Raw genomic sequence first — 57,671 nt, forward strand, 5'->3', positions numbered from 1 at the left:
ACAGCGCGCAGTGCGCGTTCCACTTCTGAATCTCGAAAGGGTGATCGTCGAAGTCGAGGCTCTCGACAGGGGTGTAGGGTGGGATCGCGTACAGACGCCGCTCGCGTCCCGCGCCGAACAGTTGCAACGCCGGGTTCATATGGAGTTTGGGGTTATCGAACTTCGGGATCGGCGAGGGCGACGCGAGATAGCGCCCATTGACGATGATCGGATAGTCGTAAGTGGTGGCAATCGCACCGTGGCGCACGATGTCTTCGTACAGCCGCACGCGCATGAGGCCATACTCGCCGAGCGCGTGAAGCTTGCGCGATTGCGCGATACGCGGCTCCAGCCGGAACAGCGGCTCGGGCATCGGCACCTGATAAACCATGATCTGGCCTTCCCGCAGCGGGGTTTCGGGAATGCGGTGACGCGTCTGGATGATCGTGGCGTCGGACGTTCGTGTCGTCGTGGCCACGCCGGCAGTGCGCGCAAAGAAGCGGCGAATGTTCACCGCGTTGGTTGTGTCGTCGGCACCCTGGTCGATCACCTTGAGCGTGTCGCCGGCGCCGATGATGGCGGCGCTCACCTGAATGCCGCCCGTGCCCCAGCCATACGGCAGCGGCATCTCGCGGCTGCCGAACGGCACCTGATAGCCGGGAATCGCCACGGCCTTGAGCAGGCTGCGGCGGATCGCGCGTTTGGTCTGTTCGTCGAGGAACGCGAAGTTGTAGCCATCGGCCGTGGGCAGGCCGGCTGATGCGCGTGGTGACATGTCGGATGCAGCGTCGCGGGTCATGCGGCCTCCTGTGTGGTCGGAGCGCCGGGGCCCGACGGTCCATGCGTCCTGGCGTGCTCGGCGCGCAGCCGTCGCACGAGTTCCAGCTCCGCCTGAAAGTCGACGTAGTGCGGCAGCTTCAGGTGCTGCACGAAGCCCGAGGCCTCGACGTTGTCGCTGTGGTAAAGCACGAATTCCTGTTGCTGCGCGGGCGAGGTGACCTCATCGCCGAGCTCCTGCGTGCGCAAGGCGCGGTCGACGAGCGACATGGCCAGCGCCTTGCGTTCGTTGTGGCCGAAGGCGAGGCCGTAGCCTTGCGTGAACTGTGGTGGCACTTCGCGATTGCCGACGAATTGCGTGACCATCTGGCATTCCGTCACGGCGATTTCGCCGATGTCGATGGCGAAGCCGAGCTCTTCGGGCACGATCTCGATGGCCACATGGCCAATGCGGATCTCGCCCACGAACGGGTGGTCGTTACCGTAGCCGCGCTGGGTGGAATATCCGAGGGCAAGCAGGAAGCCTTCGTCGCCGCGTGCGAGGCTTTGCAGGCGGGCCGTGCGCGACGCGGGCGTGAAGAGCGGTGAGTGCACCAGGTCGTGCGGCTCGGGGTCGTCGTTATCGGCGTGCGCGGATGTCTCGAGCAGGCCGTCGCGCTGCAGGATGTCGGTCACGCGAGGAATGGGGAGGAGGGGAGGCACGGTGGGGCCTGCTCCGTGCGCAACGCCGTCCGCCGGGCATCCCACCGCGGCATCGGGGCTGGTTCGCTGCGTATCGTGTGCGTCGAGGTCGTGCACCTCGTCTTCGTCGAGCAGCGAGAAATCGAGCAGGCGCTGCGTGTAATCGTATGTGGCACCGAGCGTCTGGCCGCCGGGCACGTCCTTGAACGTGGCGGAGACGCGGCGCGACAGGCGCATCGCGGCCGTGTCGACGGCGCGCGTGGTGCCCAGTCGGGGCAGGGTCGTGCGATACGCACGCAGCAGGAAGATCGCTTCGACCAGATCGCCGGCCGCCTGCTTGATGGCCAGCGCGGCAAGCGTCTCGTCGTACAGCGCGCCTTCGCTCATCACGCGCGCGACGGCCAGACGCATCTGCTCGCGGATCTGCGTGACGGTGAGCGCGGGAACGTCGGGGTTGCCGCGTCGCGCCCTGGCGAGCAGGTCCCAGGAGCTTTCGATGGCGCGTTCGCCACCTTTGACGGCCACATACATCAGCAAACCTCCACGTGGGTGGTGCGCGGCAAACCGAGCAGGCGGTCGCCGGCGGCGATCAGCAGATCGAGTCCGGCGGGAAAGCGCGGCGCAAGTGCGGCGCGCGACTGCCAGAAGGCCGCGTCGAGCCCGCCCACGCTCACGTCGGCGTGCGAGGCAATGCCCGGCCCGCGCAACCGCAGTGCCAGTGTGCTGTTGAAATGTTGGTCGCGAGGGGCGGTGTGCCCGGCCGCGAGCGTCGGCACGTCGACGATCAGCGTGGCGCTGTGCTCCGGCGACTCCGCCGTGCCGAAGGCGAATCGCTCGAGCGGCGGGCAGTGCGCGGGATCGGTGAGCAGCGCGAACTGCGCGCCGGCCAGTTCGGACTCGCTGCTCAGCAGTGTCGCCCCCGTATGAAAGCGCAAAGCGCTCGCGACTTCGGGCAGCGGCGATTGCAACCAGACCGGCGTGGTTGCGTCGGCCAGCGCGAGCAGCACGGCGCGCGCGGCGACGCTGGCTTGCTCGCTGGGCGCGAGCCGGCTGCCCACGCTGCATAACCGGCCCGGCCGGGCCAGTGCGTCGAGCACGGCACGGAATACGCCTTGCGCGTCATGCACGGGATCGACGAATCCGGGTTGCAGTTGCGACCAGTCGGGCATCGATGTCATTGACATTCAGGCCTCCCGGACCATGGTGAAAAATTCGACGCGGCTCCCGGCCGTATCGGCGTCGAGCTGCGCGGCTGTCGCGGCGAGTCGCCGCGAGATGGCCGCCAGCGCACCGGCGGTGATCGTGTGACGATGCCGCGGCATCTGCATGAGCGCGTCGACACGCGCCACGCGCGCGGCGCGCCCGGCGTCGCGGCCGAGCACGTAGCCGGTGCCGACGATGCCGTCGTGCTGGCGCAGGGTGCAGCGCGTGACGGTCGTCTCGCCCAGGTTGAAGCGCTCGCCGTTGCCGCCGACGCGGCCCTGGACCATCACAAGTCCGGTCTGCGGTGCGCGCAACCAGACGAAGTCGGGGACGTCGGGACAACTGGCGATGGCGTCGTCGAGCTCGTTGCGCGTGGCGCGGGCGAGGAGTGCGAGCCATTCCGCGCGGTCCGGCGCGGCAGGATGCCCTGCGTCAGGCATGGGGTCGGATGCGGTGCTTGGCATGATTGTCTAGTCGTATAGACGTGTGTATGATCGCGATGACATCGAATGGGGTAATGCACGCGAACTCATTACAACTTTGCCGGGTGTCAACTTGATGACAGCACAACTCGAACGGGGCGGCGGGGTCGCCGTCTGGCGCCAGATTGCGCAGATCCTTGCCACGGAAATCGGCCAGCGCCGATACGGCGAGGGCTCGCCTGACGACCGTCTGCCCAGCGAGACTGACCTCGCGCAGCGCTTCGGCGTGAATCGGCACACCGTGCGGCGCGCGATCCTCGGGCTCGCGGAACAGGGGCTCGTGAGTGTCGAGCACGGGCGTGGCACCTTCGTGCAGGCGGGGGCGATCGGTTACGTGATCGGCCGTCGCACGCGCTTTACCGAGAATCTTTCCCAGAACCATCTCAAGACGGCGCAGCAGATGCTGTCGGCGCAGAAGATGGCGGCCGACGGCAGCGTGGCGCAGGCGCTCGATTTGCCCGTCGGCGCGCCCGTCTATCGCGTGGAACTCACGCGCCGCAGCCTCGACGCGCAGGGCATCGAGCTGCCGCTTGCCTACAGCGAGAACTGGTTCCCGGCGTCGCGCTTTCCCGACTTTCCCGAGGTTCTGGCGCAGCAAACGTCGATCAGCGCCGCGCTCGCCGGCTTCGGCGTGACCGACTACACGCGTCGCGAGAGCCGCATCGGCGCGCGTCTGCCCGACGCCGACATGGCACGTCACCTCGGCATCAATCGTCAGCAGCCGGTGTTGAGCGTGGAGAGTACCGATGTGGACGAAGCCGGCAAGCCGATCAAGTACGGTATCGCCTATTTCCCGGCCGACCGCATGCAGCTCGTCGTGCAGGGAGACGCGCAATGAGCGGGCGAACGCCGTGGGACCTGTCGACTGCACGCTTCGCCATCTACTACGCACCGCCTGAAGCGGGGCGCTGGTGGGAAGAAGGCAGCCGCTGGCTCGGTCGCGATGCGATCACCGGGCGTTTTCTCGATGCGCCGAAGGTGCCGGGCCTCTCGTGCACGGTGCACGATGCGACTGTCGATGCGCGTCGCTACGGATGGCACGGCACGCTCAAGGCGCCGATGAGGTTGGCGCCCGGCGCCCGACTCGGCGATCTGCGCGAAGTCGCGCTCGCGGTGGCGGCACGCCATGGGCCATTCACGCTCGCCATGCGCCCCGGGGTGCTGCCTGCCGGGAGCGGTCAGCGATCCGATTTCGCGGGATTCGTTGCGTTATGCCCGGGCGCTGGCGCGACGCCGGTCAACGTGCTCGCCGAAGACTGCGTGCGCGCATTCGAAACATTGCGCGCGCCGCTGACCGACGCCGAAACGGCGAAGCGCCGGGCGCAGTCGTTGTCTTCGCGGCAAGGGGAATATCTCGCCGCATGGGGCTATCCGTTCGTGTTCGACGAATTTCGTTTCCACATGACGTTGTCCGACCGCGTGGGCACGTCCGATGCCGCGGCGATCGTCGATTGGTGGCAGCCGCGCGTGCAGACCCTCGGGCCGATGTGCGTCGACAGTCTGGCGATCTTCGTCGAGCCCGCGCCGGGCGCGCCGTTTGTGCTGCATGAACGTTTCGCGCTGGGGGGCCGGGCATGAATCGCGCACGCCTGTTCTACGTCATGGGGCCGTCGGGTGCGGGCAAGGACTCGTTGCTGCGCTACGCGCGCGAGCGGCTTGGCAACGCACCGATACTTTTCGCGCACCGCTACATCACGCGCGCACCGACCGACGGCGAGAACCACATCGCACTTTCCGGCGAGGAATTTGCGCAGCGGCGCTCGCTCGGATGCTTTGCGCTCGACTGGGAGAGCCACGATTGCCGGTATGGCATCGGCATCGAAATCGACGCGTGGATGGCGGCGGGGGCAAGCGTGGTCGTGAACGGTTCGCGCGCGTTTCTCCCGCAGGTCGTGCGTCGCTATGGCGAGCGCCTGCACCTGGTCGAGATACGCGTCGATCCCAAGGTGCGCGCACAGCGGCTCGCGAACCGCGGACGCGAAACCGGCGATGCCCTGCACAAGCGCGTGGCGCATCGCGTCGAGTGGTCGCCGCCCGACGGCGTGCCGCTTTCGGTCGTCGCCAACGACGGCACGCTCGCACAGGCCGGCGAGCGCTTGTTGGCCGTATTGCGACGTTCGGACGACGCCTGAGCACGAGGTAGTCCGGGCGGGCAGGTCCGGGGCGCCTGGCCACAGGTCGATTCCGGTGTTGATGTCACGGCAATGTCGATGCATGCGATGTTGCATTGCTTGTCGTTATTTTGCAAATTATTGCAAATGGCGCTCACTTTGCGTAATCTCGCGTCATCGCACACGACATCGCCCGTGACGCGATCGCCGGATCGACGCGGGCCAACCCGGGAGCCTCCCCATGACTTCAGCATTGCCCACGCACGCGCGCGTCGTCATCGTCGGCGGCGGCATCGTCGGCTGTTCCGTCGCCTATCACCTGGCAAAACTTGGCTGGGCGGACGTCGTCCTGCTCGAGCAGGGGCAGTTGTCCTGCGGCACGACGTGGCATGCGGCGGGGCTGGTCGGCCAGCTGCGTTCGCAGGAGAGCATGACGAAGCTCATTCGCTACTCCACGAAGCTCTACAGCGAGCTCGAAGCGCAGACGGGGTTGGGCACCGGCTGGAAGGCGTGCGGCTCGCTGTCGGTGGCGCGCACGCGGGAGCGCATGACGCAGCTCAAGCGAACGGCGGCCGTGGCGCGCGCCTATGGCGTGCAATGCGATGTGATCTCCGCGCGCGAGGCGGGCGAACTCTGGCCGGTGATGCGCACCGACGACCTGATCGGGGCGGTCTGGTTGCCGGGCGACGGCAAGGCGAATCCGACCGATCTCACGCAGGCGCTCGCGCGCGGAGCACGCCAACGAGGCGTGCGCATTGCGGAGAACACGCGAATCACCGACATCCACACGGCATCGCCCAACGGCGTGCGCACGGCGACGGGCGTGTCGTGGCGCAACAAGGCGGGCGAGACCGGCCGCATCGACGCGGACATTGTCGTGAACTGCGCGGGGCAATGGGCGAAGGCGGTCGGCCGCATGTGCGGCGTGACCGTGCCGCTGCATTCGGCCGAGCACTATTACATTGTCACGGAGCCCATCCCGGGCGTGCATACCGATCTGCCGGTCATGCGCGATCCCGACGGCTACATCTATTTCAAGGAAGAGGTCGGCGGGCTGGTGATGGGCGGCTTCGAGCCGAACGCCAAGCCGTGGGGCATGAACGGCATTCCGGAGAATTTCGAGTTCCAGTTGCTGCCCGACGACTGGGACCAGTTCGAGATCCTGATGGAGAACGCGCTGATGCGGGTGCCGGCGCTCGAGACCGCACAGATACGCCAGTTCTACAACGGGCCGGAATCGTTCACGCCGGACAACAACTTCATCCTCGGCGAAGCGCCGGAGCTGCGCAATTTCTACGTAGGCGCGGGCTTCAACTCAATGGGTATCGCGTCGGCGGGCGGCGCCGGCATGGCGCTCGCCGAGTGGATCGTGGCCGGGGAGCCGACGATGGATCTCTGGCCCGTGGACATTCGCCGCTTTGCGCGCTTCAACGGCAACGACACCTGGCTCCACGATCGCGTGAAGGAGACGCTCGGGCTGCACTACGCCATGCCGTGGCCGAACCGTGAACTCGATACCGCACGGCCGTTCCGGCGTTCCGCGCTCTACGCCACGCTGCTGGCCAAGGGCGCGTGCTTCGGCAGCAAGATGGGCTGGGAACGGCCCAACTTCTTCGCGCCGACGCCCGCGCAGGCACGCATCGACTACAGCTTCGGCCAGCAGAACTGGCATGCCTGGAGCGGCGCCGAACATCGTGCGTGCCGCGAAGCCGTGGCGCTGTTCGACATGAGTTCGTTCTCGAAGCTGCTCATCAAGGGGCGCGACGCGGAGGCCGTACTGCAAGCCTTGTGCGCCAACGATGTCGCCGTGCCGCCAGGCCGCACCGTCTATACCGCCATGCTCAACGAGCGCGGCGGCTACGAATCGGACTTCACCCTCACGCGCCTCGCGCAGGACCAGTACCTGATGGTGACCGGTTCGGCGCAGACCACGCGCGACATGGATTATCTCGAGCGACGCATCGCGAGCCTGCCGGGCGACGCGCGCTGCACCGTGGTCGACGTCACGGGACAGTATGCGGTCCTGGCGTTGATGGGGCCGAACTCGCGCGCGCTGTTGCAGCAAGTCTCCAGGGCCGATTTTTCCAATGAGGCATTTCCGTTCGGCACGAGCCGCGAGATCGACCTTGGCTATGCAACCGTGCGTGCGACGCGCCTGACCTACGTCGGTGAACTGGGATGGGAGCTGTATGTGCCGGTCGAGTTCGCCGTGGGGGTGTATGAGACGCTGCACGCGGCAGGCGGGGCGCTGGGGCTCAAGGACGCGGGCTACTTCGCGATCGAATCGCTGCGTATCGAGAAGGGATATCGCGCGTGGGGCCGCGAGCTCACGCCGGACACCAATCCCGTCGAGGCCGGGCTGACGTTCGCGTGCAAGCTGGCGAGCGGGCACCCGTTCATCGGACGTACCGCCGTCGAACAGGCCCGCGCGAACGGCGTGCACCGTCGACTCGTGAGCGTGGTGCTCGACGGCGCTCAAGACAAGATGCTGTGGGGCGGTGAAGCCGTGTTGCGCGACGGCCGGCCAGTCGGCTCGATCAGTTCGGCAGCCTACGGTCACACCGTGGACGCGCCCGTGGGGCTGGCATTCGTGACGAATTCCGACGAGGCGGTAAGCGCGGCGTATGTCGGGACGGGCCGCTATCAGGTCGATCTGGCCGGCGAACTGATCGACGCAAGGGTGCAACTGCGCCCGCTGTACGATCCCGCGGGCGAGCGCGTCAAGGCCTGAGCCCTTGCGTTCGCCGCGCAGTGGCCCCGGGGCGGGCCTGGCGGTAGCGACGATGGCGGCCGTGGCAGGATCGTCCCGCACGTCCGGCATCGGGACCATGGCGCCGCCTTCGCGTCCCGGGAAATCGCTGCCACGGGCGTACTCGCCGCCGCTTCTGTAAAATGCCGCTTTTGCCTCGATTTCGCGTGCCTCGGATGGGGGCCGCGTCCGGTCTCTGACGTATGTCTTTTGCTTGTATTGCGGCGGCGCGCCGCTTCGACGACAGGGCACATCTGCCGCTCGTGATCGGTTCGCAGCGTTATGGCTGGGTACGCCGTAGCGATGTCGAGTCGTTGTGCCGCTGGCCCGACGTCTTTGAGATCAGTTCGCTCGCGGTGCGTATCCATCCGCGCCACGACACGTGCGAAGCCCGCACGGCGGCCCTCGCTCCGGTGGTCGAGACGCTGGCTGCCGAGGGGCGCATTACCGGCTGGCGCAATGAGCGCTACGCGATTCGCCAGCGGCTGTACGACGCCCCGCTGGCGTGGATCGAGCGGGCGGCATCGCGCTTTTTCGGCACGCGCACGTTCGCCGTGCACGTGAACGGCTTCGTGCCGGCGCGCTTCGTCGGCGAAGCGCCGAAGATGTGGATTGCACGGCGCAGCGTCCTCAAGGCGACCGACCCCGGTTGTCTCGACAATGCGGCGGCGGGCGGTATCGGCAACGGCATCGGCGTGGGCGACACGCTCGTGAAGGAGTGCTGGGAAGAAGCGGGCATTCCGGCGCATCTCGCCAACGAGGCGCGGCCGGGCCGCACGCTGCACATCCTCGCGGAAATCCCCGAGGGCGTGCAGTCCGAGCAGATCTTCGTCTACGATCTCGCGCTGCCGCGCGGCTTCGTGCCCGTGAATCAGGACGGCGAGGCGAGCGCGCATTGGCTGTGTTCGGCCGGCGACGTGCGCGACGTGATCGCGCGGGGCAAGATGACCGTCGATGCGAGCCTCGCGAGCCTGGACTTCCTGCTTCGCGAGGGCGCCATTCGCGTAAAGGACTGCCCCGGGATCGAGGCGTTGTTCAAGCCGGCGGAAGAATAGCGCGCGATCGCGCGACTCCGGCTTCGCGCATTGGCGCGGCGCACGCCACGAGGGCGGTCCACCGGCCGCCGAACCTACAGAATTTCAACACTGCAACGACATTGCAAGCCTTTGCCCAGGAGCAATCATGGCACCGATCGAAAATAGCTACATTCTGAAGTTGTCCTGTCCGGACCGTCCCGGCATCGTCCACACGGTGGCCGGTTTCCTGGTCGAGCGCGGCGGCAACATCCTCGACTCGGCCCAGTTCAACGATCGCTTCACCGGCGGCTTCTTCATGCGCGTGCATTTCCAGCAGCTCCCGGGCCAGACCGATCTCGCCTCGCTGCAACGCGACTTCGCGCCGCTCGCCGAGCAGTTCGAAATGCAATGGGAGCTGGTCGATGCCGCCATCAAGCCGCGCGTGCTGCTCATGGTCTCGAAGATCGGCCACTGCCTGAACGATCTGCTGTTCCGTTACAAGACCGGTCAGCTCAACATCGAAATCCCGGCGATCGTCTCGAATCACAAGGATTTCTACCAACTCGCCGCGAGCTACAACATTCCGTTCCACCATCTGCCGCTGATGAACGCCACCCCGGAATCGAAGGCGGCGCAGGAGGCGAAGGTGTTCGAGCTCGTGGAGGAGAACAACGTGGACCTCGTGGTGCTCGCCCGGTACATGCAGGTGCTCTCGAGCGATCTGTGCAAGAAGCTCGCCGGCCGCGCGATCAACATCCATCACTCGTTCCTGCCGAGCTTCAAGGGCGCGAAGCCCTATTACCAGGCCTTCGATCGCGGCGTGAAGCTGATCGGGGCCACGGCGCATTACGTTACGTCCGACCTCGACGAAGGTCCGATCATCGAGCAGGAAGTGGAGCGTGTGGACCACACCATGGACCCCGAGCAACTGACCGCCATCGGCCGCGACGTGGAATGCGTGGCGCTGGCGCGCGCGGTCCGGTATCACGCCGAGCACCGCATTCTGCTCAACGGGCACAAGACGGTGATCTTCCGCTGAGCCTCGCGAAGCGCGCGCACGAGCCACGAAAACGAAACGCCCGGGACGTCATGTCCCGGGCGTTCTGGTTTTGGGCCGTGCGCGTTCAGCGGGCGTTGCGTTGCGCGAGTTCGTTGCCGGCGTCGCGTTCGAGCCGGGCGATCGACACCGTCGAGCTGATCGCGACGAACCCCACGACGAGGAATGCCCAGGGGAAGTCGACGTTCGTCACGTGATCGCGCCCGTGCAGCCAGGACGACGTTTGCAGTACGGCCGCGCCGATGGTAATGCCGAGGGTCAGCGAGACCTGCTGGGCGACGCTGGCCAGACTTGTCGCCTGACTCATCCGGTTCGCCGGAACGTCGGCGTAGGAGATGGCGTTCAGGCTGGTGAACTGCAACGAACGGAAGCAGCCGCCGAACAGCAGCGTGCCGAGAATCACCAGGTGCGACGTCTGCGCGGTGAACAGGCCGTAGGCGCTGATGGTGGCCGATGCGATCAGCGCATTGATCATGAGCACGCGCCGGAAGCCCCAGCGTCGAAGGATTCGCAGCGAGAGCGTCTTCATGAACATGGCGCCCGCGGCCGAGATGAACGTTAGCGCGCCGGACTCCATGGGCGTCATGCCGAAACCCAGTTGCAGCATCAGCGGCAGCAGGAACGGGGTGGCGCCCACCCCGATGCGGAACAACGTGCCGCCGGCCACGCCCGCGCGGAAGGTGGGAATGCGGAACAGGTCGAGCCGCAGCAGCGGATGCGTCAGGCCTCTTGCATGACGCAGATACCCCAGGATCAGACCGGCGCCCAGCGCGACGAGGCCCAGCGCAAGCGGTGTGGGAATCAGGTGCCGACCGATGGTGGAGAGGCCGAGCATCAGGATGGACAGGCCGAGACCCGACAGCACGAAACCCTTGACGTCCAGCGGCGGCAGGTCTTCCTCGTAGAGATCGGGAATGTACTTGGTGGCGAGAACGAAGCCGAGTACGCCGATGGGGATATTGATGAAGAAAATCCAGCGCCAGTGCCAGAACGTGGTGATGAAGCCGCCCAGCGGTGGCCCGAGCACGGGGCCGACCAGCGCGGGGATCGTGAGGTAATTGAGCGCGCGCACCATGTCGCGCTTTTCCACGGACTTGAGCAGGGCGAGGCGTCCTACCGGCACCATCATGGCGCCGCCCATGCCTTGCATGAAGCGCGCGATCACGAGCTCCGGCAAGTTCGTGGAAATGCCGCAGCAGATCGAGCTGAGAACGAACACGCCGATGGCGGTGCGAAAGACGTTGCGCGTGCCGAAGCGATCGGCGATCCAGCCGCTCACCGGAATGAAGACGGCCAGGCTGATGAGGTACGTCGTGAGCGCGAGCTTGAGCGTGATCGGGCTCTCGCCGAAATCCCTCGCGATCAACGGCAACGAGGTGGACAACACGGTGGAATCCATGTTCTCCATGAAGAGCGCGCAGGCAACGATAAGAGGAACGAGCATGAGACACGGCGCGGCCATCGCGACAGCGCGAAAAAACGCATGGACAGGGGCATGAGGCGCCGACGGCGCACACAGCCTTATAGCAAACTTCCCGACCGCCCGCCGGGCTTGTCCGTCGATCCAGGTGCCACGCGGGGTTGCAACGACGTCGCGCGACGCCGCCGCGTTTCAGTCGGCGGAATACCGTGTCGCGGCCCGATACGGCGTTTCGTAGCGCGAGACGCGATCGGTCACCTTGTCTCGAGGAAGTCGCGCAGGACGTCGAGGTGCGTGTGCGTATGGGTGTCGTGCTCGACGAGCCGGTGGGCCGCCGTCAGCAGCGTCACCGGCCCCGCTTTCACGCGCGTGCGCAGTTCGGCCAACGTGTCGTTGCGTTCGGCATCGAGAGCGGCGAGTTCGTGCAGATAACGTTCGCGGAACGCGTCGAACTGTTCCGGGTGTTCGTGGAACCACTTGCGAAGTTCCGTGGAGGGCGTGACATCCTTGGCCCAGAAGTCGATTTGCGCGTTGGCCTTGGCAAGCCCGCGCGGCCACAGACGATCGGCCAGGACGCGCTGTCCGTCGTCGGGCCCGGGGGCGTCGTACGCGCGCTTGAAGCGAATGTCGGCACGTTTGGCGCGGCCGCTGGCGCCAGGGGTTTTCGGCGATGGCATGCGGATCACCTCGGAAAGGGCGCGCACGCGCGCGCGACATCCCCAAGCTTACCGGAGGCCCCCGGCCGCGTCGATGGACGAAGCCGGGGGCGCGGCCTCACGCCGCGCGCGTGAGCGGTGCGACCTGACGGATCCCAAGCGATGCCAGCGATTGCGCGATCGCCGTCACGACGTTGCGCATCTCGTTTTCGTCGATGGCACCGATACAGCCGACGCGGAATGTTTCGAGCTGCGTGAGTTTGCCCGGATACAGGATATAGCCGCGTTCGCGTACCGCGGCGTAGAACGCCTTGAAGTCGTACTTGCTGTCGGCCGGCGCGTGGAACGTGACGATGACCGGTGCCTGCACTTCGGGCGCGAGGAAGGGGCGAAAGCCCAGCGTGGCCATGCCCTCGACGAGCGTTCGGCAGTTCTTGCGATAGCGCTCGCCGCGCACCGGCTGGCCGCCTTCGGCGAGGAACTGATCGACGGCGGCGCGTAGAGCGGCGACCACGTGCGTAGGCGGCGTGAAGCGCCACTGCGTGGTCTTCCGCATGTAGACGTACTGATCGTGCAGATCCATCGCGAGCGAGTGGCTGTTGCCGGCGCTCGCTTCGAGCACCGAGCGCTTCGCGATCACGAAGCCCATGCCCGGCACGCCTTCGAGGCATTTGCCGCTTGCCGCGACGAGGGCGTCGAACGGCATCGAGCGAGCGTCGATCTCCACGGCGCCGAACGAACTCATGGCGTCGACGATGAGCCCCCTGCCGTGCTTCTCGCACACGCGCGCGATATCGGCGAGCGGGTTGAGCACGCCCGCGCCGGTTTCGAGGTGCACCTGGGCCACGTGCGTGATCGACGGATCGCGCGTCAGCGCGTCATCGATGGCGGCGGCGCTTGCCGCCGCGTCCTCGGGAATGGGCAGGGCAATCGCGTCGCGCCCCAGATAGCGGCAGATCTTGAGAATGCGCTGACAGTACGCGCCATTGTCCGGCACGAGGATCCGTGCGCCGCGCGGCGTGAGCGTACCGATGGCCGCCTCGACGGAGAATGTCCCGGAGCCTTGCAGCGGCACGCAGACATAGTCGTCGCCACCGTGCACGACATCCACGAGGTCGCCGCACAGCGACGCCGTGATGCGGTTGAACTGGGCGTCCCACGAACCCCAGTCGCGCAGCATGGCCTGTCGGGTGGCCGGCGACGTGGTGAGCGGGCCGGGGGTGAGCAGAATCGGTTCCTGACCGAGAATCATGACCGCCTCCTATCAAGCGGGAAAACAAGCGAGAGAAGTAACAGCGTCGTCGACATGCGGTGCTGCGACGGCCCCGGAAGCTGCGGACACAGTGCCGGGTCCCGATACGTGAAACCTCGTGTTTGCGGCGAACCTCAATGACCTTTTCCGACCATGCCCGACGGCCGCCGCCATGCCTGCGTGTAGCGCTCCACCACGATCTGCACGCCGTGGTAGAGCAGGCAGGCCAGCATGGACGTGAGCACGACGAGCGTGGCCATGGCGGCGGCCGGGCCGATCGAGCCGGTCTCGTCCATGTTCACGATGGCCACCGAGGCGAGCGACGTGTCGGCGGAGTAAAGGAACACCACGGCGGACACCGTCGTCATCGCGTTGACGAAGAGATACCGGCTGATGTCGATGATGGACGGCAGGCAAATGGGGGCGGACACGCGCCAGAACGTCCGGTAGAACGGCACCTTGAGTGACGCCGACACGTATTCGAATTCTGGATCGATCTGCTTGAGGGCGGTCACGGCGGTGAGATGGCTCGACGAGTAGTAGTGCACCACGTTGACGATCACCAGGATGGCCAGCGTGCCGTAAAGGCCATGCAGCGGGTTGGATGCCGGAACGAAGAAGAAGATGTAGCCCAGGCCGAGCACGAGGCCGGGCACGCCCATCGGCAATACGGCCATCATGCGGATCAGGCCGCGCACCCATGGCATGCCGCGCGTCTTCTCGAGCAGGTAGGCGATGACGAAGATGGCCGCCGTGCCCCACACCGCGCACCAGAATGCCATCTGCACGCTGTTCATGTAGGCGTCGAACGCGCCGCTCTCGATCAGGCCGAACCGGTAATGTCCGAGCGACAGGCTGAAGTTGTACGGCCAGAACTTCACGAACGACGCGTACACCGCCATGCCCAGAATCGCGAGCATGATCGCCGCCATCGACCAGCACAGCACGGCCATGAGCGCATCGAAGCGGCGCGACGGCTTGGGCGTGTAAGGCACGGCCCGCGCCGAGAGCAGTGCCTGCTGCTTGCGTTGCACCACCGAGTCGACGAGGTACGTGATGCCGACCGGCACGAGCAGCACCAGGCCCACCACCGCGCCCTTCGAGAAATCCTGCTGGCCGATCACGAGCTTGTAGATGTCCGTGGCGAGCACGTTGAAGTCCCCGCCGATGACCTTGGGAATGCCGAAGTCGGAAATTGCATAAGTGAAGACGATCATCGCCGCGCTGATCACGCCATACTTCGCACCTGGCAGCGTGATCGTGAGAAAGCGCCGTACCATTGGCGTGCCGAGCGCGTCGGCCGCTTCGTACAGACGCGCGTCGGTGAGCGACAGCGCCGTGATCAGGATCATGAGCGCATGTGGAAAGGTGGCGTTCACGAGCGACATCACGATGCCCAGCGGACCGTAGATGTCCACGGCGCCCATGAACGGCCGCAGCACCCCCTGGTTGCCGAACCAGAAGATGAACGAGATCGCGGGCAGCAGCGTCGGGCCGAGAATCGGGATCAGGGCGATGTTGCGCAACAGCGACTTGCCGCGAATGCAACTGCGCGTGAGCGCGTACGCGAAGAGAAATGCGAGCGGCACGGTGATGCACGTCGTCACCAGGGAAACCCACACGCTGTTCCAGATCGAGCCGAGCAGGGCGGGGGAATGGAAGTATTCCCGGAAGTGCCGCAGTCCGACGAAATGCCCGTCGTTGTCCTGCACGCTCTTGACGAGAATCGCCGCCATCGGCGCGAGCAGGAACAGCACGCCCGCGGCCGCCGCGACGAGCAACAGCGCGTGGGCCAGGCGATCGGTCCAGTGCGACGCTAGCCGCACCGATCGTGCGCTAGCCGTCGGGTGGTGATCCAGGCGACCGGGGCGGTCGTCGGCCGGGTGCGCCGACGGTGCGCTGCGCAATGTGGAAGGTACGGAGCTCATCGTGGCTTCACCCCTGGCGGAAGACGCGCACGGCGGCGCTCGGCACGGCAAAGCGCAGCGCGCCTCCCGTGGCCGGTTGCAGGGCCTGCATGTCGGCAGGCGAGAGGTCGGCGTAGAGCGGGTGCTCGCACGCGTGCATGCGCAGCGTCACGCGCGAGAAGGCGCCGAGAAACTCGATCTTCTCGACTGCGCCGTCGAAGACGTTGGCGCCGTCGTCAAGGCCGTCGAGATCGCGCACGCGGACATCCTCCGGTCGGAAGAACACGCGAATGTCCTCGCCGCTGCGGCAGCCGTTGAGCGTGCCGCAGGTGAGTTCGTACTGCCCGACGTGCACGCGCCCCGCATCGCCGAGCCGGGCCGGCAGGATATTGGTCTTGCCGACGAAGTCGGCCACGAACGGCGTGGCCGGGTGCTGGTAGATCTCGCCGGGGGTGCCCACCTGCTCGATCACGCCTTGGTTCATGACCACGATGCGGTCGGCCATCGACAAGGCTTCTTCCTGGTCGTGGGTCACGAGAATCGTGGTGATGCCGAGCCGTTGCTGCAACGCGCGGATCTCGCCGCGCAGACGCACGCGCACCCGCGCGTCGAGCGCGGAGAGCGGTTCGTCGAGCAGTAACAGGCCGGGCGACGTGGCGAGTGCCCGCGCAATGGCGATGCGTTGCTGCTGGCCGCCGGAGAGCTGTCCGGGGAACTTGTCGCCGGCGTCCGGCAGGCCGACCATCGCTAGCAGCTCGGCCACGCGGGCGTCGCGCTCGGCGCGCGCGACGCGCCGGTTCGTAAGCCCGTAAGCCACGTTCTGCGCGACGCTCAGGTTGGGAAACAGCGCGTACGACTGGAAGACGATGCCGTAATCGCGCTGCATCGGCGGCAGCGTCGAGATGTCGCGGCCGTTTTGCGACAGCGTTCCCTGCGTCTGGGCCTCCAGGCCCGCGATGATGCGCAGCAGCGTTGTCTTGCCGCAGCCCGACGGGCCGAGGAAACACAACATTTCGCCACGCCGCACGCTGAGGTGGATGTCGTGCAGCACCACCGTGTGCTCGAAACGTTTGTGGATGCCGGCGAGGTGCAAATACGTGTCGTCGCTCATTCGGGGGACCTCCTGCAGGGTTCGCAATGTCCGATGGGCCAAGTGTCCGGCGCGTTCGCCGCGCTTATTTCTTCTCGGACTTCGCGCCGTAGCGCTTCTGCCATTCGGCGAGCACCGACTCGCGCTGCTTCGCGATCTCCGTGAAATCGTTCTTCACGAGCATGTCGGGGTAGTTCGCCGGAATGGTGTCGAACTTCTTTGCAACCCCCGGATAGGCGACGATGGCCCAGTCCTTCGCATACATCTCGTTGGCTTCCTTGCTGGCGAGCCAGTCCATGTACCGCTTGGCGGCGTCGAGCTTCCTGGTGGTCTTCACAATGCCGGCCGCCTCGATGTCGTAACCCAGCCCTTCCTTGGGGAACACGAGATCGATCGGTGCGCCCGCGGCCTTGGTGCGATGCGCGTTGAACTCGAACGAGATGCCGATCGGGTATTCGCCGGCGCCCGCGTCCCGGCACGGTTTCGAGCCCGAGTGCGTGTACTTGACGATGTTCTTGTCGAGCGCATCCATGTACTTCCAGCCGCCTTCCTTGCCGAACATCTGCAGCCACGCCGTCACGTCGAGGAAGCCGGTGCCCGACGTGGCCGGATTGGGCATCACGATCATGCCCTTGTAAATCGGCTTGGCCAGGTCTTCCCACGAGGTCGGTTTCGGGAGGTTGCGCTTGGCCGCCTCCACCGTGTTGAAGCACACGGTGGCGCCCCACACGTCCAGCCCGATCCACGAAGGCGGTGTTGCCTTGTCGCTATAGGCGCGCGTGAGCCGATCGAAACCCTTCGGCGTGTACGGCGTGAGCAAGCCTTCCTGCTTGATCAGCTCGAGACTCGAGGCCGCGAGTCCGGCGATCACGTCGGCCTGCGGGTTGGCTTTCTCGGCGAGTACCTTGGCGGTGACCACGCCGGTGGAGTCGCGCACGTATTTGATATCGATATCGGGATTCGCTTTCTGGAACGCCTCGGCATACGGGCGCATGACTTCGACTTCCCAGGCCGTATAGACGGTCAGCGTGGTCTTGGCGAGCGCCTGACCGGCCTGCGCGGCGCAGACGAGTCCGGCGGCAAGCGAGGCGGCTACGCGCATGGCATGGCGCAACGTTTGGTTCATGGATGGCTCCTGTGGGTCGCGAATCCAGATCGCGTGAGTGAGTCGGTCAACGCCCTCTTTTGGGGGGTTGTGTTGCATATTATTGGCAAATTATGTCTTTTTATTGAAACCCGATGCGTTTGTCATCTGTTCGTCAAATACCTCCAATAGTATGGAAATCATTGATTCAGATAGGGTTTCGTCGTTGCCTGAACCGACTCACCCCGACGTTGTTGCGAAATTTGCCTGCAATGTCGGATGTGTTTTGTTGACAATCTACAAATTGCTGTGCTTGAATGTCAACAACAAAAATAATCACGTGATGCCACAAATTGCAACAGTGTCGGCAACACGGGATCGCATGAGTGCCCAGCGCGGAATTCAGAGAAAAGGAAGACCGGTATGACCCCGAAGCCCACCTCGCCCACGGCGATCGAGCTACTGCAAAGCCAGTCGCTCACCACGCTCGTTCAGCACGAGATCGAGCGTCAGATCATGGCGGGCACGCTCACGCCCGGCACCAAGCTCAACGAAATCGAGGTGGCCGGGCGGCTGGGCGTGTCACGGGGACCGGTGCGTGAAGCGTTTCGCGCTCTGGAAGAAGCCGGATTGCTGCGCACCGAGAAGAATCGCGGCGTGTTCGTGCGCGTGATCTCCCTGGAAGAGGCCGAGGAGATCTACGCGCTGCGCGGTGTGCTGGACGAACACGTGGCGCGCACGCTGGCCGAGACGATCACGTCGGAGCAGCTCACGCAGTTGCGCGAATCCGTCGAGGCGATGCATCGCGCGGTGGAGGCGGGCGACAGCGAAGGGTACTACCGGTTGAACCTGGCGTTTCACGACGCGCTGGTGGCGATGGTCGGCAATCGCAAGTTGCTCGAGACCTACCGCCGCCTGGTCAAGGAGCTGAGCCTGTTCCGTCACGAGGCGCTGACGGCGGACACGTCCGCGCCGCCGAAGTCGGAGCGCGAACACCGCGACATCGTGAGCGCCATTGCCTCACGCGACCCCGAGCGCGCGGCGCAGGTCACTCGCGAGCACCTCTCGCGCGGCCGCGCCCGCATTCGCGAAGCCCTGGCGCGCGCGCCGGGAAGCGGTACGCAGGCGAAAGCCGGCTGATCGCGCCCGCGACATCGACGTACCGATTGTGTTGAATAACCGGTCGCCGGCCGGTCGTCGCCCCCAACGACGACGCCTGCGGCAGTCACCCAGTTGCCCTTGAGGAGATCCGACGTGACCCAGCCCGAACAGATTCAAGTGAACGGCCGCCAGTACCGGCTGCCGCAACAGCCGACCGTCATCGTGTGTGTCGACGGCTGCCAGTTCGAATATCTCGAAGCGGCCGCGGCCGCGGGTGTTGCGCCGTATCTCGCGCATCTGCTCAAGGAAGGCGCCGTTTTTCAGGGCGACTGCGTGGTGCCGTCGTTCACGAACCCGAACAACCTGTCGATCGTGACGGGTGCGCCGCCTGCCGTGCACGGTATCTGCGGCAACTACTTCTTCGATCCGGCCGCCGACGGTGGGCGCGGTGCCGAGGTCATGATGAATGACCCGGCCTACCTGCGCGCGGGCACCGTGCTGGCCGCCGCCGCTGACGCCGGCGCCAGCGTGGCCGTGGTGACGGCCAAGGACAAGCTGCGCAAGCTGCTCGGGTATCGCATGAAGGGCGTCTGCTTCTCCTCGGAGAAAGCCGACCAGGTCACGCTCGCCGAGAATGGCATCGACGACGTGCTCGGCCTGGTGGGCATGCCGGTGCCGGACGTCTACAGCGCCGAGCTCTCGGAGTTCGTGTTCGCGGCGGGCGTGCGCCTGCTGGAGACGCGCCGGATCGACCTGATGTATCTCTCGACGACCGACTACGTACAACACAAGTGGGCGCCGGGCACGCAGGGCGCGAACGCGTTCTACGCCATGATGGACAAGTACCTGCGTCGCATGGACGAACTGGGCGCGGTGATCGGTCTGACGGCCGATCACGGGATGAACGCCAAGCACGATCCGACGACCGGGCAACCCAATGTCGTCTACCTGCAGGATCTGCTCGACGACTGGCTGGGCAAGGGCGTGGAGGCGGGGGGCGCGCGCGTGATCCTGCCGATCACGGATCCCTATGTGGTGCATCACGGCGCGCTTGGCTCGTACGCCACGATCTACCTGCCGGCTGACGTCGATCGCGATGCCATTCGCGCGCGCATCGCCTCGCTGCCCGGCATGGACGTCGTGCTGACCAATGCCGAGGCGTGCGCGCGCTTCGAACTGCCGCCCGATCGCGTGGGCGACCTCGTGGTCGTGAGCGATCAGTCGGTCGTGCTCGGCACGAGCGCGAGCCGTCACGACCTGACCGGACTGACCGTGCCGCTGCGCTCGCACGGCGGCATCTCGGAACAGACGGTGCCCCTGCTCTTCAATCGCAAGACCGAAGGCATCCCGGGCAAGGCGCGCCTGCGCAACTTCGACATTCTCGACGTGGCGCTGAATCACGTCTGAAGCGCGACCGATGCCACATTCGAACGATTCCTGATGAGAACCAACGGCGCGCAAACCCCGTTATGGTTGCGCGGCCGGGCCCCTGTCCAGTTGGATACGCTGTGGAGAACCCCATGAACGCGCCGCACAAGCTGCACCCCGAATTCCGCGCCGAAGCGCTTCGCATCGGCGGCGAGAAAGTGACCCGCGAACGGATCATCGAAGTCTTCAATCCTTACTCGGGCGACCTCGTCGGCACCGTGCCGAAAGCGTCGCTCGACGACGTGCGTCGCGCATTCTCGATCGCCAGGCAGTTCCGCTCCACCCTCACGCGCTTCGAGCGCGCGAACATCCTCGAAAAGGCTGCCGCGCTGCTGCGCGAGCGCACCACGCAGGCGGCCGCCATCATCACGATGGAGTCGGGGTTGTGCCAAAAGGACGCCATCTACGAAATCGGCCGTGTGGCCGACGTGCTCGGCTTCGCCGCCGGCGAGGCGCTCAAGGACGATGGGCAGGCGTTTTCGTGCGATCTCACGCCGCACGGCAAAAAGCGTCGCGTGGTCACGCAGCGTGAGCCGCTGCTGGGCGCGATCTCGGCGATCACGCCATTCAATCACCCCATGAATCAGGTGGCCCACAAGGTGGCGCCGTCGATCGCGACCAATAACCGCATGGTGCTCAAGCCTTCCGAGAAGGTGCCGCTCTCGGCGTACTACCTGGCCGACACGCTCTACGAGGCGGGACTGCCGCCGGAGATGCTGCAGGTGATCACGGGCGATCCGATGGAGATCGCCGATGAGCTGATCACCAACGAGAACATCGACCTGATCACGTTCACGGGCGGCGTGTCGATCGGCAAGTACATCGCGTCGAAGGCGGGGTATCGACGCATCGTGCTGGAGCTCGGCGGCAACGACCCGCTGATCGTCATGGAAGACGCCGATCTCGATCGTGCCTCCGATCTCGCGGTGCAAGGCTCGTACAAGAACTCCGGCCAACGCTGCACGGCGGTCAAGCGCATGCTCGTGCATCAGGACATCGCCGCCCGGTTCACCGAGCTGGTGGTGGAGAAGACCCGCGCATGGAAGTACGGCGATCCGGCCGACGGTAACAACGACATGGGTACGGTCATCGACGAAGCCGCGGCCCGCCTGTTCGAGGCGCGCGTAAACGAGGCCGTCGCCCAGGGCGCGCGGTTGCTGGTGGGGAATCGCCGCGACGGCGCGTTGTACTCGCCGACCGTCATCGATCGTGTCGATCCGAAAATGACCGTGGTGCGCGAAGAGACGTTCGGCCCGGTCTCGCCGATCATCACGTTCGGCAGCATCGACGAGGCCATCGCCATCTCCAACGGCACGGCCTTCGGCTTGTCCTCGGGCGTGTGCACGAACCGGCTCGACTACGTGACGCGCTTTACCAACGACCTGCAGGTCGGCACCGTGAATGTCTGGGAAGTGCCCGGCTACCGTATCGAACTGACGCCGTTCGGCGGCATCAAGGATTCGGGGCTGGGCTACAAGGAGGGCGTGCAGGAGGCGATGAAGAGCTTCACCAACACCAAGACCTTCACGTTGCCCTGGGGGATTTGAACCCGCCACGGAAGGCGATGGGCGCAGGGAAAACGGGGGTGTCCGGAAGACCGGTCACCCGTCTGTCCCCCTTACGCAACAAGGGTTGGCAGAATCGAGCCGAAAATTGTGACAATTTGATGACACGATTGTTGCAGTGATCGATTTGGTGTACGGTGTACCGATTGGGGATACGCATGACGCGTGAACTTCATACGCATCCCGACGCCAGTGATGGACTGACGCGGGATGCCGGTTTGGCAAACCAGTGGGCGCGTCATGTCGGCGGCGCAGGACGTCGCCAGTCCCGTCGACAAGAAGATCACGGAACACTGGCATGCTGACACTACTCAACCTCCTTTCCGGCGTGGCGATGCTGATTTGGGGTACGCATATCGTGCGTACCGGCGTGCTGCGCGTCTACGGCGCCGATCTGCGGCGCATTCTTTCGCACAGCATTTCCAACCGTTTCCTTGCCTTCGCGGCCGGCGTGCTCGTCACGGGTCTCGTGCAGAGCAGCAACGCCACGGCGTTGATCGTGTCGTCGTTCGGCGCGCAGGGGCTCATTGCACTGGCGCCGGCGTTGTCGATCATGCTGGGGGCCGACGTCGGGACGGCGCTCATGGCGCGGGTGCTGACGTTCGACCTGCACTGGCTTTCGCCGTTATTGATCTTCTTCGGCGTCATCTTTTTTCTGTCGCGCAAGCAGACGCGCGCTGGCCAGCTCGGGCGCGTGTCGATCGGGCTCGGTCTGATCATTCTCGCGTTGCAACTGATCGTGGCGGCGACCACGCCGATGACCGAAGCCGCGGGTGTGAAGGTGTTGTTCGGCTCGCTCACGGGCGACGTGATGCTCGATACGCTGATCGGCGCGCTCTTTGCGATGGTGTCGTATTCGAGTCTGGCGGCGGTGCTGCTCACGGCAACGCTGGCGTCATCGGGGGTGATTTCGCTCAAGGTCGCGCTGTGTCTGGTGATCGGCGCGAATCTGGGCAGCGGCATGCTGGCCATGCTCACCTCGGCGGGGCAGAACGCCGCGGGCCGTCGCGTGGTGTTCGGCAGCCTCATCTTCAAGTTGATCGGTTGCGTGCTGGTGCTGCCGTTCATCGACTATGCGCCGCATCTCGTGGACTGGATCTCCGACGCGCCCGCGCAAGCCGTCGTCAATTTCCACGTGTTGTACAACCTGATTCGCTGCGTGGTGTTTCTCGCGTTCACCGAACCGATGGCACGGCTTTGCGAGCGCCTGCTCGCCGAAAAGCCCGAGGCCGACGGTGTCACGCGCGCGCGCCATCTGGACGAGAGTGCGCTGGAGATGCCGTCGCTCGCGCTCGCCAATGCCACACGCGAAACGTTGCGCATGGGCGACATCGTCGAGCAGATGCTCAACGGCCTGCTCGACGTGATTCGCAGCAACGACGTGGTGCGCGCCAGAGAGACGCGACGTCTGGACGACGACGTCGACCATCTTTATACCGCGGTGAAGATGTATCTGACGCGCGTGTCGCGCGAGAACCTGAGCGAGCAGGACAGCCGCCGCTGGACCGACATCATTTCGCTCACGATCAACCTGGAACATGCCGGCGACATCATCGAGCGCATGGTGACCGAGGTCGAGGAGAAGAAGATCTCGCACAAGCTGTCGTTCTCCGAGGCGGGCCTGCAGGAGATCTGCGACATGCATGCGCGACTGGTGACCAACCTCCAACTGGGCCTGTCGGTGTTTCTGAATACCGACCTCAAGAGCGCGCAGCGCCTGATGGCGGAAAAGGAGAGCTTCCGCGATCTCGAGCGTGCCTATTCGTACACGCACCTGAATCGTCTGGCGGGGCAGTCGGTGCAGAGCATCGAGACGAGTTCGCTGCATCTGGACATCATCAGCGACATGAAGCGTCTCAATTCGCTGTTCTGCTCCACGGCCTATCCGGTGCTCGACGACGCGGGCGCGCTTCGCAAGAGCCGCATGCGCGACAAGCCGAAGGATACGACCAAGCCGCCCAAGGAAACGAAGGCCTCCAAGCTGGCGGCGCTCGCCGATGTCGCGACGGCAGCCGCTCCCGGATCTCGCGACGACAACGAGAGTTCACACGATGGCCCTGAGCCTGCCGGACATCCGCACCCTGTTCGATAACTTCGGTTCGCTCGCCTACAGCGGCGAGCCCGTCACCCAACTGGAACATGCGCTGCAATGCGGCGCGCTTGCCGAAAGCGAGGGCGCCGACGAGGCGCTCGTCGCGGCCAGCTTTCTCCATGACCTCGGCCATCTGCTCAACCTCCAGGGCGAAACGCCCACCGAGCGCGGCATCGACGATCTGCACCAGTATTACGCCCTGCCTTTCCTGCGGCCGCTGTTCGGCGATGCCGTGCTCGATCCGATTCGTCTGCACGTGGACGCCAAGCGATGCCTGTGTGCCATCGATGCGGCGTATCTCGGCCAATTGTCGGAGGACTCCGTGCGCAGCCTGGCATTGCAGGGCGGGGTGTTCAGTGACGAGCAGGCGCGCGCGTTCCTGGCGCGCGAGCATGCCGATGCGGCGTTACGCCTGCGCCGATGGGACGATCGTGCCAAGGTGGCCGGTCTTGTCACGCCGTCGCTCGATCACTTCATGGCGGTGCTCACGCGTGTGACGTTGCAGTAGCGGCGCAGTCGCGCGGCGAGACGGCGCAGGCCGGTCAGCGCGGCAGACGCGCCCGCCACGCTGTGGGCAGCAGGCGCAGCACCGCGCCGCGCGACGGTTTCCAGAACACGGAAAGCAACAGCAGCCCGCCGCCGACCACGACGGCGACCAGCGGCAGCGACATTGGCGCGAGGTCGTAAGACCGTCCCGGAAGATCGCCGCCGACCGGCGAAGGCGTGACCATCAGGCGCAGCATCGCGCTCATGACATACAACAGCGACGAGAGCATCAGCGCGCGACGATCGATCGCGAGCGACACGGAGGTGAGCACAAGGAACACGGCGATCACGGCGCCCGGGTGATGTGGGGCGAGCATCCAGAAGATCGGGTGGGTGACCATGCAGGCGGCGAGCAGATGGAGCCAGAAGGCGACATCCGAGCGGATCGTGATGCGCTGCGGATCCTGCGCGTCCCAGCGCAGCGCCCAGATGAAGATCGCGAGGCCGGCCACGATGTTGGCGACAAGCAACCCGCCGACGGCCTGCGCATCGAGCACGAGCGCATGTGCCCACGCAACGATCACCACGCCGGCCAGGCCCATGGCGATGACGGCCGGAACGCGGAACCGCCACCAGTACAGGGCGGCAGCGAGGAGTGTGCACACGGCGGTGGCGGCAAGCGTCCACACGCTCATCGAGGCCCGGACCGTCTCGCTGCCCTGGTGCAGCAGCGACGCGTTGCCGAAACCGAGCAATGCGGCGGTGCTCACGAAACTGAAGGCGAAGCACAACGCGGGCAAGGCCATGCGACGACGGCGCACGAAGATCTCGGAGAGGCCCCACGTGATGGCCGTTGCGATCAGCATCTGCAGCCAGGAGGGGAGCCCCCCGGTCAGGAACACGGTGCCGAACGAGAGCAGCCACGCTGCGATCACGACGAAGATGTCGTTGAAGCTGGTGACAAGCCGCAACGGTTCGTCGTCGACACGTTGCGGCGTCGGTGGGTACGACGCGGGGGACGGCTGGGCGGCGGAGGTGTCGGGTGGGGTCATGATGAGCGGCTTTTGGGCTGATCGGAGTGCCGGCGAGGCGGTCACTGGGGTATCCGTGAGACGGATCTTCGCAGATAAATATCCCGCCCGTTGCATGCCGTTGCCGTGATTTGTGAGATGGCTTGCGCGCGGGCGGCGCCGTCTCCCAAACGGCGGGCGTTTTGCGACGACCTTGCCCGCGGTCGGCGCGCTTCACGCCCATCTTTCAGCCGACCTTCAGTCGAGCCTCAGTCGAGCCTCAGCCGGCCAATGCCGTCGCCTCGATCTCGATGGCCACGCCGTGACTGAGCGCGGGCACGGGAACGACGGCCCGGGCGGGCTTTGCGCTGCCGGCCCACGCGGCGTAGACCTCGTTGAAAGCGCCCCAGTCGTCCACGTTGGTGATGTACACGCGCACCTGCACGAGACGGCTCACGCTCGTGCCGCACGCGTTGAGGATCGTCGCCACGTTCTCCAGTGCCTGCTGCGCCTGCGCGGCAAAGGGGGCCCCGACCAGGCGTTCGCCGTCGGGGGTGATCGGCAACTGTCCCGACACGAACACGAAGCCACCCGCGCAAACGCCGTGCGAATAGTGTCCGCGGGGCGGTTGCAGCGTGGGAACGTTGATCGGCTCGATGCCGCGTTCGCGCGTGCTCATGCGGCCTCCCCGAGCGTGAGTTTCGCGAAGCGCGCCATGTCGACATTGCCACCCGACAGGAGGATGCCCACACGCTTGCCCCGCACGTCGATCTTCTCTTGCAGCACCGCGGCCGCCGCGAGGCAGCCGGTGGGTTCGACGACGATCTTCATGCGACTGGCGAAGAACTGCATCGTCTGCACGAGTTCGTCGTCGGTCACGGTCAGGATGTCGTCGACCAGCGAGCGGATCACGGGAAAAGTGAGTGCGCCGAGATGCTGCGTTTGCGCGCCGTCGGCGATCGTTCGCGGCGTGTCGATGTGCACGATGGCGCCGCTTCGGAAACTTTGCTGACCGTCGTTGCCCGCTTCGGGCTCCACCCCGTAGATTTCGATGTTCGGATTGAGCGCCCGCGCGGCGATCGCGCTGCCCGAGAGCAGCCCGCCGCCGCCGAGGCAGACCACCAGCGTGTCGAGCTCGCCGGCATCTTCGATCAGCTCCTTGGTCGCCGTGCCCTGGCCGGCCATCACATGCGGATGGTCGTAGGGGGGGATCAGCGTCATGCCGCGCTCGCTCGCCAGGCGCTTCGACAAGGCTTCGCGATCTTCCTGATAGCGGTCGTACAGGATCACTTCCGCCCCGTAGCCGCGCGTGGCGTCGATCTTCATCTGCGGCGCATCCTGCGGCATCAGGATGACGGCCGGCACGCCGAGCTCCCGCGCGGACAGGGCGATGGCCTGTGCATGATTGCCCGACGAGAACGCCAGCACGCCGGCCCGCTTCTGCTCGGCGGTGAATTGCGAAATCGCGTTGTAGGCGCCGCGGAACTTGAAGGCGCCCATGCGCTGGAAGTTCTCCGCCTTGAAGAACAGGCTGGCGCCGGTCATGGCATCGGCCGTGCGCGAGGTGAGGACGGGCGTACGATGGGCGGCTTCGCGAATCCGATCGTGAGCGGCAACGACGTCGCCGTAGGTGATCGCCAGCGGGGTGGGGGTCATGATGCGCCTTTCGGGTCGGTGAGGTAGGTGTACACGGTCGATCGCGCCACGCCGAGCGTACGCGCGACTTCCGCATGCGCATGACGCAGATCGAGCAGCCCACGCGCTTCGAGGAGACGGATCGCCTCGCGGCGTTGCGACAGCGTGAGGCCCGGGGGTGTCGTGTTGCGCTGGGCCGCGAAATCGGTAATCAGTGGGGCGATGTCGTCGAGCCGGCGAGTGGCGAGCGTCTCGCGCACCGGCGCGGGCGTTTGCGCCGATACGCTGACCAGTTGCTGAACGCTGGCCGCCGCGGCGGCGAGCATGGAAATGTCCATGTTCAGGCAAATCGCGCCGACGTACTCGCCACGACTGTTCTTCAGCCCAATGGACGTGCTCTTGGCCGGACGTCCGTCCGGAAACCGGTTCGCGTAGTTGGCGATGACTTCGGGGAACGCCGGATCGGCAATCCGCGCGAGGCCCATTTCGGTGACGGCGTCACCGGGTTGGCGACCCGACAGATTGTTGGCGATGGCCACGACCGCGTTGTCCGGATCGGTCAGGTCGTGCAGCACTACCTCGACGAGCGGCGCGAACGTCTGCCCGAGCGCCTCGACGATCTTGCGTCCCTCGCGCAGCAGCAGCGCGTTTTCGTCGAGCTTGCCCGTGCCGACGGCGGATTTGGTGGATTTCATGATTTGACATTATGTCACTGGGTGACGAAATGTCAAATTCCGGTCGGAAAAACGCCCGTGGACCGTCCTGACCCGCTGTCGGCGCAATCGCGAGATTGCGCAAGGCGCCAAGGGGGCGGGCGACGCACGGGCGTTCGTCTCAGACGAGTTGTTTGTCGGCGAGCTCGCTCTTGAGGTAGCCGTAATAGATGGGCGCGGCAATGAGTCCCGGCAGACCGAACGCTGCCTCCATCACGATCATTGCGAGCAGCAACTCCCATGCGCGCGACTGAATCTGGGTGCCGACGATGCGCGCGTTCAGGAAGTACTCGAGCTTGTGGATGACGATCAGGAACACGAGCGCTCCGATCGCCACGTAAAGCGACATCGACAGCCCCAGCACCACGATGAATGTATTCGAGATGAGGTTGCCGATGACCGGCAACAGACCGACCACGAAGGTCACGATGATCATCGTCTTGCGCAGCGGCAGGTGAACGCCGAACATCGGCAGTACCGCGAGCAGGAAGATGGCGGTAAAGAGCGTATTGATGGCCGAGATCTTCACCTGTGCGAACACGATGCGGCGAAAGGCGTCGCCGAACAGCGTGACGCGGCGCGTGAGCGCGGCGGCCAGGGGGCGCATGTGCTGGACGGGGCGCACCGACGAGAGTGCCACGAGGGCGCCGAGCACCAGCCCGACGATGATGTGCACCATCGCGTTGAGCGCTTCCTTGCCAACCAGCGACATCTCCTGGGTGTGATCCTTGAGATACCCCGTGATGGCCTGGTGGATGTCGTCGGTATCGGCGGGAAGCCGTGCCGTCACCCACGCGGGCAGTTGGCTGCGCGCCTGTTCGAGCGCGTCCATCATGCGGCCGTTGATGTGCTCCAGATGCCCGGCGTCGTTGCGGAAAAAGGCAATGATGCCGAAGATGAGTGCGGTCATCAGCGCCACGATGATGGCCGAGAGCAGCGCCACGGCGGCGAGTCGCGCCCAATCGCTCGAGATGCGCAGTTGCAGGCGCGGGCTGAGCACGTGCACGAGCTGATAGACCACCATGCCCGCGAGCACTACCGAGAGCAGATGGATGCCGAGAATGAGCCACAGGCCCACGGCGGCGAACACGTAGCTCGCCAGTTCGATCCAGAAATTCCGGTCCGGATTCCAGCCAGAGCGTGGTTCCATGCAGTGACGTCCTCGATAATTGCCTCGCCGTGACGGCGCGGCTTACTTCGCGCGCGCAAGCAGCGGGGCAAGGTACTTTCCGGTGAAACTGGCCTTGTTGGCCGCCACTTGTTCGGGCGTGCCCTGCGCGATGATCTGCCCGCCGCCCGCACCGCCTTCCGGTCCGAGATCGATCACCCAGTCCGCCGTTTTGATCACATCGAGATTGTGCTCGATGATGACGACCGTATTGCCCTGGTCGCGCAGCCGATGAATCACGGTGAGGAGCAGTTCGATATCGTGAAAATGCAGCCCGGTGGTCGGTTCGTCAAGGATATACAGCGTGCGGCCCGTATCGCGCTTGGAGAGTTCGAGCGAGAGCTTCACGCGCTGCGCTTCGCCGCCCGAGAGCGTGGTGGCCGACTGGCCCAGGCGGATGTAGCCCAGGCCCACGTCGAGCAGCGTCCTGAGCTTGCGCGCCACGACCGGCACCGGCTTGAAGAACTCGTGTGCCTGCTCGACCGTCATGTCGAGCACTTCCGAGATGTTGCGGCCCTTGTACTGCACTTCGAGCGTTTCGCGGTTGTAGCGCTTGCCGTGGCAGACGTCGCAGGGCACGTACACATCCGGCAGGAAGTGCATCTCGACCTTGATGACGCCGTCGCCCTGACAGGCCTCGCAGCGCCCGCCCTTCACGTTGAACGAGAAGCGGCCGGGATCGTAACCGCGTTCCTTGGCGGCGGGCACGCCCGCGAAGAGCTCGCGAATCGGCGTGAAAACGCCGGTGTACGTGGCCGGGTTCGAGCGCGGCGTGCGGCCGATCGGGGACTGGTCGACGTTGATGACCTTGTCGAAGTGCTCGAGTCCGTCGATCTGTTCGTACGGTGCCGGCTCGGCCGACGACCCGTAGAGATGGCGCGCGACGGCGTGGTACAGCGTATCGTTGATCAGCGTCGACTTGCCCGATCCGGAAACGCCCGTCACGCAGGTGAGCAGGCCAACCGGCAGATCGAGGTTGACGTGCTTGAGGTTGTTCCCCGTGGCGTCGACGATGCGCAGGTGGTCCTCGCCGGGGGCATGACGCTCGGCCGGCACTTCGATGCGGCGCGCGCCCGACAGGTACTGCCCGGTGAGCGATTCCGGCGCGCTTTCGATCTGCGCGGGGCTGCCTTGCGCGATCACTTTCCCGCCGTGAATGCCGGCGCCGAGTCCCATGTCGACGACATAGTCGCTCGCGAGGATCATGTCCTCGTCGTGCTCCACCACGATGACCGAGTTGCCGAGGTCGCGCAGGTGCTTGAGCGTGCCGATGAGGCGATCGTTGTCGCGCTGGTGCAGCCCGATCGAGGGTTCGTCGAGCACGTACATCACGCCCGTGAGACCGGACCCGATCTGCGACGCGAGACGAATGCGCTGCGCTTCGCCGCCCGAGAGCGTGTCGGCGCTGCGCTCGAGCGACAGGTAGTCCAGGCCGACGTTGTTCAGGAACGAGAGCCGCGCCACGATTTCCTTCACGATCTTGTCGGCGATCTCGCGCTTGGCCCCATGCAGCACCAGTTCGTGGAAATAGCCCAGCGCGTCGCGCAGCGGCAGGTTGCCGATCTCGTAGATGGCGCGGGCCTGCTTGTCTTCGCCGACCTTGACGAAGCGCGCCTCGCGGCGCAGGCGACTGCCCTCGCAATCGGGGCAGGCCCGGTTGTTCTGGTACTTGGCGAGCTCCTCGCGCACGGCGACCGAGTCGGTCTCGCGATAGCGGCGCTCCAGGTTCGGGATGATGCCTTCGAACGCATGCGAGCGCACCGACGTGCGGCCCTTCTCGTTCACGTAGGTGAACGGGATCTCCTGCTCGCCGGAGCCGTACAGCACGATCTTCTGCGTGGCCTCGGGCAAGTCCTCGAACGGCGTGTCGACGTCGAAGTCGTAGAACGCCGCCAGGCTTTGCAGCATCTGGAAGTAGAACTGATTGCGACGATCCCAGCCCTTGATCGCGCCGGAAGCGAGTGAGAGCGCGGGGAAGGCCACGACACGCTTCGGGTCGAAGAACGTCATCTGTCCCAGACCGTCGCAGGTCGGGCAGGCGCCCATCGGGTTGTTGAACGAGAACAGGCGTGGCTCGAGCTCCTGGAGCGAATACGAGCACACCGGGCAGGCGAACTTGGAGCTGAAGACGTGCTCCTTGTCGGTGTCCATCTCGAGCGCGACGGCGCGTCCGTCGGCCAGACGCAGTGCCGTCTCGAACGACTCCGCCAGACGTTGCTTGAGATCGGCGCGCACCTTCACGCGGTCGATCACCACGTCGATCGAATGCTTTTCCGTCTTCTTGAGCTTGGGCAGCGCGTCGATGTCGTAGACGCGTGCGGTGCCTTCATTCGCCGCGCCGCCGCCGGAACGAATGCGAAAGCGCACGAAGCCTTGCGCCTGCATCGAATCGAACAGGTCCGCATGTTCTCCTTTGCGATCGACGACGATCGGCGCGAGGATCATGAGCTTGGTGTCTTCGGGCAGCGCGAGCACGGCATCGACCATCTGCGAGACGCTTTGCGATTCGAGCGGCAGGCCGTGATCGGGGCAGTAGGGCGTGCCCACGCGGGCGTAGAGCAGGCGCAGGTAATCGTGGATTTCCGTGACGGTGCCGACCGTCGAGCGGGGGTTGTGCGACGTGGCCTTCTGTTCGATGGAAATCGCGGGCGACAGGCCTTCGATGAGGTCGACGTCCGGCTTTTCCATCAGTTGCAGGAACTGACGGGCGTACGCCGACAGGCTCTCGACATAGCGGCGCTGACCTTCCGCGTAGAGCGTGTCGAAGGCGAGCGACGACTTGCCGGAGCCGGACAGGCCGGTAATCACGACCAGCTGGTGGCGCGGCAGGTCGAGGTTGACGTTCTTGAGGTTGTGGGTGCGTGCCCCACGAATACGAATGGTTTCCATTGACGGTTCCGGGTCGTCGCCGAGGAATCCGCGCGGCGAATTGTCGCGGGGCGGTTTCCGGCCCCCAAGAGTCCGAATTTCCCGGGACGTCGCGCCGTGTCGACGCGGCATTGGCCAGGCGTCGACGCGGCAGGCGGCGGGAGCGGTCGGGCGGGCCGCTGGGGGGAAATCCGGGCGGCTAAACCTGCTAATATACCTAAGTTTGATTGCCAGGGCTGAACCGGCTGACGGGCTGTCTCGCACGGCACAACGGCCAGCGACTCAGATGGGGACGAACCGCCCGAAATCCAGAGGCGCCGCCGCGACCGCGGGCCTGAGTGCGATGCTTGCGTCGCACGGACGGCCGACATGGCGCCCGGGGCCGCGAGCATCGGACGGTGCCGGGGCGGCTCGACAGCCAAACTGATAGCGAAACCCTACCGGCGAGCGCTTTTTCCATCTCTCAGGACGTAATGTCTACCGATTCCGTGACTTCCGCTTCTCCTGCCTCGACACGCGGCCGAGGGGGCCGCATGACCCCGCTAGAAGTGCGCGCGAGTGCGTCGCTCGCGGGGATCTTCGCGCTGCGCATGCTCGGCCTGTTCCTGATCATGCCGGTGTTCTCCGTGTTCGCGCAGACCCTGCCGGGCGGCAACAACACGTTGCTCGTGGGGCTGGCCATCGGCATCTACGGTCTGACGCAGTCGCTGCTGTACATTCCATACGGCTGGGCGTCCGACCGACTGGGGCGCAAGCCCGTCATTGTCTTCGGCCTGATCGTGTTTGCCATCGGCTCGCTGGTGGCGGCGATGGCGCACGATCTGACGTGGATCATCGTTGGCCGGGCGATTCAGGGGGCGGGGGCGATTTCCTCGGCGGTCATGGCCTGCGTGGCGGACCTCACGAGCGAGGCCAACCGCACCAAGGCGATGGCGATGATCGGCGGGAGCATCGGTATCTCGTTCGCCGTGGCGATTGTCTGCGCGCCGTTCCTGTATCACTGGCTGGGCATGAGCGGGCTGTTCTCGGCCATTGGCATTCTGGCGGTGCTGGCGATCTTCGTGGTGCTGTGGGTCGTGCCCACGCCGCCGGCCCATCCGAAGGCGGGACCGGCGCCGTTCTCGGAGGTGCTCCACAACCCCGAGCTGTTGCGCCTGAACTTCGGTGTGTTCATCCTGCACGCCACGCAGACCGCGCTGTTCGTGGCGATGCCGCGCATGCTCGTCGCGGCGGGCTTGCCGGTGGCGCAGCACTGGGAGGTCTATTTGCCGGTCATGGGGCTGTCGTTCGTGGCGATGGTGCCGGCGATCATTGCGGCGGAAAAGCGCGGCAAGATGAAGGCGGTGCTGCTCTCGGCGATCGCGCTGGTGGCGGTGGCGCAGGTGGCGTTGGGTGAGTTGCCGCCGACGGTGGGCGTGATCGCCGGGGTGCTGTTCGTGTACTTTCTGGGCTTCAATGTGCTCGAGGCGTCGCAGCCGTCGCTGGTGTCGAAGCTGGCGCCGGGACAGCGCAAGGGCGCGGCGGTGGGCGTCTACAATACGACCCAGGCACTCGGATTGTTCACCGGTGGCGCGCTTGGGGGGTATCTGATGACCCACTTCGGACAAAACGCAATCTTTATGACCTGTGCAGCTGGGGTTTTGGTGTGGCTTATAATCGCCGCACCGATGAGGACGCCAGCGCCTCGTCAATCCTGAACGGATTTCAGCAATACCGGAGAAAGATTTATGGCATCAGTCAACAAAGTGATCCTGGTCGGCAACCTTGGCGCCGACCCCGAAGTCCGCTACATGCCGAGCGGCGATGCGGTCGCGAACATCCGCCTGGCCACGACCGACCGTTACAAGGACAAGCAGTCCGGCGAGTTCAAGGAAATGACGGAATGGCACCGCGTGTCGTTCTTCGGCCGGCTCGCGGAAATCGTCAATGAGTACCTGAAGAAGGGCTCGTCGGTGTATATCGAAGGCCGTATCCGTACGCGCAAGTACCAGGCGCAGGACGGCACGGACCGTTACAGCACGGAAATCGTGGCGGACCAGATGCAGATGCTGGGTGGCCGCAGCGGCGGCGGTGAAGGTGGCGGCGGTGGCGGCTACTCGCGCGGTGGTGGCGACGAGGGCGGCGGCGGTGGCGGTGGCTATTCGCGTGGCGGTGGTGGTGGTGGCGGTGGCCGTCAGCAGGCGCCGGCCAAGCCGTCCGGCGGTTTCGACGACATGGACGACGATATTCCATTCTGATCCACGCCAAGCGCCTTTCTGGCGGCTAGAAAAAAGCCCGCTCTCCCTTTCGGAGGCGGGTTTTTTTGACGCCATCTTCGGCGTCGTCAATCGCGCTGACGATGCAGCAGAAAGCGTCGACGACGACATGCCCGGTTCCAACAAACTCGGGCGGCGTCGCCCAAACCCGCGAACGAGCTTGCAGTGCCTGCGAGCGCCCGCTGCGCCATCACGGGCGGAGAGCCATCCGAGCAAGCCCGGCAAGTGGCTCTCTCGCCCATTCCCGATGCCAGTATTGCCTTGGTGCGACTGGGCGGCGCAATCGCGGGAATCAATCGCCAAAATAAATCGATTCGCTTCCGGCGTGGCTTACCGGCTGGTTGCCCGTGCTTACCCCCGTCGCCGTGACAGTGCCGGAGGTGTCGGTCATGCTCGCACGGGCGTCCTGTTTGGCGACAATGGCCTCGGCGCGTTCGATGTTGGCCGGGTAGTTGGCCTGCGAGCCGGACGGTTGGTAGCCCGCTTGTTCGACACGGACGAGATCGGCCCGGACCTGCGTACGCGAGAGTGCCGCACCGTCGTTGCCGCCCGACTGGGCGAATGCGGAGAAGGGGGCGGCCAGGGCGCAGGAAACGAGAAGGGCGGAGACGATGGCTTTCATGATATTCACCTTTGCAAAAGTGGCCTCTGCGCCCGGAACTGGGGCAGTTCAGCCAGCCTTCGACAATGTCGCGAAGGTTGAATGCATTCTGGTCGTTCGCGGCTGACCTGAAGGTGACTCCCCGATTACGATTTTGTTATCCGCGCAGATGACAAATCCGTAATTTGACGGTCAGCGCGAGGTAAGCGGCCCATCCACATACTTGCCTCCATCTCGAACGCCCGCGTTCGTCGGAATTCCACTTTCCGGGCGCAGCGGGTCCTTCGCTGCCGTAGTCACCTCACCCCCGGACATTGTCATGTGGATCGTCAGATTGGCGCTCAGGCGCCCCTACACGTTCGTCGTGCTCGCATTGCTGATCTTCATCCTCGGCCCCCTTGCCATCATGCGTACGCCGACGGATATTTTTCCGAACATCGACATTCCCGTCATCAGCATCGTTTGGTCCTACAACGGCTTCTCGGCCGAGGACATGGCGCATCGGATCACCTCGAACTACGAGCGCGCATTGACGACCGACGTCGACGACATCGATCACATCGAATCCCAATCGCTCAACGGCGTGTCGGTGGTCAAAGTCTTCTTCCATCCGGGCGCCGACATCAATCGGGCGATCGCCGAAGCTGCGGCGAACTCCGCGTCCATTCTGCGTGTCATGCCACCCGGCACGCTCCCGCCGAACATCATTACCTACAACGCATCCACGGTGCCGGTGTTGCAACTCGGGCTTTCGAGCAAGACGCTGCCGGAGCAGTCCCTTTATGACCTCGGCAACAGCTTTATCCGGACGCAACTGGCCACGGTGCAGGGCGCTGCGGTGCCGCTCCCCTATGGCGGAAAAGTCCGTCAGATCATGGTGCAGCTCGACACCCGTGCGCTTCAGGCCAAGGGGCTCGCGCCGATCGACGTGGTCAACGCAGTCAACGCTCAGAATCTGATCCTGCCCGGAGGCACGGCCAAGATCGGCGCGCGCGAATACAACGTCCGGATCGATGGAAGCACGCAGAGCGTTGACGCGCTTAACGATCTGCCTGTCAAGACCGAAAAGGGAGCGGTCGTGTATCTGCGCGATGTCGCCCATGTGATCGACGGTTACGCACCACAAACCAACATCGTGCGCGCGGACGGCCAGCGCGGAGCATTGCTGACCGTGGAGAAGACCGGTAGCGCATCCACCCTCACGATCATCGATCAGGTAAAGCAACTGTTGCCGAGGATCACGGCCGGTCTGCCTGGCGCACTCAAGGTCACGCCGCTTTCGGACCAGTCGCTATTCGTCAAGTCGGCAATTTCCGGTGTCGTGCGCGAAGCGTTGATTGCCGCATGTCTCACCGCGGTGATGATCCTGCTTTTTCTCGGCAGTTGGCGTGCCACACTCATTATCGCCATCACGATTCCGCTTTCCGCGCTCACCTCGCTGATCGCGCTGTCGGCGCTGGGGCAGACCGTCAATATCATGACGCTCGGCGGGCTGGCACTGGCGGTAGGCATACTCGTGGACGATGCGACCGTCGCTATCGAAAACATTACGCATCATCTGGAGCGAGGGGCGTCGCTGCACGACGCCATCCTCGATGGCGCTGGCGAGATTGCGGTACCTACCTTTGTCTCGACCCTTTCCATCTGCATCGTGTTCGTGCCGATGTTCCTGCTCTCCGGCGTCGCACGGTACCTGTTCGTGCCGATGGCCGAAGCGGTCATATTCGCGATGTGCGCTTCATACCTGTTCTCGCGCACGCTGATCCCTACGCTCGCGATGTATTTGCTGCGCGCCAGATCCGCGAATGCGCGGCCTGCTCGCGGATGGTCCGCGCGGCTCTCGTGCTTTCAGTCACGTTTCGAGACGGGCTTCGAATCGCTGCGCCGCTGCTACGCTTCAGCGCTCCGGGCCGCTGTCGGCCAGCGGTCGCGGTTCGTGGCAGTCTGGCTCGCGATCTGCCTTGGCTCCCTTGCCTTGACGCCGTTTATCGGACGAGATTTCTTCCCGTCCGTGGATGCCGGTGAAATACGCCTGCATTTGCGTGCGCCGACCGGCACGCGCATCGAAGAGACCGCCCGCATCACAGACGAAGTGGAAGCGAAGATAAAGACGGTCATTCCTCCGGCGCAAGTGAGCCTCGTGCTCGACAACATCGGCTTGCCGGTCAGTGGCATCAACCTCACCTACGAGTCGTCAGACCCGATCGGACCGGAGGACGCCGATGTGCTCGTCACGCTCAAGCCCGATCACCAACCCACCGCCGAATACGTCGCGAAACTGCGCGATGTGCTCAACGCCTCATTCCCCGGCGTCACATTCTCGATGCTTCCGGCCGACATCGTCAGCCAGATCCTCAATTTCGGCCTGCCGGCACCCATCGACATTCAGATCGTGGGAAACAAGTTGGCACAGAATCGGGCGCTCGCCAATCAACTGCTCGACCAGTTGCGCGGCGTTCGGGGGCTTGTCGACGCCCATATCCAGCAACCCGGCGACGCACCCACGATAAACGTGAACGTTGATCGCACCAAAGCCATTCAGGCGGGCATCACGCAGCGCGATATCGCCCAGAACTTGCTCATTGCGCTATCCGGCAGCTCCCAGACCACGCCGAACTTCTGGCTCGACCCAAGAAACGGTGTGAGCTACCCGCTTACCACCATGGTGCCGCAGTACAACATCGACTCTCTGCAGAAGCTCGCCAACGTGCCGGTAACGACGCCTGCGTCCTTCATTGCGCCGCAAAATCAGATCGGTTCCCTGGGCACGCTCACGCGCAGCGAACAACAGGCTGTCGTCTCCCACTACAACGTGCAGCCTGTGCTCGACATCTTCGCGTCTACGCAAGGCCGCGATCTCGGCGGGGTTGCATCGGACGTTGCCCGTCTGGTCGATGCGACCCGCGCCCATTTGCCATCCGGATCGTCGATTGTCATCCGGGGGCAGGTGCAATCGATGAACGCCTCATTCAGCGGGTTGGCACTCGGCGTTGTCCTCGCGATTGTGCTGGTTTACCTGCTGATGGTCGTGAATTTCCAATCGTGGGTCGACCCGCTCGTCATCATTTGCGGTATTCCCGCGTCGATGGCGGGTATTGCGTGGATGCTGTTTGTCACGCAAACAACGCTGTCCGTGCCCGCGCTGACCGGCACGATCCTGTGCATCGGCATTGCCACCGCCAATAGCATCCTCGTCATCAATGCAGCACGCGAGTCGCTCGCGGCCGGCGTGGCGCCGATCGACGCTGCGCTCGGTGCCGGCTTCGACCGCTTTCGCCCGGTCGTGATGACCGCACTCGCAATGCTGATCGGCATGTTGCCGATGGCGCTCGGGCTCGGTGATGGCGGAGAGCAAAACGCGCCGCTCGGGCGGGCCGTCATCGGTGGACTCGCGCTTGGCACGATATCGACGCTTGTGTTCGTTCCGGTCGTGTTTGCCTCGGTACACGGCTGGCTCGCGACTCGCCGTCCGGGGCGCTCGAACGATACGCGAGCGGCCACGTCCTCCAACGTCAACAAGGATTCCCAATGAGCATGCATAACCCGCCCGACGACCGCGTCGAGACTTCCGCGGCCACGGAAAAGCCGGAGTTCGCCCCGTTGCCACCTCAGGCCACACCCGCCGCGATGCGGCGTTCTTCAGGGGCGCGACGCTTGTGGGGGCTCGGCCTTGGTGTCTTGGCACTGTCGCTGCTGTGTGCGGGCATCGTGCCGCGGGTCGTGGCGAGACAGGCGCAGGCCGCGCAAGTCGAGGCGCAGCGCGAGCTGCGAGTCTCGACGATTGCGCCGACACGTGCCCCGGCGACCCACGATCTCATGCTTCCCGGCGCCGTCGCGCCGTGGGCCGACGTGGCGATCTACGCGCGCACCAGCGGCTATGTCAAACAGTGGTTCGCCGACATTGGCTCGCACGTCAGGGCAGCTCAGGTGCTGGCTCGGCTCGATACCCCGGAGCTCGATGCGCAATTGCGCCAGGCCCGGGCTGACGAGGCCACGGCACAGGCCAATTACCGCTTCGCCAACAGCACGGCGCAACGGTGGCGGACCATGCTGCAAACCCGATCCGTTTCCCAGCAGGATGCCGATGCCAAGGCCAGCGACGCCGCAGCCAAGCTAGCCGCGTTGCAGGCAGCACAGGCCAACGTGTCGCGACTCTCCGAACTGGTGTCGTATCAAAGTGTGACCGCCCCGTTCGATGGGGTGGTGAGCGCACGCAACGTACAAGTGGGCGCGCTGGTCACGGCGGGTGGGGCGCCGGGACTACCGGCGGCCTCCGGCGAACTCTTTCACCTGGAGCAGACCGATCGTCTGCGCGTCTACGTCGATGTTCCTCAAGACGAAGCCAATGGCGTGACGCGCGACACACAAGTGTGGATCGCGACGGAGCAATACCCCGGCCGGCGTTTCCCCGGCACCATCGCCCGCGATGCCAACGCGCTCGACCCCGTAAGTCGCACGTTACGCGTGGAGATCGATGTCGATAACCGTGACGGCGCCTTGTTGCCTGGCGCTTACACGCAGGTGCACCTGGCGCTGAAATCCAATGCGCCCGGCCTTGAACTTCCCGCGAGCGCGCTGCTGTTTCGTCCCGACGGCGTGAGCATCGCGACGGTGGACGCGAACGAGAAGGTGGCGCTCAGGCGTGTCAGCATCGGGCGGGACTTCGGCGCCTACGTGGAGATTGCCGCGGGCCTCTCGCCAGGCGATCGCGTGATTGCCAATCCCGGCGACGCCATTTCCGACGGCCAGCGCGTACGGTCGAGTCCCGCCTCGTGGAATGCCGGGAGCCGGGCCGGCGCGAGCCATGAAACCGGCACGAAGTCCGTGGAGTCCGGTCAGGCCATACCGATGCCATCCAGGCCTGCCGCGACTTCCGGCAAGGCGTGAGGAGGCTCGCCATGATCTCCATGAAATCCATCCAGGCGGGCGCCGGGGCGCTCGTTTGCGTAGCTACGATGTTGAGCGCCTGCTCGACAGTGCCTCCCTATCGTGTGCCCGATATTGCTGTGCCTGCCCAGTATGCAAGCGCCACGTATCCCGGCGCCGGTTGGGCCGCCGCCGCACCCGCGGACGGCAAATCCAGAGGGCCATGGTGGAGCGTTTTCCATGACGAAACGTTAAATCGCCTGGAGGCCCGCGTCGACGTCTCCAATCAGACGGTGAGCCAGGCCGTCGCGCGGCTGGAAGCGGCACGTGCCGCGCTCGCGTATCAACAAAGCGCGTCGGCGCCGATCGTTAGCGCTGGCGATGGGGCACAGCGCTTTCGAACGTCCCGGAGTCTCGTGGATCGCGCGCTTGCCGGGAAGACCATCCCGGACTACTCGGTCGGTGCCGGAGCGAGTTGGGAGCCGGATCTGTTCGGGAGGGTGAGGAGCGCCGCTACGGCGGCGCGTGATAACGTCCAGGTCAGTCAGGCGGATCTGGAGTCAGTGCGCCTCTCGGTCACCAGCCAACTCGCGTCCGCGTATTTGGGTCTGCGCTCGCTGGATCGCCAGCGGCAGCTTCTCGATCGCACGGTGACGACCCGCGAGGCCGGCCTGCGCATCGAGGAGCAACAGCTCGCCGATGGCGCGATCGACGCCTCGGTGCTCTCCGAGGCGCGAACGCAGCTCGAGAGCGCGCAAACGGCGAAGCAGGAAATCATGGCACAGCGCGCGAAACTCCTGCATGCCATCGCAACCCTCATCGGCACGCCGGCATCGTCGTTCTCCCTGCCGCGAGAGGGGCCCGCGGCCGTGTTGCCGTCGATCCCCGCAGGCGTCCCTTCCGCGCTGCTTGAACGTCGTCCGGACATTGCGGCCGCAGAGCGACGCGTTGCCGCGGCCAACGCTGAAATCGGGCAGGCGCGCGCTGCATACTATCCTTCGCTTGTCCTCTCGGCATCGACTGGACTGGAGAGCACGTTTTTCTCCCCGTGGTTGTCGGCGCCGAGTCTCTTCTGGTCTCTTGGTGCACAAATTGCGGGTGTGGTGTTCGATGGCGGCCGTCGAGACGCAACCTTAAAGGGGGCCAGCGCGCGGTACGACGAGGTAGTCGCCGCCTATCGTCAGACAGTGCTCGAGGCTTTCCAGCAGACGGAAGACGACTTGAGCGAGCTGGGGTCGCTGGCCGAGCAGGCGCGAAGTCAGCAACGTGCGGTGGCCGCTGCCGAACTGGCGCTTTCGCTCACGAACCATCGCTATGAGGCGGGCGCGGTGAGCTACCTCGATGTCGTCGCAGCCCAATCCATCGCCTTGCAGAGCGAGCGCACCCTCGAGCAGATCGGACAGCGGCAACTCGACGCGAGCGTCCGATTGCTTCAGGCGCTCGGCGGCGGCTGGGACCGCGATGCATTGCAGGACGGTGTGTCGCCCGCCGGTGAGGGGGCTGCGACTCAATGACGCGGGAAGGAAAGGACGAATCGCGTGCCGGTGGCATCGCTTTCGGCATGCGCCGTTCCACCGTGCAGGGTCATGATGGTGCGCACGATCGCGAGTCCCAGTCCGGCGGATCCGCTGGCCTGGGCCGTAATGTGGCGAGAGGCGTCCGCACGATAGAACCGATCGAAAATCCGCTCGAGCAGAGCCGCGTCGATTTGGGGTCCGGGGTTGTGCACGCTGATGGCGACCGCGGTTGCGGTGGGTTCGGCGCGCAGCGTGATTTCACCGCCTGGCGGCGTATAGCGCAGCGCGTTTGCGAGCAGGTTGCTGACTGCGCGACGGAACAACTCCTTGTCGGCACGTACACGACCCTCGCCTGTCACGCGAAGGTTGACGCCAGCCTCCTCCGACAGCCCTTCGAAGTAATCGGCGATCTGGGTGAGGGCGATGACAACATCGAACTCCTCCATTGCCGTCATGAACTGCGGATGCTCCGCACGCGAGAGAAAGATGACGTTTTCGATCATCTTCGAGAGGCGGGCACATTCCTCCAGATTTGATTCGAGCAGCGCCTCGTACTCGGGAACACTTCGTGGTCGCGCCAGGGCGACCTCGGTGGCGCCGCGCAGATTGCCAAGCGGCGTCCGCATGTCGTGAGCGAGGTCGGCCGTGTACTGCGATATGCGCTCGAAGCCATCGTGCAGACGCCGTATCATCGAATTCAATGACCTCGCGACGATTTCGACCTCGCTCGATGCGCCCTCGATCTCGATTCGCGTATCGAGTTTGTCGATAGTGACAGCGCCAACCTGCGAATCCAGATCGCGCAAAGGCTGCAGTGCGGCACGCGCCAGCAGCCAGCTGATCAGGAAAGCGAGCAGCACGCCGGCAAGCCCATACCCGTAGAGCCGTTCGCGATAATGATCGAGCACGCGCCACCGGTCGGTCATGTCCCTGGCAATCACGACCGTGACCCGTGAACCGTCACCCAGTCGGGCGTCAGTGGCCAGACCGCGCACAGGTAAGCCCTTGGGGCCGCGCCACTCCGACACGTCGGCTTCCGTGATGCGTTGCGATGCATCGAGCCTTGATGCGGTTGCCACGGGCGCAAGCGACGTGCCCATGACCCGATTCGAATTGTGTTCGATCAGCTTGACCCCACCTTGCCCAAGTATTTCCATCGCGAACGATGGATTTCCGAGCACCTGACTCGTGAGGCGCAAGGCATGCTCGCGAAGGTCGTCGCTGTTGCGCAGTTCTTCGGCGAGGCGGCGTGTGTGGCGGGCGTTCAGCACGATGTCGAGATCGTCCTGCTGACGGATCTCACGTCCGAGCGTAACGTAGAGCGTCGTGCCCACCAGGGCGAACACGACCAGCGTTGTGGCTGCGAAGGAGATTGCCAGGGTTGTGGAGAGCGGTCGGGCAGCCATCAATCCACCGATTTGATCTCGGCGACATAGCCCACGCCACGCACGGTGTGAATGATCTTGACGGGGAAGTCGTCGTCCACTTTCGCTCGCAGACGTCGGATGGCGACTTCCACGACGTTCGTGTCGCTGTCGAAGTTCATGTCCCACACGTAGGAGGCGATTTGCGTTCGGGTGAGCACTTCCCCCTGGCGACGCACGAGGATTTGCAGCAGGGAGAACTCGCGCGGTGTCAGATCGATACGCATCGTGCCGCGACGAACGCGCCGGCGTGTCACGTCGATCTCAAGATCACCGAGGGTAAGAATGTCGCTATCGCGAGGCGGGCCGCGACGCGCCAGCGTACGCACTCGCGCGAGCAATTCGACAAAGGCGAACGGCTTGACCAGATAGTCGTCGCCGCCCAGCTCCAGCCCTTTGACCCGATCGCTGATATCGTCGCGAGCCGTCAGGAACAATACCGGCGTGCTTTGGGATTTTCGCAAGGTTTTCAGGACGGACCAGCCGTCCATCTGGGGCAGCATGACGTCGAGCACGATCACATCGTACGTCGCTTCACTGGCGAGAATCAGGCCTTCGGCACCGTCGTTGGCAACGTCGACGACGAAGCCGGACTCTTCCAGCCCCTTCTTGACGTACGCACCGGTTTTGCGTTCGTCATCGATTACGAGTACGCGCATTGTCGTCGCCCCCCTTTTCCGCCTGCCTGGATTGTATGCGCTGCCTGGACAGTTGTGTGACGCCTGGCGAGTCCACCGCACGAACCTTTCAGAAATGTAATGTGGGCGTCAGGCGTCCGTTAACTTGGCGCCATCGGGCGCCTTCGCCAGCTTGCATGCAATTCCGCGTGAGGCTGCCGGTCAGGACTTCACTGGGACGTACCGCTTCCCGCATGAGCCTCGTATGTCTGCAACAGGCAGTAAGCGGCGGTGAGCAATGGGGACGTCACGCCGGCCTGCCGAGCGCGTGTCAACATATCTCCCACGATGGCGTCAGCCTCGATTCGCCTGGCGCCGCGCTCGATATCCCGCCGCATGGAGGCCTTCCAGGCGGATGCCGGATCGAGCAGCAGACGCTCGATGGAGGCACGCGCATTCTCACGCGGCGCTTTCCCCTGGGCGGCCGCAGTGGCGACGCAGTCCTCGAGAATCTGCCGGACAAGACTCGTGCCATCGCGCGTCGCGACAATCTCGCCAATGGAGGCCTGCATCAGGCACGTCGCGGTGGCGCCCGTCGCGAGCATGACCCATTTCTCCCAGAGCTCCTGCTCGATATCGTCGGATATCTCTCGCAGCCCTTCTCCTTGAGATAACGCGGCGTAAAGGCTTTCGATCGCATGGCGCTGGCTTGCGTGCCGGGCGCCAACGATCAGTTTGTCAGCGGCGTTCAGATGAACGATGTCACCGGACTCGTCGAGCATCGTTGCGATGTACGCAACGCCACCCGCAATTCGCTCGCGTCCAAATCGCGCGTCGAGCTGATCGTAGGGCTTGAGTCCGTTCAGGAGGGGGACGATCACCGTATGAGCCCCGACATGAGGCGTGATTGCATCCATCGCTGCGCGCAGATCGTAGGCCTTGCACGCAACAACGACGACGTCGAACACTTCCTCTGAATCACCCGCGACGATCGCGCGGACGCGGCCGTGGAAATTCGCCTGCGGACTTTTCACGCGCAGCCCCTCGCGCTGCAGCGCCGTCGCGCGATTCGGCCGCACCAGAAACGTTACGTCGGTACCGGCCTGTAGGAGCCTGGCACCGTAATACCCGCCAATGGCGCCGGCGCCAAGTATTAGCACTTTCATACAACTCTCCGTCTTGATGAGTGGACTTGACAGCCCTTCACACGGAATCGGTATTCCGTGCGTGTCTTGCCTCGATTCATCAGCCAACACTCGGATGCTCGATGAAAGCGACGCAACTCTGTGAAAATTACCCTCGCGGATAATACTACTATGATGATAGTATTTGGTGCGGAAGTACTTTGCAAGCCGGATTGAATCGAAGTCGCCAGATCACCACAAACCATGCCTACCGAACCACTGAGCGCGTCATACCTGTACTCGAGAGAGCGTTGGATGATATTCGTACTGAGTCTCGCGGTCTTCATCGCGTCGCTGGACATGTTTGTCGTCAACGTTGCTCTGGGGGCGATTGGACGTGATATGTCCGCACCGCTAAGCGACCTGGCCTGGGTTCTGAACGGCTACACGATCTTCTACGGAGCGTTGCTCGTTCCAGCAGGTGGATTGGCGGACGTGATTGGGAAGAAAGAGGCATTTATCGCAGGACTGACCCTCTTCATGGTGGCGAGTGTCGGGTGTGCGGCAAGCGGCGGCGTCGGGATGCTCGTCGTCTTCCGGTGCATCCAGGCGGCCGGGGCCGCGCTGCTGACGCCGGCGAGCATGGGGCTTCTGGTCGCCGCGTTCCCCGCTGAGGTCAGGCCTCGAGCGATTCGTGTCTGGGCCGCGAGCGGTGCTCTGGCCGGAGCCGCCGGCCCGGTCGTCGGAGGTATTCTTGCGGCGTATGGCTGGCCATGGATATTTCTGATCAATGTGCCGGTTTGCCTGATCGCGATACTCCTGGGCGCGTACATCATTCCCGCGCAACCCAAAGTGGTGTCCGACGCGCGATTCGACTTGTTGGGTAGTTTGCTGCTGATCCTTGCGTCCGGTGCAATCGCCCTGGCGTTGGTCAACGCCGGCCATTGGGGGCTGACGGCACCATCGTTGACTACGTGGCTGGTAGCGACGCTCGCGGTGTCGCTGCTTTGGCGCAGAGTCGCGAGACATCCCGCTCCCGTCGTGCCACGTGCATTGCTGAGCGAGCCGCACATGAGGTCTGCACTGGCGGCAATCTTCGTGATGTCGCTATCATTCGGCGCACTGCTGCTCGGCGCATCCCTTTACTTGCACGATGTCGTGAGCAAGGATTTGATGGTCGTTGGCATGATGATTGCGCCTGGACCGTGTGTTGTCGGCCTGATTTCCTTCTTGACGAAACGCACCGAATTGGGCGGATTGTATCGACGCGTCAAGGTGGGCTCGATGGTACTGGCATGCTCGTCCTTTGCGCTCGCCCTGATTGTCGGCCGCGATGCGGGACCTGCTTGGTTTGTCGTTGCCTGGACCCTCACCGGAGTGGGCGTAGGTCTCGTCTTTCCCAATCTGTTTGCCATCGGCGTCGTCAAACTCGGACCAGAGCTGGCGTCGACGGGCAGCGGAGTCATCAACATGAGCCGTCAGTTTGGCACCACCGTCGGCACAAGCCTTTTGGTCATGACCCTGGGGTCGCAAGGCGGCGCTTTTGCCGAGGCCTTCTGGATCGCCGGAGCGTCTGCGATCGTAGGTCTTCTTCTGCTTGGACGGCGCTAGCGGACATATCGATGGGCTCTCCCGATATTCAAACTTCATCGCACGACGGCTTTGGCCCCAATTTCATCTTTAGACGGTATCGAGCGTGAAACGAAAAGACTTTACCTCCATGGATTGTCCCGTGGCGTTGGCGTTGGAAAACGTTGGGGAGTGGTGGAGCCTGCTGATTCTGCGGGACGCACTCCAGGGTTCGACCAGATTCGAGCAGTTTCGCGAAAGCCTTGGCATTTCACCCACGATTCTGACTCGTCGTTTGACCGATCTGGTCGCTTCCGGGTTGCTGGAAAAGCATCGCGCGTCTGTCGCATCGGGTCGGGACGAATATCGCGTTACGGAGCGCGCGCGGGATCTGTCGCCTGTTCTGATCGCACTTTTCGCGTGGGGGCGCAAGCATGTGAAAGGTCACAACTGGGGCATCGACTTTGTCGATCGCTCGACGGGAAAGGCCGTCGATCCCGTGATGATCGATCGCAACACGGGCAAGGTCATCAGCCGGGAGGCGCACGCGTTTGTTCCCGGTCGCTTTCCTTCGGCATCGACCTTGAAGCGACTCAAGCCGCTCGCGCAGCTCGAACCGGCTGAGAAATAGATTCAATTCACGAAACACGCCTCGTCATTGAAAAGTGGAGAGTTCCATGGACCAACTGGATCCGGTTGTCATTATTTCCGCAGTGCGCACTCCGTTGGGGAGATTCGGGGGGAATTTCTCGGCGGTCAGTGCTCCCGAGTTGGGCGCACACGTCATTCGCGCCGCCGTGGAACGCGCAGGTCTCGATCGCGAGAAGATCGATGAGAGTTTCATGGGATGTGTTCTCGCGGCCGGCATTGGACAAGCCCCGGCTCGCCAGGCATTGCGCGCGGCGGGGCTATCGGACGCGACCGGGGCGACCACGGTGAACAAGGTCTGTGGCTCGGGTATGAAGGCCATCATGATTGGACACGACCTGCTGCTCGCCGGCTCGGCGAACTTTGTGTTGAGCGGCGGGATGGAGTCGATGTCGAGCGCGCCGTATTTGCTGCCGGGCGCGCGGGGCGGATATCGCATGGGGCACAACCAGGTGGTCGATCACATGCTTCTGGATGGCCTGGAAGACGCCTACGAAAAAGGGCGATCGATGGGCGATTTCGGGGAGGCCGCGGCGGAGCGGTTTGGGTTCGATCGCTTGCAACAGGACGAGTACGCCTTGGAGACATTGATGCGAGCTCGCAATGCCATCGAAAGTGGTGCATTTTCCGATGAAATCGCACCGGTCACGGTCCTCGACAAGGGGGTGCCGCGACTGATTGCCCACGACGAACACCCCCTGAAGGTGTCGCCCGATAAAATCCGGTCGTTGCCGCCAGCCTTTCGTCCGAACGGCACGATTACCGCGGCGAGCGCTTCCTCCAATAGTGATGGCGCAGCGGCGCTGGTCCTGTCGCGACGCTCGATCGCCGAGCGGGAGGGACTGCCCGTTCTTGCGACAATCCGCGCGCACGCGACGTTCAGCCATGATCCTGCCTGGTACACGACGGCGCCAATCCCCGCAATTCGGAAGTTGCTCGACAAGGCCGCGTGGGACATCGGCGATGTGGACTTGTTCGAGATCAACGAAGCCTTCGCCGTAGTTGCCATGGCGGCGGCAAAGGAGTTGGCGATTCCTCGTGATCGGTTGAATGTCAACGGGGGCGCATGCGCCTTGGGGCATCCGATCGGTGCGACAGGCGCACGTATGGTTGTCACACTGCTGCACGCACTGCGTCGCCGGCGTCTTCGACGCGGTGTCGCAGCGTTGTGCATTGGCGGAGGCGAGGCTACCGCGATTGCTGTAGAGGTGTAGGATCTGTCCAGTGCCTTGGCGGAAAAAATCGGTCCGTAAGCCGTGCCGTCCGCTGGGGACCGCTTGTTGCGACATGCACGAATCCTACGTGGATCGGGAGCTTGATATGGCTACGATCGGCACTGTGCCGCTCAATCGAGTGAAACTATGGCGTGAGCCGGATTTCGCGAACGCCGAACTGATGGTCGCGAGTTACCGGACACATCGATTTCCGCCGCACGCGCATGACGAATATGCGATCGGCGTCATCGAGCGAGGCGCGCAGGCGTATCTCGACGGTCGAGGGCGGCGCGCGATCATGCCGCAAGGCACGATCTGTGTCATCAATCCGGGAAGCATTCACGAGGGGAGACCGGCGATCGACGGCGGGTGGGACTATCGTATGGCATACATTCCCACCAGGGATTTCGTTCGTCTGGTCGGGGCGCATGATCCCGGCCTCAAGGGAGAGCTGCATTTTCCCGATGTCGTCATCGACGACGTCGAGACAATGCGGTTGCTTCTCGCGGCTCACCGATGCTCGCAGTCGACCGACGCAAGCCAGTTGGAGAAGAGCTCACGGCTGACCGTTGCAGTCTTTCAATTGATTGACCGGCATTGTGTCGGTGCCAAAGGTGTTCGACATCCGCTGGCCATACCGATCGCCGTACGGCGCGCGCGTGACTATATCGACGCGCATGTGACGGCGAACCCGTCGCTTGACCAGCTTACGAAAGTGGCCGGCATCAGCGCATTTCATCTACTGCGCGAGTTTAAGCGCGTGATCGGCATTGCGCCTCATGCCTATCTCGTTCAGCGGCGCGTTGCGCTGGCAAAAGGGCTTCTATTGAGAGGCATGCCGCTGCGCCAGGTCGCTATCGAGGTGGGATATTGCGATCAGAGCCACCTGAGCCGGGAGTTTTGCAAGTTCTACGGGGTTCCACCCGGGACGGCGCGCCAATAATATCCGCAAGATTATCCAAAAGACGCATTTCATTTCATCCCACACTGTGGGGCCATATGTTCCCTTGGGGAGTCATGAAATGATCGATTTGCGCAGCGACACCTGCAGTCAACCCACCCATGCAATGCGAAGTGCCATGGCTTCCGCGATCGTTGGCGATGATGTTTACGGTGACGACCCGACCGTAAAGGAACTCGAGCGAGAGGTTGCAGCCTTGTTGGGCAAGGAAGACGCCGTCTACATGGTCACCGGGACGATGACCAATCAAGTGGGTATCCGGGCTCACACGGAGCCGGGGGATGCCGTGCTCTTTGACCAGAATGCTCACGTATATCTCCTGGAGGGAGGCGCTCCCGCTGCGTTATCGGGCGTTCTGCCCCGCCTCCTGCCCGGTAATCGCGGCGTATTCTCACCGGAGAACGTATCCGCTGCGTTGGGGGAAGCGCATCGATTCTTTCCGAACACCATCCCGGCGCCGGTGAAGCTGCTGTGCCTGGAAAACACGCATAACATCGGTGGTGGCAAGATTTGGCCGCTCGCCCAGTTGAAGGATGTTTGCGACCTGGCCAGATCACGGGGTCTCTCGCTGCATCTCGACGGTGCACGCCTTTGGCATGCAACGGCGTCGACGGGCATCGCCGAGGCGGAGTACGCGAAACACTTCGACTCCGTGAGCGTTTGCTTTTCCAAAGGTCTGGGCGCCCCGGTGGGTTCAGCCCTCGCCGGCTCGAAGGAATTCATCGACCGAGCGCGCCGCTTCAAGCAGCAGATCGGAGGTGGGTTTCGACAGGCGGGAATCATTGCCGCCGGCGCGCTGTTTGCGCTGCGGCACCATCGGGAGCGCCTTCTGGAAGATCACGAACATGCGCAGCTGCTGGCTCATGGAATCGCGGATTTGCCGGGCATAGAATTGGATGTCGCCACCGTGGAGACGAACATTGTTCGCTTCGGCATCAACAGTCTCCCGGCGGGAGAGTTCGTCGAAAAGCTCTACGAACGCGGACTTTATGTCCTTCCGTCCGGTACCGACGGCGTCCGTGCCATTCCTTACCTGAATATCTCGCGAAAGCAGATTCGAGAAGCCATCGACATCATTGCGTCGGTTGCCGAAGCCCATGCGAACACAGCCGGCGCAAGCAAAACGTCAAAACAACCGTCCGGGTCCGGGTACTGACGCGCGAAGTTGCGCCCCTGGTTCCTGGCGATCGCATCGAAGGTCGGTTCGTCTGCCTTGCGACGGTGTCGTCCGCGTCTTTGTGGTGTCTTGATATTCGAACCGCGAAGACGCGCAGTGTCCGCCGGCATGGCGAAGTCGATGACCGGTAGAATCGAGGGCATTCCCTCGTCAGCCGTTTCACCGCCATGCTTGCGCACGCCTTTGCCCCGTTCGAGACAACCATTGCCGCCGTCCTCGACGCGCTGGGCATCAACCCGCAGGATGCGCATGCCGACGGTTCGCCCGATGGCACGCCCGATGGCACGCGTGATGGCTCCCACGATGCCTCGCATCTGATTCGCGTCTGGAAGCTCGTGAAGGAGATTGCGGTGAACGGCCAGGCCGCCGATCTCGAGATGCTCGCCGTGGCTACGGTCTTGCACGATTGCGTGCCGGTGGAGAAGCACGATCCGCGTCGCGCGTTGGCGTCGCGGTTGTCCGCCGACAGGGCAAGCGCGATCCTGCGCGCGATGGGTTGGGAGGCGGCGCGCATCGACGCCACGGCGCATGTGATCGAGGCGCACAGCTTTTCGGCCGGGATCACGCCTCGCTCGTTCGAAGCCCAGGTGCTGCGCGATGCCGACCGGCTCGATGCGATCGGCGCCATCGGCATTGCGCGCACGTTCTACGTGGCCGGCCGCATGGGCTCGCGCCTGTACGCACCCCTGGACCCGTTCGCCGCGCAACGCCCGCTCGACGACCGCCGCTATGCGCTCGATCACTTCGAGACGAAACTCTTCCAACTGGCCGACGGCCTCGTGACACCGGCCGCGCGGGCCATTGCCGAACGACGCGTCGCCACCATGCGCGCCTTCATCGACGCGCTGCGCGAGGAAATTGCGCCGCAGGCATGAGCACCGCCTAAGCGGCTACTTCCCGTCAACCGCGTCCAGCGGCACTTCCAGGCCAACCTTCACGTTGCTCATCGAGACGAGCGTCTTGAAACGCTTGACGTTGTTGCTCTCGAAAAAGAGCGAGCGGGTGAGTTCGGTGTACTGCGCCATGTTCCGGACCACCATGATCACCACGAAGTCGCACTCGCCCGCGACGTAGTAACACTGCTGGACCTGCGGGCACGCGAGGAAACTGCGCTTCATCGCATCGAGCAGGTCGAGCCGCTCGTTCTCGACTTCCACCTCGGTGATGATGGTGAGCGGATAGCCGACGCTCGCCGGATCGATGCGCGAGACGGTGCCGCACGTCACACCTTCGTCGGCGAGTTTCTTCAGGCGTCGGTTGACGGCCGCGGACGACAGGTTCACCCGCGCGCCGAGCGCGTGCTGCGGTGTCGTGGCGTCCTGCTGAATCGCCGCGAGCAGGGCGATGTCGTAACTGTCGAGGCTCATGGTGCGCAATAAAAATTCGATTACAGGCGACAAAACGCGCAAATCGTACGCATGCCGCGGAATATTATTCAGGCTTGACGATGATACTCCGCCAGCGTCGACACTCCCATCGACGAGCGCGACACCCGAGACTTTCCCATGCCCCAGACGAATTCTTCCGACACGCTCGAACTCAATGGCGCGCGCCTGTTGCAGCAACTTCGCGAGCTCGGGGAGATCGGCGCCGATCCCGTGGCGGGCGGGCGCACTCGCGTGGCGCTGACCGCCGACGAAAAAGCGGGCCGCGATCAGGTCGTCGCCTGGATGCGCGAACTTGATCTCGACGTGCAGATCGACCGTATCGGCAACATCTTCGGCACGCTGGCGTCGTCGAATCCGACGGCGCGCCCGCTCATGATCGGGTCGCACATCGACACCGTGGTCAACGCCGGTGCGCTCGACGGCTGCTACGGAGTACTGGGTGGCCTCGCGGTCGCGCGCGCGTTTCGCGATGCCGGCATCGTGCCGTCGCGTCCGATCACGGTGGCGGCATTTACGAACGAGGAGGGTGCCCGCTTTCATCCCGACATGATGGGGTCGCTGGTGCATGCGGGCGGCTTGCCTCTCGATGAAGCGCTCGATGCCATCGGCACCGACGGCGCGCGTCTGGGCGACGAACTCGTGCGCATCGGCTACGCGGGCGAAATGACACCGGGCACGCTGGTGCCGCACGAGTATCTCGAACTGCACATCGAGCAGGGCCCGATCCTCGAAGCGGAGGGGTTGGAAATCGGCGTGGTGGAGAACCTGCAGGGCATTTCATGGCAGCAGGTGACGGTCCACGGCAATGCGAATCACGCGGGGACGACGCCGACGCACCTGCGCCACGATGCAGGTTACGTCGCCGCCGCCGCCGTGGCCGAGCTGCGACGCATCGCCATCGACGCCGGCACGACGCTCGCCACCGTCGGCACGTTCAGGGTGGAGCCGGGCGTCGTCAATGTGATTCCGCGCAAGGCGGTCTTCACCGTCGACATGCGCGATCCGGACGAGCAACGCCTGGCTGCGGGCGAGGCCCGCTTCGCCGCGTATCTCGCGACGATCGCCGAGCAGGAGGGCGTGCGCATTTCGACGGAGCGTCTCGCACGCTTCTCGCCCGTCGTTTTCGACGCCGGGCTGACGGACGTCATCGAGACGTGCACGAAGCGTCGCGGCTTGTCGTATCGGCGCATGACCTCGGGCGCGGGGCACGACGCGCAAATGATGGCGAGGATCGCACCGGCGGCGATGATTTTCGTGCCGAGCCGCGGCGGCATCAGCCACAACCCGCGCGAGCATACCGACGACGATCAGCTCGTGCGCGGCGCGCAAATCCTGCTCGACGTCGTCGCACAACGTCTGGGCGCGACGACGTAATCCGCCGCCCACCCAAGCCCGCGCCGCTACACCGAATTTTCCGGAGCCCCCCATGTTCTACGTCAACCCGCATGCCACGCGTGCGCCATATCCCGCGGATCTTCAGGACATCATGAGCATCGCGCGTGCGCAGCAAAGCCGCGAATGGCTTGCGCACTGGCAGGGCCTCGCGCCCGGAAGCACGCCGCTGCGTGCACTGCCCGATCTCGCGGCCTCGCTCGGCGTGCGCAGCGTGCTCGTGAAGGACGAAGCGCTGCGCTCGCCGCTGGGCAGCTTCAAGGCACTCGGTGCGCCGATTGCCCTCGTGCGCCTGTTGCTGCGAGAGTTCGCCGGGAGCCACTTCACCGCGCGCTCCCTGCTCGCCGGCGAGCACCGCGCGGCGCTCGCCGGCGTCACCGTCGTCAGCGCAACGGATGGCAATCACGGCCGCGCGCTGGCCGCGGCGGCGCAGAGCATCGGCTGCCGTTGCGTGATCGTGCTGCATGCGCACGTGAGCGACGAGCGCGAGCAGGCCATTGCGGCCCATGGCGCCGAGATCGTGCGCATTGCCGGGAATTACGATGCGTCGGTGGAGACGGCGGCGGCGCTCGCCGCGCGTCACGGCTGGCATGTCGTATCGGATACGTCATACGAGGGCTACGAGGCGATCCCGCGCGATGTCATGCAAGGCTACGCAACGGTGGTGGCGGAAGTCGTCGAGGCGTTGACCGCGACGGCTTTGCCGGCGGACGATGCCTGCCCGGTCACGCACGTCTTTCTGCAGGGTGGCGTAGGCGGACTGGCGGCCGGCATCGTGAGTTATCTTTGGGAGCGTTGGGGCGCATGGCGCCCGACCTTCGTGGTGGTGGAACCCGAGCAGGCCGACTGCCTGTATCAGAGTGCCATCTCGGGACGCGCGGCGTCTGCGTCGGGTTCGGTCGACTCGGTCATGGCGGGATTGGCTTGCGGTGAGACGTCGCCGCTTGCGTGGCGATTCCTTCAGCCGTCGGTCGATGCCTTCATGACCGTGACCGATGCGCAGGCGGTCGAGGCCATGCGGCGTCTGGCCCGCGGCAGCGAGCACGACGTGCCTTTCGTGGCAGGCGAGTCGGGTGCGGCGGGGCTGGCCGGACTGATCCGGGCGGCGGCAGTCCCTGCCATCGCGTCCGCGATCGGCCTGACGGCGCAATCGCGCGTGTTGCTCATCAGCACCGAGGGTGCGACGGCGCCGTCCGTCTACGCGGAACTCGTCGGCGAGACGGCCGCGTCGGTCGCCGGACGTCAGCAGGCATGGATGGCGCGCTGAACGGCGCCATCGGACATCGACTCAGGGAGACGCTCGCATGACTCAGGACACCTACTTTGCCGACGCGCTCAAAAGCTGGCGCCATGCGTTCCACCGCGAGCCGGAGACCGGCTTCGAGGAGGTCGGCACGTCGCAGCGCGTGGCCACGATCCTGGAGAGCCTGGGGCTCGAGGTGCATCGCGGCATCGGCGGTACGGGCATCGTGGCGAACCTGCGGGTTGGGGAGGGGGGCGGCGCGATCGGCATCCGCGCCGACATGGACGCGCTCATGATCGCCGAGCAGGCGCCGGGGCGCGCATACGCGTCGCAGGTGCACGGCAAGATGCACGCGTGCGGCCACGACGGGCACATGTCGATGGTGCTCGGCGCCGCGAAACTGCTCGCCGGGTCGCGCGACTTCAACGGCACGGTGCGTTTCATCTTCCAGCCGGCCGAGGAACACGGCCGAGGCGCGAAAGCCATGATCGCGGACGGCCTGCTCGAGCGCTTTCCCATCGATGCGATCTACGGCGTGCACAACATGCCGGGCATTCCCGCAGGGCATTTCGCGACCCGCGCCGGCGGCATCATGGCGAGCGAAGACAACTTCGTCATTCGCATTCGGGGCAAAGGCACGCATGCCGCGCGCCCGCACATGGGGATCGATCCGCTGGTCATTGGCGCGCAGATCGTCCTCGCGCTTCAGACCGTGGTGTCGCGCAACGTCGACCCGGGCCACCCAGCGGTCGTGTCCTGCACGGAGTTCGTCACCGACGGCATTCGCAACGCCATTCCGACGCATGTCGTGATCAAGGGCGACACGCGCAGCTACACACCCGACGTGCAGCAATTGCTCGAATCGCGCATGCGCGAGATCTGCATCGGCATCTGCGCGATGCACGGCGCGCACTGCGAGTTCGAGTACACGCACGAGTTCGCGCCGACGGTGAACTGGGCCGAAAACACGGCGCTCGCGGTGAAGGCAGCGCGGTCGGTGACGGAACCCGCAACGGTCGATGCGGACGTCGCGCCCATGATGGCGTCGGAGGACTTCGGTGTGTTCCTGCAACATGTGCCGGGCAACTTCATGTTCATCGGCAACGGCAGCGGCGACGCGCCGGGGGCGATTCCCCTGCATAACGCCTGCTACGACTTCAACGACGCGATTCTGCCGCTCGGTGCGCGCTACTTCGCCCGGATCGTGCGCGACAGCCTGCCGCGCTAAAGCTAAACGCCAGGCGCCGAGCGCGGCACGCGATGCGGCGAAAACCGCTCAGCGCACCGGCGCGAGCGGCACCGTGCCGGCGTTGATGACGGCGTCGGGCAACTCCCGGACCGCTTCGAGCGTCTTGCGGATGTGGGTCGCGAGCAGTGCCGTCGCCTTGTCGGCGTCGCGCGCGAGGCAGGCGTCGAAGATTGCCTGATGTTCTTCGTGAACGTCGCGCGGCACCGGCCGATGGGTGATCGACAAGCGCCGGTAGCGCTCCGACTGGCGATAGAGGATCGCGAGGAAGTGGTGCAGCCAGCGCGACGGACACGCCCGAATCAGCACCTCGTGAAAGGCGCGATTGCGCGTCTCCCATTGGGCGAACTGACCGCCGTTGTCCCCCATGCCGTCGCCCAACCGCTCCTCGGCGAGCGAGAGCAGGTGAAACGCGCTCGTCAGGTCGGCTTCCCAGACGTCGTCCCCCAGCGCGATGGACTGGCGCAATGCCTCGGTCTCCAACTGCACGCGCGTTTCGGTGATGTCGATGAAATCGGCCAGCGAGATCGGCGTGACGCGAAATCCCCTGTGCCCATGCTGGACGACGAGCGCGTCGGCCACCAGCAACGCCAGTGCTTCGCGCAGCGTACCCGCGCCAACGTCGTATCGATCCTTCAGATGCTCCACGCGCAACTTCTCCCCGGGCGCGAGATGCCCCTCGACGATGTCGCTGCGAAGCCGCAGGTAGGCGCTCTGCGCGAGTGTGGCATCGGCGCTCGGGGCCGACGACGGAGTTGGGCTGTGCATGCGAATGGGAGTCGGAAGCGTAGGGAGGACCGCCGCAAGGGTGGCGTGCCGAGATTATAAGCAGCTTCCGCTCGATTGTCGCAAAATCATCATAAAATCGAGATAAATAAAAATTCTCGAGAAAATGTTGACGAGACCCATGGCATCGCCGTATCGTTTGCCTCATGCCGCCATCGGGACGCCTGACGCACCCGGGCATGGCAGGCCGTCGCGAACCAACTAACAGAACGAGAGTGAGCCATGAAGGATTTCCGCAACTTCATCAACGGTGAGTGGGTGTCTAGCGCACGCACCTTCGAGAACCGCAACCCGGTCGACAACCGCCTGATCGGACACGTGCACGAAGCCGGGCGCGCTGAGGTGGACGCCGCCGTGCGTGCCGCGCGCGCCGCGCTGGCCGGGCCGTGGGGCACGATGACGGTGGCCGCGCGCGTCGACCTGCTGCACGCGGTCGCCGACGGCATCCATCGACGCTTCGACGACTTCCTGGCCGCCGAGATTGCCGACACGGGCAAGCCGCACAGTCTCGCGAGCCATCTGGACATTCCGCGCGGCGCCGCGAATTTCAAGGTGTTCGCGGACATGATCAAGAACGTGCCCACCGAGTCCTTTGCGATGACCACGCCCGACGGCGGCAACGCGGTGAACTACGGCGTTCGCACGCCCCGCGGCGTGATCGCTGTCGTGTGTCCGTGGAACCTGCCCCTGTTGCTGATGACGTGGAAGGTCGGCCCGGCGCTCGCGTTCGGCAACACGGTCGTGGTGAAGCCGTCGGAGGAAACGCCGGCCACCGCCACGTTGCTGGGCGAAGTGATGAACGAAGTCGGCGTGCCGGCGGGCGTCTACAACGTGGTGCACGGTTTCGGCCCTGAGTCGGCGGGCGCATTCCTGACGGAGCATCCCGGCGTGAACGGCATCACGTTTACCGGCGAGACCCGCACGGGGGAAGCGATCATGAAGGCCGCGGCCAACGGCGTGCGTCCGGTGTCGTTTGAGCTCGGCGGCAAGAATCCGGGCATCGTGTTTGCCGATGCGGATTTCGACAAGGCGGTAGCGGGCATCATGCGCTCGGCGTTCGACAACAGCGGTCAGGTGTGCCTGGGCACGGAGCGTGTCTACGTGCAGCGGCCGATCTTCGAGCGCTTCGTCGCCGCGCTCAAGGAACGCGCGGAGTCGCTCAGGCTTGGCGACCCGTACGCCGAGGGCACCAACTTCGGTCCGCTCGTCTCGCAGGTGCATCGCGAGAAGGTGCTTTCGTATTACGCCAAGGCGCGTGAAGAAGGGGCGACGGTCGTGACCGGTGGCGGCGTGCCGGACATGCCGGCATCGATGAAGGATGGCGCCTGGGTGCAGCCGACGATCTGGACCGGCCTGCCGGAGACGGCTTCGGTCATCCGCGAGGAAATCTTCGGGCCGTGCTGTCACATCGCGCCGTTCGACACCGAGGAGGAAGTCATCGCCATGGCGAACGCGACGCCGTACGGTTTGGCCGCCACGGTGTGGACCAGCGATGTCGGCCGGGCACATCGCATGGGCGCCGCGCTCGAAGTGGGCGTGTGCTGGATCAACGCCTGGTTCCTGCGCGACCTGAGAACCGCGTTCGGCGGCGCCAAGCAATCGGGCATCGGCCGTGAAGGCGGCGTTCACTCGCTCGAGTTCTATACGGAATTGCGCAACGTCTGCATCAAGCTGTGATTCGACACGAATCCGCTACGACGCTGGCGCCCGCCCCGGGCTGATTCGCGGGCGGGTCGACACAAGGGCCTCGCTCACCGCCCCCTCGGGGACGGCTGGCGAGGCCCTTGCCGCCGGATCGGTGTGTCGATCCGGATGTCGATCGGCGCGTTGCCGCTTTACGGGTTCGTAGCCTGAATCGCCCGCGCCAGGCGCGCTACACCTTCCTCGATGGCCGGCACGTCGGGCGCGGCGAACGACAGCCGCAGCGATGCCTCGTCAGGTGTCTCGGCGAAGAACGCGGTGCCGGGCACGAACAACACCTTCTCGGCGATGGCATGCGGCAGCAGTGCACTGGTTTGCACCGACGAGAGGCGCGCCCACACGAACATGCCGCCCTGCGGCGCGTGGAACTGGATCGCGTCGCCCAGTCGCGTGCGCAGCGCGCCGCACATCG

49 protein-coding genes (2 of these 49 running past the window's edge) are annotated in these 57,671 nt (G+C 64.7%); 26 read left to right on the forward strand and 23 right to left on the reverse strand.

Annotated elements, in window-relative coordinates; translation table 11 throughout:
* The 4 genes in view from W930_RS27165 to phnG are tightly spaced (at most 20 nt apart) and all read right to left on the reverse strand, a layout consistent with a single transcriptional unit that may run on beyond the window.
* On the reverse strand, positions 1-754 hold the 5' portion of the coding sequence (locus tag W930_RS27165) for an alpha-D-ribose 1-methylphosphonate 5-phosphate C-P-lyase PhnJ (protein WP_023872995.1). Its footprint begins 119 nt before the window's first position; the window shows 754 of its 873 coding nt (coding positions 1-754); its start codon is at positions 752-754; its stop codon lies beyond the left edge, outside the window.
* A gap of 20 nt (positions 755-774) precedes the next feature.
* Positions 775-1,968: a carbon-phosphorus lyase complex subunit PhnI gene (locus W930_RS0111975; protein ID WP_023872996.1), complete on the reverse strand. Its 1,194-nt coding sequence runs from the start codon at positions 1,966-1,968 to the stop codon at positions 775-777.
* On the reverse strand, positions 1,968-2,621 hold the full coding sequence (gene phnH / locus W930_RS0111980; RefSeq protein WP_023872997.1) for a phosphonate C-P lyase system protein PhnH: 654 nt from the start codon (positions 2,619-2,621) through the stop codon (positions 1,968-1,970). The genes W930_RS0111975 and phnH overlap by 1 nt, the downstream gene beginning before the upstream one ends.
* Positions 2,622-3,104 carry a phosphonate C-P lyase system protein PhnG gene (phnG, locus tag W930_RS0111985; RefSeq protein ID WP_023872998.1) on the reverse strand — a complete coding sequence of 161 codons (483 nt, stop codon included), beginning with the start codon at positions 3,102-3,104 and terminating at the stop codon, positions 2,622-2,624.
* 94 nt (positions 3,105-3,198) lie between these two features.
* On the opposite strand from phnG, the gene phnF reads away from it, so the two are divergent.
* The 6 genes from phnF to purU all read left to right on the forward strand — a co-directional run bounded on the left by phnF (position 3,199) and on the right by purU (position 10,037).
* The gene (phnF, locus tag W930_RS0111990) at positions 3,199-3,960 is read left to right on the forward strand and encodes a phosphonate metabolism transcriptional regulator PhnF (RefSeq protein ID WP_023597737.1); all 762 of its coding nucleotides are present in this window, start codon (positions 3,199-3,201) and stop codon (positions 3,958-3,960) included.
* On the forward strand, positions 3,957-4,700 hold the full coding sequence (locus tag W930_RS0111995) for a DUF1045 domain-containing protein (RefSeq protein WP_023873000.1): 744 nt from the start codon (positions 3,957-3,959) through the stop codon (positions 4,698-4,700). Before phnF ends, W930_RS0111995 begins: the two co-directional genes overlap by 4 nt.
* Positions 4,697-5,254, forward strand: a complete 558-nt coding sequence (gene phnN, locus W930_RS0112000) for a phosphonate metabolism protein/1,5-bisphosphokinase (PRPP-forming) PhnN (RefSeq protein WP_023873001.1) — start codon at positions 4,697-4,699, stop codon at positions 5,252-5,254. Before W930_RS0111995 ends, phnN begins: the two co-directional genes overlap by 4 nt.
* 220 nt (positions 5,255-5,474) lie before the next feature.
* Positions 5,475-7,964: an FAD-dependent oxidoreductase gene (locus W930_RS0112005; protein ID WP_023597734.1), complete on the forward strand. Its 2,490-nt coding sequence runs from the start codon at positions 5,475-5,477 to the stop codon at positions 7,962-7,964.
* 221 nt (positions 7,965-8,185) lie between these two features.
* Positions 8,186-9,037 carry an NUDIX hydrolase family protein gene (locus W930_RS0112010; RefSeq protein ID WP_023597733.1) on the forward strand — a complete coding sequence of 284 codons (852 nt, stop codon included), beginning with the start codon at positions 8,186-8,188 and terminating at the stop codon, positions 9,035-9,037.
* A 127-nt stretch (positions 9,038-9,164) separates the two neighbouring features.
* A complete protein-coding gene (gene purU, locus W930_RS0112015) occupies positions 9,165-10,037 on the forward strand; it encodes a formyltetrahydrofolate deformylase (protein ID WP_023597732.1) in 873 nt (290 codons plus the stop codon).
* Between the two features lie 85 nt (positions 10,038-10,122).
* On the opposite strand, the gene W930_RS0112020 is transcribed toward purU, so the two are convergent.
* The 6 genes from W930_RS0112020 to W930_RS0112045 all read right to left on the reverse strand — a co-directional run bounded on the left by W930_RS0112020 (position 10,123) and on the right by W930_RS0112045 (position 17,506).
* Positions 10,123-11,499: an MFS transporter gene (locus tag W930_RS0112020; RefSeq protein ID WP_080685123.1), complete on the reverse strand. Its 1,377-nt coding sequence runs from the start codon at positions 11,497-11,499 to the stop codon at positions 10,123-10,125.
* 230 nt (positions 11,500-11,729) lie between these two features.
* On the reverse strand, positions 11,730-12,152 hold the full coding sequence (locus tag W930_RS0112025; protein ID WP_023873003.1) for a DUF488 domain-containing protein: 423 nt from the start codon (positions 12,150-12,152) through the stop codon (positions 11,730-11,732).
* A 97-nt stretch (positions 12,153-12,249) separates the two neighbouring features.
* Positions 12,250-13,383 carry a 2-aminoethylphosphonate--pyruvate transaminase gene (locus W930_RS0112030; protein ID WP_023873004.1) on the reverse strand — a complete coding sequence of 378 codons (1,134 nt, stop codon included), beginning with the start codon at positions 13,381-13,383 and terminating at the stop codon, positions 12,250-12,252.
* A gap of 134 nt (positions 13,384-13,517) precedes the next feature.
* Entirely contained in the window at positions 13,518-15,311 is a 1,794-nt protein-coding gene (locus W930_RS0112035; protein ID WP_080685120.1) for a putative 2-aminoethylphosphonate ABC transporter permease subunit, read from the reverse strand.
* A 7-nt stretch (positions 15,312-15,318) separates the two neighbouring features.
* Complete coding sequence (locus tag W930_RS0112040; protein WP_023597727.1) at positions 15,319-16,401, reverse strand: putative 2-aminoethylphosphonate ABC transporter ATP-binding protein; 1,083 nt, start codon at positions 16,399-16,401, stop codon at positions 15,319-15,321.
* Positions 16,402-16,465: 64 nt separating this feature from the next.
* Complete coding sequence (locus tag W930_RS0112045) at positions 16,466-17,506, reverse strand: putative 2-aminoethylphosphonate ABC transporter substrate-binding protein (protein WP_023597726.1); 1,041 nt, start codon at positions 17,504-17,506, stop codon at positions 16,466-16,468.
* Positions 17,507-17,887: 381 nt separating this feature from the next.
* Between W930_RS0112045 and W930_RS0112050 the strand changes: the two genes are divergently transcribed.
* From W930_RS0112050 to W930_RS0112070, 5 genes are all read left to right on the forward strand, one after another.
* Entirely contained in the window at positions 17,888-18,604 is a 717-nt protein-coding gene (locus W930_RS0112050) for a phosphonate utilization associated transcriptional regulator (RefSeq protein ID WP_023597725.1), read from the forward strand.
* A 114-nt stretch (positions 18,605-18,718) separates the two neighbouring features.
* Entirely contained in the window at positions 18,719-19,972 is a 1,254-nt protein-coding gene (gene phnA, locus W930_RS0112055; protein ID WP_023597724.1) for a phosphonoacetate hydrolase, read from the forward strand.
* A gap of 113 nt (positions 19,973-20,085) precedes the next feature.
* Complete coding sequence (gene phnY / locus W930_RS0112060; RefSeq protein WP_023597723.1) at positions 20,086-21,540, forward strand: phosphonoacetaldehyde dehydrogenase; 1,455 nt, start codon at positions 20,086-20,088, stop codon at positions 21,538-21,540.
* 316 nt (positions 21,541-21,856) lie between these two features.
* Positions 21,857-23,650, forward strand: a complete 1,794-nt coding sequence (locus W930_RS27170) for a Na/Pi cotransporter family protein (protein WP_023597722.1) — start codon at positions 21,857-21,859, stop codon at positions 23,648-23,650.
* Positions 23,610-24,158, forward strand: coding sequence for a phosphonate degradation HD-domain oxygenase (locus tag W930_RS0112070; RefSeq protein ID WP_028731019.1), 549 nt, complete (start codon positions 23,610-23,612; stop codon positions 24,156-24,158). The genes W930_RS27170 and W930_RS0112070 overlap by 41 nt, the downstream gene beginning before the upstream one ends.
* A gap of 34 nt (positions 24,159-24,192) precedes the next feature.
* Here W930_RS0112070 and W930_RS27175 read toward each other — a convergent pair whose 3' ends face one another.
* The 6 genes from W930_RS27175 to uvrA all read right to left on the reverse strand — a co-directional run bounded on the left by W930_RS27175 (position 24,193) and on the right by uvrA (position 31,551).
* On the reverse strand, positions 24,193-25,188 hold the full coding sequence (locus W930_RS27175) for a hypothetical protein (protein WP_145929422.1): 996 nt from the start codon (positions 25,186-25,188) through the stop codon (positions 24,193-24,195).
* A gap of 238 nt (positions 25,189-25,426) precedes the next feature.
* A complete protein-coding gene (locus W930_RS0112080) occupies positions 25,427-25,825 on the reverse strand; it encodes a RidA family protein (protein WP_023597719.1) in 399 nt (132 codons plus the stop codon).
* Complete coding sequence (locus W930_RS0112085) at positions 25,822-26,802, reverse strand: threo-3-hydroxy-L-aspartate ammonia-lyase (RefSeq protein ID WP_023873009.1); 981 nt, start codon at positions 26,800-26,802, stop codon at positions 25,822-25,824. The genes W930_RS0112080 and W930_RS0112085 overlap by 4 nt, the downstream gene beginning before the upstream one ends.
* Positions 26,799-27,476 carry a transcriptional regulator gene (locus W930_RS0112090; protein ID WP_023873010.1) on the reverse strand — a complete coding sequence of 226 codons (678 nt, stop codon included), beginning with the start codon at positions 27,474-27,476 and terminating at the stop codon, positions 26,799-26,801. The genes W930_RS0112085 and W930_RS0112090 overlap by 4 nt, the downstream gene beginning before the upstream one ends.
* Before the next feature lie 139 nt (positions 27,477-27,615).
* The gene (locus tag W930_RS0112095; protein WP_023597716.1) at positions 27,616-28,644 is read right to left on the reverse strand and encodes an AI-2E family transporter; all 1,029 of its coding nucleotides are present in this window, start codon (positions 28,642-28,644) and stop codon (positions 27,616-27,618) included.
* 42 nt (positions 28,645-28,686) lie between these two features.
* Complete coding sequence (gene uvrA, locus W930_RS0112100; protein ID WP_023873011.1) at positions 28,687-31,551, reverse strand: excinuclease ABC subunit UvrA; 2,865 nt, start codon at positions 31,549-31,551, stop codon at positions 28,687-28,689.
* A 512-nt stretch (positions 31,552-32,063) separates the two neighbouring features.
* Here uvrA and W930_RS0112105 point away from each other — a divergent pair.
* Together W930_RS0112105 and W930_RS0112110 are read left to right on the forward strand one after the other, a co-directional pair.
* Entirely contained in the window at positions 32,064-33,227 is a 1,164-nt protein-coding gene (locus W930_RS0112105; RefSeq protein WP_023597714.1) for an MFS transporter, read from the forward strand.
* A 30-nt stretch (positions 33,228-33,257) separates the two neighbouring features.
* Entirely contained in the window at positions 33,258-33,767 is a 510-nt protein-coding gene (locus W930_RS0112110; RefSeq protein WP_023873012.1) for a single-stranded DNA-binding protein, read from the forward strand.
* 310 nt (positions 33,768-34,077) lie between these two features.
* On the opposite strand, the gene W930_RS0112115 is transcribed toward W930_RS0112110, so the two are convergent.
* On the reverse strand, positions 34,078-34,407 hold the full coding sequence (locus tag W930_RS0112115) for a DUF4148 domain-containing protein (RefSeq protein ID WP_023873013.1): 330 nt from the start codon (positions 34,405-34,407) through the stop codon (positions 34,078-34,080).
* A 298-nt stretch (positions 34,408-34,705) separates the two neighbouring features.
* Here W930_RS0112115 and W930_RS0112120 point away from each other — a divergent pair, with 298 nt between their 5' ends.
* The 3 genes from W930_RS0112120 to W930_RS0112130 are packed head-to-tail and all read left to right on the forward strand — an operon-like array spanning position 34,706 to position 40,766.
* The gene (locus W930_RS0112120) at positions 34,706-37,918 is read left to right on the forward strand and encodes an efflux RND transporter permease subunit (protein WP_023873015.1); all 3,213 of its coding nucleotides are present in this window, start codon (positions 34,706-34,708) and stop codon (positions 37,916-37,918) included.
* Positions 37,915-39,273, forward strand: coding sequence for an efflux RND transporter periplasmic adaptor subunit (locus W930_RS27180; RefSeq protein ID WP_023873017.1), 1,359 nt, complete (start codon positions 37,915-37,917; stop codon positions 39,271-39,273). The genes W930_RS0112120 and W930_RS27180 overlap by 4 nt, the downstream gene beginning before the upstream one ends.
* Before the next feature lie 11 nt (positions 39,274-39,284).
* Positions 39,285-40,766: an efflux transporter outer membrane subunit gene (locus tag W930_RS0112130; RefSeq protein ID WP_023873018.1), complete on the forward strand. Its 1,482-nt coding sequence runs from the start codon at positions 39,285-39,287 to the stop codon at positions 40,764-40,766.
* On the opposite strand, the gene W930_RS0112135 is transcribed toward W930_RS0112130, so the two are convergent.
* The 3 genes from W930_RS0112135 to W930_RS0112145 form a co-directional block, all read right to left on the reverse strand.
* The gene (locus W930_RS0112135) at positions 40,760-42,175 is read right to left on the reverse strand and encodes a heavy metal sensor histidine kinase (protein ID WP_023597708.1); all 1,416 of its coding nucleotides are present in this window, start codon (positions 42,173-42,175) and stop codon (positions 40,760-40,762) included. The genes W930_RS0112130 and W930_RS0112135 overlap by 7 nt on opposite strands.
* Positions 42,175-42,852, reverse strand: coding sequence for a heavy metal response regulator transcription factor (locus W930_RS0112140; protein ID WP_023597707.1), 678 nt, complete (start codon positions 42,850-42,852; stop codon positions 42,175-42,177). Before W930_RS0112140 ends, W930_RS0112135 begins: the two co-directional genes overlap by 1 nt.
* 188 nt (positions 42,853-43,040) lie before the next feature.
* On the reverse strand, positions 43,041-44,066 hold the full coding sequence (locus W930_RS0112145; protein ID WP_231107047.1) for a ketopantoate reductase family protein: 1,026 nt from the start codon (positions 44,064-44,066) through the stop codon (positions 43,041-43,043).
* Positions 44,067-44,249: 183 nt separating this feature from the next.
* Here W930_RS0112145 and W930_RS27185 point away from each other — a divergent pair, with 183 nt between their 5' ends.
* The 6 genes from W930_RS27185 (at position 44,250) to W930_RS0112175 (ending at position 50,378) form a co-directional block, all read left to right on the forward strand.
* Complete coding sequence (locus tag W930_RS27185) at positions 44,250-45,545, forward strand: MFS transporter (protein WP_023597705.1); 1,296 nt, start codon at positions 44,250-44,252, stop codon at positions 45,543-45,545.
* Positions 45,546-45,630: 85 nt separating this feature from the next.
* Positions 45,631-46,134 carry a helix-turn-helix domain-containing protein gene (locus W930_RS0112155; protein ID WP_023597704.1) on the forward strand — a complete coding sequence of 168 codons (504 nt, stop codon included), beginning with the start codon at positions 45,631-45,633 and terminating at the stop codon, positions 46,132-46,134.
* A gap of 46 nt (positions 46,135-46,180) precedes the next feature.
* On the forward strand, positions 46,181-47,365 hold the full coding sequence (locus W930_RS0112160) for an acetyl-CoA C-acyltransferase (protein WP_024788498.1): 1,185 nt from the start codon (positions 46,181-46,183) through the stop codon (positions 47,363-47,365).
* A 106-nt stretch (positions 47,366-47,471) separates the two neighbouring features.
* Positions 47,472-48,308, forward strand: coding sequence for an AraC family transcriptional regulator (locus tag W930_RS0112165; protein WP_023873020.1), 837 nt, complete (start codon positions 47,472-47,474; stop codon positions 48,306-48,308).
* A 79-nt stretch (positions 48,309-48,387) separates the two neighbouring features.
* Positions 48,388-49,482, forward strand: a complete 1,095-nt coding sequence (locus W930_RS27190; protein ID WP_023873021.1) for a low specificity L-threonine aldolase — start codon at positions 48,388-48,390, stop codon at positions 49,480-49,482.
* Between the two features lie 188 nt (positions 49,483-49,670).
* Positions 49,671-50,378: an HD domain-containing protein gene (locus W930_RS0112175; protein ID WP_023597700.1), complete on the forward strand. Its 708-nt coding sequence runs from the start codon at positions 49,671-49,673 to the stop codon at positions 50,376-50,378.
* A 15-nt stretch (positions 50,379-50,393) separates the two neighbouring features.
* Here W930_RS0112175 and W930_RS0112180 read toward each other — a convergent pair whose 3' ends face one another.
* On the reverse strand, positions 50,394-50,870 hold the full coding sequence (locus tag W930_RS0112180; RefSeq protein ID WP_023873022.1) for an Lrp/AsnC family transcriptional regulator: 477 nt from the start codon (positions 50,868-50,870) through the stop codon (positions 50,394-50,396).
* Positions 50,871-51,008: 138 nt separating this feature from the next.
* On the opposite strand from W930_RS0112180, the gene W930_RS0112185 reads away from it, so the two are divergent.
* The 3 genes from W930_RS0112185 to W930_RS0112195 are packed head-to-tail and all read left to right on the forward strand — an operon-like array spanning position 51,009 to position 54,754.
* On the forward strand, positions 51,009-52,265 hold the full coding sequence (locus W930_RS0112185; protein WP_023873023.1) for a Zn-dependent hydrolase: 1,257 nt from the start codon (positions 51,009-51,011) through the stop codon (positions 52,263-52,265).
* A gap of 52 nt (positions 52,266-52,317) precedes the next feature.
* Positions 52,318-53,550: a diaminopropionate ammonia-lyase gene (locus W930_RS0112190; RefSeq protein ID WP_023873024.1), complete on the forward strand. Its 1,233-nt coding sequence runs from the start codon at positions 52,318-52,320 to the stop codon at positions 53,548-53,550.
* Positions 53,551-53,587: 37 nt separating this feature from the next.
* Complete coding sequence (locus tag W930_RS0112195) at positions 53,588-54,754, forward strand: M20 aminoacylase family protein (RefSeq protein WP_023873026.1); 1,167 nt, start codon at positions 53,588-53,590, stop codon at positions 54,752-54,754.
* Positions 54,755-54,802: 48 nt separating this feature from the next.
* Here W930_RS0112195 and W930_RS27195 read toward each other — a convergent pair whose 3' ends face one another.
* Positions 54,803-55,540 carry a GntR family transcriptional regulator gene (locus tag W930_RS27195; protein ID WP_023597695.1) on the reverse strand — a complete coding sequence of 246 codons (738 nt, stop codon included), beginning with the start codon at positions 55,538-55,540 and terminating at the stop codon, positions 54,803-54,805.
* A 240-nt stretch (positions 55,541-55,780) separates the two neighbouring features.
* Here W930_RS27195 and W930_RS0112205 point away from each other — a divergent pair, with 240 nt between their 5' ends.
* Positions 55,781-57,235 carry a 2-hydroxymuconic semialdehyde dehydrogenase gene (locus W930_RS0112205; RefSeq protein WP_023597694.1) on the forward strand — a complete coding sequence of 485 codons (1,455 nt, stop codon included), beginning with the start codon at positions 55,781-55,783 and terminating at the stop codon, positions 57,233-57,235.
* Between the two features lie 158 nt (positions 57,236-57,393).
* On the opposite strand, the gene W930_RS0112210 is transcribed toward W930_RS0112205, so the two are convergent.
* Positions 57,394-57,671, reverse strand: partial view of a PLP-dependent aminotransferase family protein gene (locus tag W930_RS0112210; protein WP_023873027.1) — the end only. It continues 919 nt past the right edge of the window; only the last 278 of its 1,197 coding nucleotides appear in the window; its start codon lies off the right edge, out of view; its stop codon occupies positions 57,394-57,396.

The organism is Pandoraea sp. E26 (genome assembly GCF_000681415.1).
Taxonomy (GTDB): Bacteria; Pseudomonadota; Gammaproteobacteria; order Burkholderiales; family Burkholderiaceae; genus Pandoraea; species Pandoraea pnomenusa.

Bases quoted from the DNA above. Each gene is read 5' to 3' on its own strand.
- W930_RS0111975 (WP_023872996.1), bottom strand. From the start codon at position 1,968: ATGTATGTGGCCGTCAAAGGTGGCGAACGCGCCATCGAAAGCTCCTGG.
- phnH (WP_023872997.1), bottom strand. From the start codon at position 2,621: ATGTCAATGACATCGATGCCCGACTGGTCGCAACTGCAACCCGGATTC.
- phnG (WP_023872998.1), bottom strand. From the start codon at position 3,104: ATGCCAAGCACCGCATCCGACCCCATGCCTGACGCAGGGCATCCTGCC.
- phnF (WP_023597737.1), top strand. From the start codon at position 3,199: ATGACAGCACAACTCGAACGGGGCGGCGGGGTCGCCGTCTGGCGCCAG.
- W930_RS0111995 (WP_023873000.1), top strand. From the start codon at position 3,957: ATGAGCGGGCGAACGCCGTGGGACCTGTCGACTGCACGCTTCGCCATC.
- phnN (WP_023873001.1), top strand. From the start codon at position 4,697: ATGAATCGCGCACGCCTGTTCTACGTCATGGGGCCGTCGGGTGCGGGC.
- W930_RS0112005 (WP_023597734.1), top strand. From the start codon at position 5,475: ATGACTTCAGCATTGCCCACGCACGCGCGCGTCGTCATCGTCGGCGGC.
- W930_RS0112010 (WP_023597733.1), top strand. From the start codon at position 8,186: ATGTCTTTTGCTTGTATTGCGGCGGCGCGCCGCTTCGACGACAGGGCA.
- purU (WP_023597732.1), top strand. From the start codon at position 9,165: ATGGCACCGATCGAAAATAGCTACATTCTGAAGTTGTCCTGTCCGGAC.
- W930_RS0112020 (WP_080685123.1), bottom strand. From the start codon at position 11,499: ATGCTCGTTCCTCTTATCGTTGCCTGCGCGCTCTTCATGGAGAACATG.
- W930_RS0112025 (WP_023873003.1), bottom strand. From the start codon at position 12,152: ATGCCATCGCCGAAAACCCCTGGCGCCAGCGGCCGCGCCAAACGTGCC.
- W930_RS0112030 (WP_023873004.1), bottom strand. From the start codon at position 13,383: ATGATTCTCGGTCAGGAACCGATTCTGCTCACCCCCGGCCCGCTCACC.
- W930_RS0112035 (WP_080685120.1), bottom strand. From the start codon at position 15,311: ATGAGCTCCGTACCTTCCACATTGCGCAGCGCACCGTCGGCGCACCCG.
- W930_RS0112040 (WP_023597727.1), bottom strand. From the start codon at position 16,401: ATGAGCGACGACACGTATTTGCACCTCGCCGGCATCCACAAACGTTTC.
- W930_RS0112045 (WP_023597726.1), bottom strand. From the start codon at position 17,506: ATGAACCAAACGTTGCGCCATGCCATGCGCGTAGCCGCCTCGCTTGCC.
- W930_RS0112050 (WP_023597725.1), top strand. From the start codon at position 17,888: ATGACCCCGAAGCCCACCTCGCCCACGGCGATCGAGCTACTGCAAAGC.
- phnY (WP_023597723.1), top strand. From the start codon at position 20,086: ATGAACGCGCCGCACAAGCTGCACCCCGAATTCCGCGCCGAAGCGCTT.
- W930_RS27170 (WP_023597722.1), top strand. From the start codon at position 21,857: ATGCTGACACTACTCAACCTCCTTTCCGGCGTGGCGATGCTGATTTGG.
- W930_RS0112070 (WP_028731019.1), top strand. From the start codon at position 23,610: ATGGCCCTGAGCCTGCCGGACATCCGCACCCTGTTCGATAACTTCGGT.
- W930_RS27175 (WP_145929422.1), bottom strand. From the start codon at position 25,188: ATGACCCCACCCGACACCTCCGCCGCCCAGCCGTCCCCCGCGTCGTAC.
- W930_RS0112080 (WP_023597719.1), bottom strand. From the start codon at position 25,825: ATGAGCACGCGCGAACGCGGCATCGAGCCGATCAACGTTCCCACGCTG.
- W930_RS0112085 (WP_023873009.1), bottom strand. From the start codon at position 26,802: ATGACCCCCACCCCGCTGGCGATCACCTACGGCGACGTCGTTGCCGCT.
- W930_RS0112090 (WP_023873010.1), bottom strand. From the start codon at position 27,476: ATGAAATCCACCAAATCCGCCGTCGGCACGGGCAAGCTCGACGAAAAC.
- W930_RS0112095 (WP_023597716.1), bottom strand. From the start codon at position 28,644: ATGGAACCACGCTCTGGCTGGAATCCGGACCGGAATTTCTGGATCGAA.
- uvrA (WP_023873011.1), bottom strand. From the start codon at position 31,551: ATGGAAACCATTCGTATTCGTGGGGCACGCACCCACAACCTCAAGAAC.
- W930_RS0112105 (WP_023597714.1), top strand. From the start codon at position 32,064: ATGACCCCGCTAGAAGTGCGCGCGAGTGCGTCGCTCGCGGGGATCTTC.
- W930_RS0112110 (WP_023873012.1), top strand. From the start codon at position 33,258: ATGGCATCAGTCAACAAAGTGATCCTGGTCGGCAACCTTGGCGCCGAC.
- W930_RS0112115 (WP_023873013.1), bottom strand. From the start codon at position 34,407: ATGAAAGCCATCGTCTCCGCCCTTCTCGTTTCCTGCGCCCTGGCCGCC.
- W930_RS0112120 (WP_023873015.1), top strand. From the start codon at position 34,706: ATGTGGATCGTCAGATTGGCGCTCAGGCGCCCCTACACGTTCGTCGTG.
- W930_RS27180 (WP_023873017.1), top strand. From the start codon at position 37,915: ATGAGCATGCATAACCCGCCCGACGACCGCGTCGAGACTTCCGCGGCC.
- W930_RS0112130 (WP_023873018.1), top strand. From the start codon at position 39,285: ATGATCTCCATGAAATCCATCCAGGCGGGCGCCGGGGCGCTCGTTTGC.
- W930_RS0112135 (WP_023597708.1), bottom strand. From the start codon at position 42,175: ATGGCTGCCCGACCGCTCTCCACAACCCTGGCAATCTCCTTCGCAGCC.
- W930_RS0112140 (WP_023597707.1), bottom strand. From the start codon at position 42,852: ATGCGCGTACTCGTAATCGATGACGAACGCAAAACCGGTGCGTACGTC.
- W930_RS27185 (WP_023597705.1), top strand. From the start codon at position 44,250: ATGATATTCGTACTGAGTCTCGCGGTCTTCATCGCGTCGCTGGACATG.
- W930_RS0112160 (WP_024788498.1), top strand. From the start codon at position 46,181: ATGGACCAACTGGATCCGGTTGTCATTATTTCCGCAGTGCGCACTCCG.
- W930_RS0112165 (WP_023873020.1), top strand. From the start codon at position 47,472: ATGGCTACGATCGGCACTGTGCCGCTCAATCGAGTGAAACTATGGCGT.
- W930_RS27190 (WP_023873021.1), top strand. From the start codon at position 48,388: ATGATCGATTTGCGCAGCGACACCTGCAGTCAACCCACCCATGCAATG.
- W930_RS0112175 (WP_023597700.1), top strand. From the start codon at position 49,671: ATGCTTGCGCACGCCTTTGCCCCGTTCGAGACAACCATTGCCGCCGTC.
- W930_RS0112180 (WP_023873022.1), bottom strand. From the start codon at position 50,870: ATGAGCCTCGACAGTTACGACATCGCCCTGCTCGCGGCGATTCAGCAG.
- W930_RS0112185 (WP_023873023.1), top strand. From the start codon at position 51,009: ATGCCCCAGACGAATTCTTCCGACACGCTCGAACTCAATGGCGCGCGC.
- W930_RS0112190 (WP_023873024.1), top strand. From the start codon at position 52,318: ATGTTCTACGTCAACCCGCATGCCACGCGTGCGCCATATCCCGCGGAT.
- W930_RS0112195 (WP_023873026.1), top strand. From the start codon at position 53,588: ATGACTCAGGACACCTACTTTGCCGACGCGCTCAAAAGCTGGCGCCAT.
- W930_RS27195 (WP_023597695.1), bottom strand. From the start codon at position 55,540: ATGCACAGCCCAACTCCGTCGTCGGCCCCGAGCGCCGATGCCACACTC.
- W930_RS0112205 (WP_023597694.1), top strand. From the start codon at position 55,781: ATGAAGGATTTCCGCAACTTCATCAACGGTGAGTGGGTGTCTAGCGCA.